A 57,671-nucleotide genomic window follows, 5' to 3' on the forward strand; every position below is an offset into this window, starting at 1 on the left:
ATGAGTTACTGGATCGCGTGATCGCGGGAGTGAAGTTCGTCGATGGTGTCGAACTCAACCCCAAGGCAATAGCAGCGTAAACACATTTACCCTTGGGATGCCCTCCACCCCCCGCCATCCACAACTTTTGGAAATTTCTCTAATACGGAGGGAAAGGGGCAATCTTTCAAAAAACCTTCGAAAATCAGCGCATTTTTCGATAAAGGATTAAATCGACGCATTGGCACGGTTTGAAAACCGACTGTGAAGCCAGGGCGAAGCAGGCTCATTTACAAGGACTTACAGAATGGTTTCCGCGACGCGGGCAGGCGATTCAGCCGCTTTGTGAAACGGATCCAGAGGCTTCTGGAACCCATTCAGGAGCTTCTGAAACGGTTTCAGGAGCTTCCGAAACCGATCCATAACCTTGTGGAACCATTTCAGGAAGTTGGGAAATTGATTCATAAGCCTCTGGGAACATTTCAGGAGGTTCGGAAACGGATGCACAGTCCTGTGGCGCCGTTCCAGAAGTTTGGGAAACCCGCTCGCAACCTTCCGGAATGAATTCGCAAGGTTGCTAACGCCTGGGAAGTTATCCAAATGGACGGACACACTACCAAAAACGCGGCCTCCATTTCCGAAGGCCGCGTTGCGCCAACTATTCACCACTGCTTATTACGGTGTATCGACGGAGACTTGAATTACGCCTGGCATGGGCCGACGCACCTACTTTGCCTACTTTGATCAGGGATCGAATCCAGTCAGGGTGATTGGATAGGAATTCGTCGGAACATTGTTGGTAAAATAGATGCTGAACCGATATTTTGGACTCAGTGTTGGATCGGGAACAGTGACCGTGGTTTGATTGCAACCCCCATCCCCAAATTTTCCGATATAAACAACTTTCGTATCAGTCCGATTCAAATCAGAAGCGGTATGCACTGTGGTGCCCACGGTAGGCGCCCAGCCCCAGCCCTGCGAAACGGTTTTGATGTAGTTGACGTATCCCGCATAGGGACCGGGACAGGTGCCGCTGGAACCGCTGCTAACCACGGGAAGACCGAACACGGTGATGGTTCCTCCATCACTCGTGCTGTAAACGTTCAAAGATGCCGAGCGAGTCGGCACCGGCTCTCCGCCATTGGAAATGTCGGCCGAGTAATAGCCCACATCGTCAATCCCGATGTTCTCCAGAATCAAACTGCTGTTGGTTTGTCCTTCGATAGGGACTCCATTGCGCAGCCATTGAAAAGCAACAGCGCCATTGACTGCCTGTGCGGTGAAGGTGGCCGTTGAGCCCAAGAGGATGGCCTGATCCACCGGTTGACGCGTTATCACCGGAAACTCAGGCTGGAGTGACGCATCATTGGCCGGAGTCACGGGTTCCTGTGCTGCAACGCTGCAGCACCCGATCAAACACGCGGTCAATCTTGTGATTGTCGCGAACGTAATTATTTGTGAGATGTGTTTATTCATAAACGGTTATTGGTTGTTTTGTCTTTTTCTGGGGATACGCCACAAGCACCATGCGGCTGCCCATTGTTTTTTTTTGATTTCAGATGCATGTCTTCAATACGGGGCAAATGAGCCAATCTTTCAGAAATATTTGAATGGAGAGAGAATCCAGAATGGCCGACACCAGAAGGCGGATGCAAAAAAGCACTGCTTTTTCAAACGGTTGCTTTATGTTCACGGAATTCATTACCCGGCAGAGATTGTGAAGCTCAAAGGCATCAGGAAACATAAGCTGTTCAGTTCCATGTTCGGCGCGGCGCTGACCGTGTTTTGCGGCCTGGTGCTTTGGGCGACGCCTTTGGGCGAGAGATGGAAGAACGCCAGCTACGACTATCTATTTCGTTTTGGCTCGTCCACAGTCACCAACAAGGTCGTGCTTATCCTGATGGACAATGACGCGTACAATCACTTCCCCCAGGAACGCGGGCAGCCTTGGGATCGTGCATTGCACGCGCAGGTGCTGAACAGACTCGCTGATGATGGTTGTGCCCTCGTCGTATTTGATTCCTTCTTCCGAATCCCGCGCGACCCGGTCAAGGACGAGGCACTGGCCGGGGCAATGCGCCGGCAGCATCGCGTCGTGTTGATGGCCGAGCAGGCGGCGGTGACCTACCCAACTCTCGCCGGTGCGCATCCAGCGCTGCCGTCCGAACCATTTCTCAGCGCGGCTGGAACGAATTGGGGTGTCGCCTGGCTCGATCCCGACCTCGACTCCACCGTGCGACGACACTGGCCATTTCCGGTGCCGGGGCCGTATCCCAGTCTGCCTTGGACCGCCGCACGGCTGTCCGGTGCGCAATTGAGCGAATCTCCGCACGAGCAATGGCTGCGCTACTACGGCCCAAATGGCGCATGGGCGACCTTGAGTTATCGTTTCGCGCTGACACAACCGACAAATTATTATCGTGACAAAATCGTTTTCATCGGCACTCAACCACGAACCTCCGTGGCCGGGGATGAGCCGGATGAATTTCGCACACCCTACACGCACTGGACCGGCGAATCGATGGGCGGCGTGCAAATCATGGTTACCTCCTTCCTGAACTTGATGAACGGAGATTGGTTGCGGCGGTCGGCGTCATGGATGGAAGCATTGGCGCTCCTGACATCAGGAATCTTGCTCGGCGGCATTTTGTGCCGGATGCGACCGCTGATAGCTGGAATTTTCGCAATGGCATTCGCGTTGGTGATCGCGCTTGGATCAGTTTCCTGGAGTCATTTCACGAATTATTGGTTTCCCTGGCTGGTGATTTCGGCGGGACAGGTGCCTTGCGCTTTGGTGTGGGCACTGGCCACGCAGAAGTCTCGCGCGCCGAGAACTGCCCTGGAGACGACCGGTTCTGCCGAAGAGATGCCGGACACTCCTGACTACGAATTGTTGCATCCGCCTTTTGGCAAGGGCGCTTATGGCAAAGTCTGGCTGGCGCGCAATGCCATCGGACAATGGCAGGCGTTGAAAGTGGTTTACCTGGCAAACTTCGGCGATGATGCCGATCCGTACGAGCGCGAGTTCAACGGTATCAAGAGATACAAGCCTGTCTCCGATAAACATCCAGGGTTGTTGCGCGTGGATTTTGTCAGTCAGAAGAAGCCGGCGGGATATTTCTTTTACGTGATGGAACTGGGCGACCCGCTTGAAGTTGATTGGGAACGAAAACCGTCCACGTACAAACCGCGCGATTTGGTCAGTGAACGCCGCCGGGCGCGAGGACAAAAACTGCCGGTGCGCGAATGCGTGCGCATTGGACTCGCGCTGGCGGACGCGCTGGATTTTCTCCACCGGCAGGGACTTACCCACCGCGACATCAAGCCTCAAAATATTATTTTTGTAGATGGCCGCCCCAAGCTCGCGGACATGGGTCTCATCGCCGAAATCCGGCCGCCCGATCAAAAGCACACGTACGTCGGCACGCCGGGCTACATGCCGCCGCCGCCGGAGTCGCCCGGCACGCCGCAGGCGGACATTTATGCTTTGGGAATGTTACTTTACGTCCTCAGCACCGGCCGGAATCCAACCTTCTTTCCCGAACTCTCGACAACGCTGGCCGAAAGCAGTGACGTGGCCGACTTCTTTCGATTGAACCCAATCATTCTCAAAGCTTGCCACAGCGATTGCGCGCAAAGGTATGCCTCGGCTGCCAAGATGCACAGTGCTTTGCAGGAAGCACACAAAGCGCTCGAAGGGCAAAGCCGCGACAAAGTTCCGGGCATGGCTCAACGAACACCAAGTAGGTCGAGGACTTAACCGCGTGGAGTCCCAGCGACGCAAGCAAGCCATGTCCACGCAAGACCTTGTCGATTTGGTGGAATACCTTGCTTCGCTTAGGAAAGCGGCAACTAGTGCACCGTAAACTTTTGGCGCCGGGCTTCCCTAAGCCAATCCCTCCATCGCTCACCCGCTCGAAATGTCGCGCCCTACTTGCGCGAACCCGACTAATCGCAATTCAATGCGTTTGCCGGTTACCGTTTTCCGCGCCGGAAAGCCGAGATGGCGGTCGGTTTGCTCAACATCACCGATCAGGATTACCGTCTCAATCCGCTCAATGTTTACAACGAACTGCCGCGCGAAAGGACGCTCATGGTGCGTCTCCGACTCAATTTTTAGATTTGGGTTTCTACAAGGATGCCGCACCTACGGCGCTGGTTTTGCGAATGTCCGTCCGGCAAATCCAGTCGCGCGAATTTCAGGGCAACGGAAAACGAGACTCCTTCTCCGGCCCGGCTACGCGTTGACTTCTTCACCGACTGCGCCAAGCGGGCTGCGATGCTCGATAAACCTCGCGCCACTCCTTTTGCGCCTGCTCCAAACTAAGCTGCTCCCATCGCTCACCCAAACGACCAGGAATGGTTGACTGACATTGCCCACAACCATCTGCCTTTGGCGTCGGTAACAACGTAGCGAAGTTGTTCGCCCACGAGGTCGGCGCTCTTGAGGTAATGGTGTTTGCGAACCAGTTGGTTCCAGCGTGGTTTTTGTCGAGGTGAGATCAGTTCCACTTGGAGTTCTTCCAAAACGGTCTGCTCACTTCGGTCGGGCAATCGTTTCGGCTTTGGCATCCGTCTATCAAAAAACACTCGGAAACAAATGTCCCGCAAAATCGTACTCTATCTCCGCTGCCATTGGCTCAGTTCATCGGCTTGATGCAGCCCTGTCCGACCTGCGGCCACCTTCTCCCCATCCGATGCGGAGAAGGACTTTTCGCCGAAAGCATTTTGAAGTTTTTCCATGAACACGTTCACGAAGTTCGCCATCCTCAACGGCGTCGTTGCGCACGAGTTCAACTCTTGGAAACAGCCCGCCGCTTGTAGGAAACAGTCCTGGGCAAATGTCGCTTTCGCGCAATCGGAGCGTCGGCCGTTTCAGCCAGCACGAACATGCCTTGCGAAGTCGTTGCGGGTTTGTGGACGTTGCCGTTTCGCGGCGTCGGTTGCGAAACTTGGAAAACGTCGCGCCGTAGGTCGGCGGTTTTGCCGTGAAGAATTGCGTCGTGGGCGGCTTGGAGCCGCCGTTGACTTTGGCGAACGTTTTGCCGATGTCGTGGCCGATTGGACGTTTCTGGTCATCATTTCTCCGGAGCAATCTGGAAGAGGGCCAGTTCGTTGGGGGCGAGGACGCGGGTGGTTTCCTTCCACGTAGCTTCGCCTTCGACACGCGTCGCTCGGATGCCACCGGACTCGTCGTATGCGGTGATGGTGTAGCGGCCAGACGGAGAACTCAACCAGGGTGCCATATCCAAGCTGAATGTGATCGAACGCGGTTGCGTTCCCGTGTTCAGCCCCAGGATGAGAGCTTTGCCGGGAAGCAGGTAGCCGTTGACTCGCGCCTCGCGACACGGCTCGGACAGGATGTTGTCGCCCACCAAGAGGCCGTCTTCCAGGTAGGTTTGAAATCGTTCATGGAGGTTGGCGCAGACCTTGAGAGCTTTTGCCAACTCGGGAAAGTCCGTGATGCGGGCCGAGCCGTTGATCCCGTCAGGCTTCGATGGCAGGACATTCAGGAACAGGTGGTCGGCGAACAGTTGTTTCACCGCGCGCGGCGAGGTGCCGACGTTCACATTGAAGCGAGGCGTGGGATAGGCGTTCACGAGGGCGCGCCAGTCCATCTGCTCGTCGAACAGCGCCCAGTTCCAGGTGTAGTCCAGCCAACGGCTGTCCAGATCGAGGTTGTTGAGACATTCCCCGGCGAAGGTTGCTTCCGGGTCCTTCTTGCTGGCGGCAGCGCGCACCTTGGCGAAAAGAGTTTCCAGGTTGGGTGGTGTGGGCTTGTGCATGGCCTGGTCCCAGGTGATCGAAGTCCAGCCGCGCTCAACCATCTTCAACAGGCTCGCGGTGATGTCCGCCTGCCAGCCCGGATGGTTCGGGTCCGCGAATGAACCACGCGAAGCCTTGCCATAGTAAGGACGCAGCATCGGGATGAAATCCGTGTGGTATCCCCAGTCCTCCCAGCTGTCGGTCTGGCCGTATTTGGCGGGGATGGGATTGAGCATGGTCATGACGGATACGAACAACGACACATTGACGTCTTTGGCGCGGCACTCCGCGATGGCCCGGTTGAATTCCTCGAGCGTGCCCAGTTCGGGCGACGGTTGATTCGGAATCTCCCAAGGTCCCCAAAGCCAAAGCACCATTTCGTTCAGACCGTGGGCGCGACATTCATCCGCCAGGCCCGGCAGGTCGTGGAACCGCCAGACGACGGTCGGTGCCGCCGGGTCGGCCGGAGCATATTGCTGGGCCATCCACACGCTGCGGTAACCGATCTTCTTGCGCAGGTGCTTGGGGAGTGGATGCGGCCGCTGGACGTTTTCCCTCACCCAGCCCCGGAATGGTTCGATGCCCTTGGCCCAGCCGTGCTGATGAGGAGTCAAGACGTATTCGGGGCTGATCCAATTCTCGCCGGGCCGGATCAACGCTTTATGTTCGCACATGAGCCGCAGCGTCGGGTCCTTCTGCGAAAGGTGCAGCAGCACGCGATCAGAAGTCGGCTCACCGGATTCCGTTAACGGTCCCCAGCTCCAGAGTTTCGGAAACAAACTGAACCCGCCCTTCAGACTGCCGAGGTCCAGCCACCGCGCCGCCATGGATTTGTCATAGGCGCCCGATTTCAGCGTGAGCCAGTTTCGGCGACTGGCGTACCAGCGGCCTTCGTCTTCCGGAAGGGCTAGGTCGCGAAAAGGCTTTTGCACGCCGCCGCAGGTGCGGAGTTCCGTGTTCTCCAAACCGGCGAAGGGTTGAAGCCCCTCCAAATCCGGGAACAGCACCTGCGGAATGGCCAGCTCGGACCGGTTTTCAATCGCAGCCTTCAGCATGATGGAACGCCCATCTGCCGCCGGACGAAATTGCACGGATGCGCGGACAGAGCCCTTCGGTTCAAAAACGCGACTCATTCCCAAAGACTGCCAGGTGATTGAAATTCCCGCGTCCGCAACTTCCACGCGAGCATCCCGCGAATAGCGCGTGCCCAGCCGCAGCGGTTCGAAGCCGTAGCCGGGGAAGGCTGCATCGAGCAGCGAAGCGTTTCCGGGAAGCGCCTGCAACATCTTGATGCCGCCGTATTCCAGTTCAAGCAGGCCTCCCGAATTCGAGTCAATGACAATCCGTAAACCATTAAGGTTGGCCTGAACCGGCTCTCTGGGTTCACCCGCCACGGGTGAACAATTGCCAAGGGCAGCGATGATGGCGATTCCGTTCAGAATGCCCGACGCGAGGAAACTTCGATCTTTCGTTCGTTCTGAGGCGTTCATTGAGTTCCGGTTCGCAACGCGAAGAGGTCGGCGTCTTTGAGGACAAACCGAAAGCGCACCGGTTTGCCGATGAGACTCGACAAATCGCTGCCAGATTTCCAACTGACCACGGCGTCCAGATCGTCGCCGAACAACACCGGCATATCGGCGAGCGTCCGTCTTTCGATGGGTTTGCCTTGCTCGTCCTGCACTTCAACTTGAATCGCGCCTGCGGCTGAAGTCGCGTAATTCAGAATCAGATTCTTGCCCGTGAACGTCACCGGTCGCGTCGTGAACTCGCCGCCCCCCGCGCCGGCGTGGACGGACCCAAAGCCATGACGCCGCACTGTGATGCGGCGCAGTCGATTGTCCGGCCACTCGTAATGTTCGCTGATATACATCGAGAACTCCGCCGGATCGAGTTGGACGATGCCCCACGCCGGCATGTTGCTACGCTGCGTCCAGTTCCGCTCATCGTGACCAGGGCGCACCCATGCTTCGAGAAACGTGCGATCCCAATTCACACCATCCCGGCTGCTCATGAAGACCGCGTCGGACACTCCCATTTCCTTGTAGTCGGCAAATTTCTTTCGCTCCGGGACAAAGCGTTTTGGGAACGACAGGTAAATGTGCGGTGCGCCGGGACAAGGCCGCGTGCCGTTGGTGTAGAAATGTTCCTTCGGCGCGCCTTTGGGGTAACGATTCGGCACCGGATCAGTCCAATGAATGAAATCCGTCGAGGTGCAACTCTGGATGGCGCGCACGCCTTCATCGCCGTAACGGGAGAAGCAGCGATAACTCTGCGTCCGCTCATCCCAGAAGGAAAGATTAAGCGAATCGAACGCGCCCTTGGTCATGACCGGTTCGGTCTGCAGCTTCTGCCAGTGGATGCCGTCGGGCGACACGAATGCGTAGAGCTTGCTGAGAATGCCCGCGAGCGCCTTGTAACGCTCCTCGGGTTTCGCGGCAGGATTGTCGTCCCGGAACGGCGCGAAGTTGTGCGACTCGACACCGCGATAAATGATATTGTTCTCCTGCGAGCCTTGGAATTCCACCAATCCCAGGTTCGGCCGAGTGAAATGAATTCCGTCCGTGCTCTCCGCGTAACAAGTCACCTGCCCTTCAGAAGCGTCGTTGCCGGGAACCATGCCGCGATAGTAGAGCCGCACCAGCGGGCCGTCCTGGAACACCGTGAAGTAGGCGCTGTCCGGCCCTTCCCACGGTTTGTCGGTGACCAGCACGACTTCGCGCTTCACCGGCGTTTGCAGTTGCAACGCCACGCCGCGCGAGTGCGACGAATCAATCAGCCAATCATCGACGAACATTTCAACACGCGAACCGATGGCAGCCGTGTCTTTGTCTGACTCCCCGCCCGACAGCGGGCTTGAGCCGAACCCGGTCGCCAAAACAATGCCGACAACCGGAATAAGAAAACGCCTTGTCATGTGCTTGCCTGAATCATGACGACTCCGGTTTCGTTTGAGAAGATTTAACGTGCAATGGCACGGCGCTGCATGGCGCAGCCAAAGGAGCGCGGAATTCACCCTGTTACCGGCCGCGCGCACGAACCTTGAAAAAGAACCAGCTTGTCATCGGTCGAGACCAGGTGAATTCTTCTGGTGGCCGATTGCTATGAACATTCTTTCTCGAATACTTCTGTCGCTCACGATTCTCGCTGTCGCGGCCTGTCAGGCGGAGGAAATCCTTTTTCAAGATGACTTCAAAGGCAAGTTGGCCGACGGTTGGTCGTGGTTGCGCGAAGACTCGAAAGGCTGGCGCGTGACGGAACGCGGTCTCGAAGTGCGCCTCCAACCCGGCAACATGTGGGGACCAGCCAACAACGCTAAGAATGTGCTCGTTCGGGCTGCGCCCGACCCCGTGCGGGACACTGTCGAGATTTCCGTGACCGTGACGAACCAGCCCACGGAGCAATACGAACAGGTGGACCTCGTCTGGTATTACGACGACAGCCACATGGTGAAACTTGGCCAGGAATTGGTGGATGGCAAGTTGAGCATCGTCATGGGCCGCGAGGAGAACGACAAAACGCGGACCATCGCAATCATTCCATTGAAATCTTTCTCCGTGCGCTTGCGACTCACGGTGAAAGGCAACGAAATCCAAGGCCACTTCCGGACAGCTGATGCCGGCGACTGGCAGAAAGCTGGCGAGCGTGACCTGCCCGTACACGGCACGCCGAAAGTGAGTCTGCAATGTTATCAAGGTCCGGCCAACGTCGAGCATTGGGCGCGCATCACCGAGTTCCGCATCCGGCGACTGCGAAAATGAAACAATGGCGATATGCATTTGACCCCCCTAATTGAGCTGGAACGTGAGGTCAACGCGGTTTGTCCCTCTCCCTCCCTGCTCGCCCCGTGGAATAGCAATCGTAGCTGCCGGAGTTCCCGAAGCGTTTATTCCACGGGGCAAGGGACGAGCGGGGAGAGAGCCGGAGAGAGGGGTTTTCGAGCAAGAGTGCCTCCTCTCCCCAGCCCTCTCCTCCCGCAGCGGGAGGAGAGGGAGTGTCGCCGCGCACCGAAAGCCCAAGTGGAATCAAGCGCATAGCCTTTTAAAACAATAACATTCAGACAAGAAGAGAGACATGTATTTCACCAAAGAACACGACATGCTCCGCCAATCGGTGAGACGATTTGCGGAACGCGAATTAGCCCCCGGCGCCGCTGACCGCGATGAACAGGAAAGTTTTGACCCGGCCCTCTTCAAAAAGTTGGGCGACTTGGGTGTGTTGGGCGTAACTGTGGATGAGAAATACGGCGGCGCCGGAATGGATACGGTGGCCGCAACAATCGTCATGGAGGAATTCGGCGCGGTTTGCGCGAGCACGGCCTTGACCTACCTGGCGCATTCGATTCTTGCCGTCCACAACCTCGCGGGCAACGCCAGCGACAGCCAGAAGAAGAAGTATCTGCCCCGCCTTTGCTCCGGCGAATGGATCGGTGGCATGGCGATGACCGAGCCGGGCGCCGGGTCGGACGCGGTCGGCATGAAAACCAAGGCCGAGCGCAAGGGTGATCGCTACGTTCTGAATGGAACCAAGTCATTCATCACGAATGGCCCCATTGGAAACCTGTTTTGGGTTTATGCGAAGACCGGTCCGGCCCGAAAGGACATCAGCACCTTCATTATTGAAAACGGCTTTGCCGGATTTCGCGTTGGCAAGAAACTCTCGAAACTCGGGATGCGTGGCAGCCCGACCGGCGAGCTGGTTTTTGAAGACTGCGAAGTTCCAGCGGAAAATCTGGTCGGCGACGAGGGCTCCAGCACGGCGCACATGATGAGGAACTTGAACATCGAGCGCATCACCATCGCGGGAATCAGTCTGGGATTGGCTCGCGCGGCCCACGAGTTCTCGCTCCGTTACGCGACGGAGCGGAAACAATTCGGCAAGCCGATCGGATCATTTCAAATGGTTCAAAAAATGATCGCGGACAATTTTATTGAATACTCCGCCGCGCGCGCCATGACGTACGAAGCCGCGGTCACACATTCCAAGGGCGAGGACTCCAACAGCCGGGCCGCAGCGTGCAAGGTCTTTGCCGCCGAGGCAGCCACGCGGATTGGCATGAACGCCATACAGATCCTTGGCGGCTATGGCTATACCAAGGAGTATCCCGTGGAACGTTTCATGCGCGACGCCAAGCTGATGGAGATTGGCGCGGGCACCAGTGAAATCATGCGTTCCATCGTCGCCCGGGAACTTCTGTCGAAAATTGATTCAACTCAGAAGTGGTAACGCGAAGCGGTAAGCGTCCCCGGCATTCGCGCTTCGATTCTTCACTTTGATCCGTGACACCGGTTTTGGTTTAACGGAAATCCGAAATCCGAAACTCGAAATCCGAAACAATCCTGAAATCCGAAACAATTCACCCCGTGGAGTAACTCGCAGACTACCGCTTGGCACGGCCTCACCCACTACTCCACGGGGTGAAGGCAAATTTCAAAACCAAGGCTTGCGGCGTGTTGATGGAGAGCAGTCGTTTTGCTCATTGCCATTTTGGCCATTGGGATTTGTTTCGGATTTCGGATTTCGAGCTTCGGATTTTGCTGCGAACGTTCCGCAAGCGAAAAACCCATATTTCACTCCTTCGATGAAGCAACCGCCGCTGGTCGTTCGTCACTCGCAACTCCCGCCATCCTCCGCATCCAGTCCATCAAGTAAACCGAAACGTAAGGTCCATAAAACGACATCAAGCGCGGCTCGTAGCCGGGGTAGTGGTAATATTGCAGCGGCACAACGTACCCGATGTAATCGCCGTTGAAGCTGGTCACCACCGCGTGCAATCCGTGACGCTCCATCATCCCCTTCAAGTCCAAAGCCAGTTCGCCGCTGAAATCGCACGGCGTTGAAAACCAAAGCGTGTCGCCCAATCGCACCGTCTGAATGAACGTGTGATCGCTCACCGGCATCAACCGCCGTGTGATGGCGGGCCGCAGCCGCCAGCCGTCCGTAAGCCGCACCTGCGCCTCGGGCAATTGGAGTTCCAAACCAAAAATACCGAGTGATGTATCGGGAAAAACCTTCACGTCCGTGAGCCGTTTCAACACTTCCTCCGCCAACGCCTCGCCCATTCGCTGCGCGCCTTCAAAGCCGCCGCCTTTGGCGTCCGGCCCGTGGCTGCCGACGCCGCCCGCCAGAAACATAGCCAGGCCGTGCGTTTGCTCCTCGACCTTGCGCTGCCAGTAACCCGGATAATCCGCGCTGAACTGCATCACGCGGCCCGACAACACCGTGGCGTGCGCGCCAAAAACGCCCATCACCGCCGAACCACCATTTGCATTTCGGATCACCGTGAAGACGAATTCGTCGTCCACGCGTCCCTTGTCTCCCACCAGCCGGTTGTGCACAAAACCCGGCGCGTTGAAACGACCACTCCCAATGGTTGCGGTGGACAGATTGGTCATCGCCTCATCCACCGCCGCGACGATTTGCTGGGCAAACCACGTGCGCACTCCGGGTTGAAACCCGCCGACGAACGCTTCGCTTACCACGCCTTCCCCCCAACCGCCCGGCCCACAATGGGTATGCGTCGCGGAAAAATAAATCTGTTCGCGGCGCAGCGAATATTTCGACTTGAGTTGTGTCGTCGCGGCTTCCGCGATTTCTCGCGGCATGATCAACGCATCCGCGCTGACGATGACGACGCGTTGCGTGCCGACCTCCAACGCGACCGCCTTGGCCCACAAATCATCGTGCGTCCCTTCTGCCGGTCGCCCGCTCCGATCACCATATCCCGCCAAAGGCACAGAACGAAACTTCCCCTGCTCCGGCGCGTCCTGCTGTGCACCGACGCTCGGTGACAGTTTCGCGCGCCCAAACCCGGCGCGGAGCGGTCCCCTCGCAAGCTGGTAACCACGCGCCTGTTCGGTGAACTTGGAGCGAGTTGATTCGTAGTAGTGCGTTGTGAAGTACGGCGTGTGATCCACCGGTTTGACACTGCAAACCACACCGACGATGATCAGTCCAACTCCGACGACAACAACTCGGACACTCCATTTCAACCAGCGTCGGCGCGGGCGCGAACGAACTTCAGGCTTCACTTCCATGATCGCAAGACTAGTTAGCGTCCGGGCGCAATACAACGATTTAGGTCGTAACCAAGGAGTTGGTAGCGGGTCAAGGCCCGTCAGGAGCGCGGAATTTATTCCGCTTCAACTTGATTACACTGCATCGTTCCAATTTGCGTCGTGCGTCTGACGCACCTTCTTCAGCAGCCCTTTTGGGTTGACCCAGGTTTTCTTCACCATAGCTTTCAGACATTATGAGTCACGGAAAGCGTTCCCAGATTGGGCCGCCAATAATCAACCGGCTGGAAATCCTTGCGCATAACTGAATTGATCGATGCACTCCGCGCACTTCGAAATCAATAACCGCTTATGACCACTCCAGATTCCACGATCCAACCGGAGCCGAGCGTCTCCCGCCGGGTTTTGCTTGCTGCTTTGCGCTGGCGGCCAACCCACTTGATTGTCAGTGTCGCCATTCTCCTGCTTGATGTTGTCACCGGTCCGTACATCCAATTCCCCATCACCTTTGTCCTCCCGGTCACGCTGGCGGCTTGGTTTTGTACCCGACGCTTTGCAGTGTTGCTGGCGGTACTTCTTCCGATTGGGCGTCTCGACATCGCCTTCTACATCGATCAACAGACGCCGCTCCTCTACAGCGTCATGAACACTTGCATCCGAATTGTTCTGTTGGTGTTCATCGCCTACCTGGTGAGCCGCACCGCTCGACAGACCCGCGAGCTTGCGAAGGAAGTCCAACTCCTTGAAGGAATTTTGCCGATCTGTAGCTTCTGCAAGAAAATCCGGGATGCAGATCAACAGTGGCACCCGATCGAAACTTACATCGCGCATCGCTCCGAGGCGTCGTTCACCCACAGTTTTTGTCCCGAGTGCCTCAAACGACATTATGGCGAGGTGTTTCGTGAATGATGAAACGACCGACTCGGTTGGCGCTCGCCGTCTGGTCACTCGCTTTTTGCCAAGGCTTGCAGCCATGTGCGTCGTTGGGATTCACGCTCATTCGGGCCAGACTGTATTGGTATCCGCCGCCGACTATGTTCCCGCCAACGTCGCGCCCAATCCTTCCTTTGAACTGGAAGCTAAACGGCTTGGTGGCTGGCTGCCGCTCGGCGTAGAACCGACCAACGGTGGGGCGCGTGTCTTCATCACAAACGCAGTTCATCGTCAAGGTTCTCACTCGCTCTGTGTGCAACCGGGTCCTCAAGGACTCGTCACCGGCAGACGATTTGTGTCCAGCTACAATGGCGGCGAGGATGAGCTTCACGCCACCGGCACCAACGGCGTTCGCGGCGCACGCACGATTGCGCTGCGTCTCGATCCGGACATCCGCAGCGTGAACGCCTCCGTTTGGATTCATGCGCCGGTGACTGCCCGCTTTCAACTTTCGCTCGTCTGGACGGGCCGCGAGGGACGACGGCCAGCCGACGTGCTGCACGTGGACAAGACCGAAATGCGTAGCCGCGAGGAAAATGGCTGGCGACTTTATCAACTCACCGCGACGCGACCCATCCGCAGCCATCAAGTACAACTCTGGGTCGAAAGCGATTCCACCGAAACTTTCTACCTCGACGATGTGGAAATCACCATGCAGCGTGCGCCCGGCCTTGAAGTTCTCGTGGACCAACTCGGTTACGAAACTCCATCCACCGCGAAAGTCGCCTTGTTGCAATCAGCATCGTCGTTGGAAACTGCTCCCACCGCTCGTGTGATTGACTTGGAGAGTTTTCGCGAAGTTCTTCGCGGCGACTGGCAGCGATGCGAACCGATCCCCGACTGGGACCGCTTCCATTGGGCCTTCGACTTTTCGGCAATCACGAATCGGGGACGCTACGTGGTCGCCGCTGGCGAAGGCAAGGCGGCCGCGCTGTCGCCGCCGTTCACCATCGGAGACGACTTGCTCCGCCGACACGCCGCCGAGCCGGGCTACCGTTTCTTCTACTATCAACGCTGCGGCACCGCCGTGCCCGGCTTCCACGCTGCCTGTCATCTGGACGACGCCCGGATGCCCGATGGCAAACACCGCGACCTCAGCGGCGGCTGGCACGACGCCGGCGACTACAACAAGTATTGTGGTTTTACGCCGGAAAGTTTTTATGCGCTGGCCGTCGCCTATCACCGCCAGTCGAAACTGTTCGACCAATGGGATCGTGACCGAAATGGTCGCGCCGACATTCTCGACGAAGCGCTCTGGGGCGCGGAGTTTCTGCTCAAGGCCATCGACCGTGACTCGCTCGAACTCGTCGTCAACACCATCTCCACCGGCTACCGTTACTGGGGCGAGCCGCAAAAGGAGACCGACAACCGGCCCGGCAACAACGACGACCGTCCCGTCACGCAACTCGGTGGTGATCCGACCTGGTGTGCGGCAGGATTCGCGCTCACGGGCGCGGCGTTGAAGAAGATCGGCGACACTGCCCGCGGCGACGACCTCATTCGTCTCGCCGTGCGACTGCACGAGAAGATTGGTGGTAACATGGAAACACTCGCGGCCCTTCACGCTGCAATCGGCGACGCGAAATACCGTCAAGCCGCGCAACAACAAGTCGAAAACATTTTGAAACAGCCGAAGCCGGAAGACAGTTTTCGCGCCCTCGGTGAATTCGCCTCCGCATTTCCCGACGACCCACACGTCGCTCGCATCAAACCCGTGGCCGCACGGCGCATCGCAGACTTGGAGAAGTTTTGCGCGCTGCCGTTTGAAGTGGCGCGGTATCTCGGCGCGGATGGAGGCTCTGTCTATTTCCAACCCTACGCCGACGTGAACGATTGGTATGTCGGCAGCATGATGCGGCAACTGGACGTTGCCATCGAGGGCGCGCTGGCGGCGAAGCTGGGCGTCATCGCCGGGCGTCGGCTCGCGGAGAACCAGGTGCATTGGATTCTCGGACGCAATCCCTTTGGCGTGTCGCTGATGGAAGGCGTCGGCAGCAACTTCGTTCCGAACTATCATCACCGTTACAACACCATTCCCGGTAATCCGCGCGGCGCGGTGCCGGGCGCGTTGCTCAACGGCATCATCCGCGCGTGGCCGCACCAGGACCGTCCGTGGCTGGACCTGACGCCCGAACCGAACGCCGACTACCATTGCAACGAACCCTGGCTCCCCTACAACAACCGTTGGATGATTCTGATTTCGGTGTGGTGACAATGAATTGCTTGCTTCGAAAGATCTCTCATTTGCAGCTCGACAGTTTCTGGGTCACGGAGTAGGTACGTCTTCATGTTGTTTGATCTTCGATCTTTGATCGTCTGGGGCGCAAGTCCCACAACTTGTGGCTCGGCGTTCCGTACTCCGGTTCGCAACCCACGCTTACACCGGAGAGCAGACACCGCTTTCGCAGCCAGCGAAAGCCATACTGACTAGGCAACGGCAGCGCTTCGATGAGAAAGGGCGCTCACATGAATCGCCGAAAATGGGTAATCGTCATCCTGCTCAGTTTTGTCTTACTCTTAGGACTGGGCGTGGTGCTGCTAAATGTCTATTCCGTGGCTAGAGCCAGGGCGGCCCTCACTCCATTTGATACCCATTTTGACAGCAGCCTGCCCGGAAGAACGATTGCTGAAAACGGGCTCAACGCTGATTTCTTTACCAGCGCCTCGGAGAGGCCGCGAAAAGTGGTCATCATCCTGGGCGGTTCAGAAGGCGGAAAGCATTGGAGCACCAATCGAGACCACATTCAGAAACTGTTGGATCGTGGGTACTGCGTGCTGGTTCTGGCTTATTTTCATGCTCCCGGCTTGCCGGAATACTTGAGGGAAATACCGCTTGAGTATTTTGAGAAGGCATTTCAATGGCTCGCCAAGCAGAAGGAAGTGGTTGCCGACGATTATGCGGTCTTTGGCCACTCGCGTGGCGGCGAACTGGCGTTGTTGCTTGCCAGTCGTTTCCCCCAAATTAAGGCTGTTATCGCTTTGGTGCCCAGTTCGGTCGTCTTTCCGAGTTCACCCCAAGGCCTGTTCGATGTGCTGGCAGGCCAGCATTCACCCTGGACCTACCAGAGACAGGCTTTGCCTTTTGTTCCGTGGCCCGTTTCGCTGCACAATGCGCCGAGCATGCTGACTTACCGGCAGACAGGGATGTTCAAGCAGGCGCTTCAAAACCGTAGCGCCGTCGCCTCGGCCATAATTCCAGTCGAGAACATCAAGGGACCCATTCTTTGCATTTCCGCGACCCAGGATGAGGTGTGGCCTTCGACAATGATGTGCAGCCAGATTGTCTCAAGACTCGACGAGAAAGGATTCTCGTTCTTTCATGACCATATTCGTCACGATCAAACCCACGGTTGGTGTGGACTTGAAACGTGTTGGCCAAAGGTGGTTAAGTTTTTAGATGAACATTTCAAGTAGTCGCGCTCCCCCGAGCGCCTTGGCGATATGGTGGTTTACGGCCAGCACACGAATCAACTCGATGGCACGAGTGCTGATACACAGGACGAGTTGAATCGAAACAATCATGCACACAGTCGGCCCAACAAGATCACTGGAGCGAACGCAGGCGGGCCACGTCAGTTGCCAATGCGGACCCGCAGGGCCGCCCGCGTCGCTCAGTTCGGTCGTTGGCCGCATTGCGCCATGCGTTATTTCAGCGTCACTTGCTTGTTAGCGTTGTCACTCGTCGGGTGCAACCATCCGCCCCGCAGCGGCGTCAGCGCAGCACGGCACGTTTGGCATTCGGCAGATTCTACACTGGAGCAACGCGCACAAGCTGTTTCCAAGCTCATCCCAGTGGGATCAACCAGGGAGAAGGCTACTATGGTCCTCGGAACGGGCGGAACTTTGTCGCACTTTTACGGCCCAACGGTTGGCGGTTTCCCACCGCGTCAGTTACCAGACCATGATGAATGGTGTTTGATTTACAAGTTTCCCGGGGGAGGGGTGAGATTGGATTTCGATCCTCCGATTTCGTGGGGTGGAAGTTTTGTTCGTGCTGTGCCATTCCGTACACTGACAAACATAACATTTACAACCAAGCCATGAGAATGCTAATCACCAAAGGATGGGAAGGACCGGAGCGCGGAGGGGGGAGACTTTGTCGTGGGTTAGTCGCGCCCAGCGCAATGGAGTGGAGCGGAGGCGCGCGCTGTCAGCGCCGGATGCTGAACCCGGTCAAGTCTCGTACGCCATGTCCACGATCTCCAATTCCGTCTCACCAGACGGGAGTTTGAATCGGACACGCTGGCCGCGCCGAGCGTTCAGCAGCGCCTTGGCGATGGGCGAAAGCCAGCTCACCCAACCACGGTCAATGTCGGTTTCGTCCACGCCCACGATGCGATAACGCGATTCGTTGCCGTTGCGCTCGCGCACAGTCACCGTGGCACCAAACCGAATACGATCCTCTGGCACTTCGGGCGGATTCACCACCACCGCTGATTCCAAACTCTGCTGAAGGTGAAGAATCCGTTGATCCAACATTTGAAGCCGACGTTTGGCGTCGGGATCTTCCGAGGTGGCGGAAATCTGGGGTCGTTCAAGGTTGACCAGACGATCCAGTTCTTCGCGCAAACGCCGCGCGCCATCCGGCGTCAGGTAATTTTTCGCTCCTGGCGGCAGTGCTGAAACCGAGGGAAGGACACGTTGATCAGGAACGTCATCTGACTCGCGCGTGAACGCCTTGCTCATGGCCGTCCGCGATTCAACTGACCGGTATCAAGGAAACCCGCTCGCCCTTGTCATTGCGCGTAATGCCTTGCGCGTGCGGATCCAGCGTCAAATTACCATCCGCCAGGAAGGCGTAGCGGTGATGGCCGTGTTTCAGTTCCACGGTGAGCAACCAGCCGCCGTCGGGCATTCGTTTCATGGGATGTGTCGCCGGGTTCCACTCGTTGAAGTCGCCCACCAAACTCACCTCTTGAGCCTGCGGCGCGTGGCAGATGAAGTTCACCACGTGCAAAGTCTGTCGGGCACCATATCGGTTCATGCTCATAATACACCCGAGGTCGGTCAGCCCAAAAGATTCTGTAGAATGATGAGCGCGGTCCGGCGAACTCCTTCCGATTGAGTTTCGAGGATGCGATATTGTTCGATCCAACCGGCCTTGGCCTTGTTCCGTTCGCGCCAGATTGTTTTGAGAACCCGCTCGGTGCGCTCCACCTGTTGCATGGCCGCGGCGAGGGACTCGTGCCCTTCCGGCAGGTCGGAAATACTGCCCACGAAAAACCGGCTGATGTGTTTATCGTTGAACACAGCCTGCAACAACATGACCACGGTCTGCTCATAGGCATACCAACGTTGGCGCAGCGCCTCGGCCAAAAAACCGTGGCGCAGCGCAAAGAACTCGGAGCGGGGCCGCTCGGTGTACTGACGGATGGCCTGGGCTTCGGTTGGAAACCAGTTGTAGAGCAGGGCAAAGGTGCCGTAGGTGTCGATCAGTTGCTTGGAGTTGTTGTGGTCGGTCGCGATCTCGCCGATGCACACGTCCTGGTTCAGTTCCAGGATGATCTCTGGAAGATTGTGCAGCCGCCCGAGGACTTCCTTGCCGACCGCCGTGCCGTAATTGAAGTCGCCCGGGATCAGCCAATACACATCGTTGTCCCCGCCTTTTTCAAACGCCATGCCCAGCCCCGAGTACCACATCTGGCAGGAATCCACGCACCACTCGTCCAGAATCTTGGAGTGTTTGGCGACCGTGTTTTTCCGGAAATCGAGGAAGTGTTTGTTGCCTTCATTCGCGTGATAGGTTTTGCGATCCATCACCGTGATGGGCCGCGCGTATCTTTTTCTTTCCGCGGCCAGCCGGGCGATCAACTGATAAAGTTCTTCCAGGTCGGAGTAATCGCTGGGTTGCCGGAAGGGATAGATCACTACGGGATGAATTTTACCGGTTGGAGAGCCGGTGGTTTTTCTCGCGGCCGCAGGTTGGGGCGGTTGCGCGCCTGCCGCTGATTTCTTCATGGGATGATAATGGGTTGTTTCGAATCAAATGCCAAGCCATTTGGCAGCATTTCAAATCGGTGTGGCTTGGGGAAAAAGATTTGAGTTGGAGCGGTGTTACAGTAGCCTTACCCGAAATGAATAACGTCTTGCAAACCAACACTGACAACTTGAACCGCTTCTCCTTCAAAACCTGCCACCGCATTTTCCTCCTCGTCCTGGCGGCAGTGCTGCTTCCGAGTCTCCCGACTCGCGCCGTCACGTTCACGGTCACGCCAGCCGCCGTGAGCAATACCTACACGGGGGTCATCACCTTGAATGTCGCCGGCGTCACTAATGGCGAGCAGGTCATCGTGCAACGATACCTCGACGCGAACAGCAACAGTGTCGTGGATGCCGCCGAGCCGCTGATTGACGCCTTCCGCATCTCCGACGGCGGGGTCAGCACCATCGGCGGCGTCACGAACATCAACGTGCCGTTCGACAGCAACTCGGCCACCGACGCGATCACCACCACGCTGAGTTTTGCGCTGCCTATCGAAAGCACCGTGGCGCAATCCATTTTCCGCCTCGTCAGTCCCACCGGGAATTTTGCGGCAACGAGCGCCACGTTTAACGTCACGAACGCCGCTCTGGCTCAATCGCTCAGCGGCAGCGTGTATGCGAACAGCACGCCGTTGCCGAACGCGATCGTCGTGGCGCTGCTGCTGCCGTCGCAGAATTTTGTTGGCGCGGCGGTCACTGATAACACAGGGCACTACTTCCTGAAAGTTCCACCCGGCACTTACGTGCTGCTGCCCACGCTCTTGAATTATTTTACGGACCAATCGATGCTGCCGGTCGTGACCTTGACCAACGGCATGGCGGCGACCAACAATCTTTTCCTGACCAACGGCACCGTGACGATTTCCGGCCGCGTTTATGACGCGGCGAACAGCAACACCCTGGGCGGCGTGTTCCTCCAATTGCAGTCGGGTAACCTGTTTGCCATTTCATTCACCGATACCAACGGCAACTACAGCGCCGCTGTCACGCCGGATAACTGGGACCTCAAGGTCGAGGGCAACCGGCTGGTTCGCCGTGCTTACATGGAGCCCGGCGGGCAGCAGGTCAACACCAGCACCGGCAGCGTGGCCAATGTTGACTTTGCTCTGCGCAAAGCGAACGCGCTTTTTTACGGCCGCATTGCGGATGCGTCCAACGCGCCCCTCGCCAACATTGATTTTTTCGCCGGAGATAATTTTAATCAATTCAAAGCCGACGGCTTCAGCGATGCCAACGGCAATTACGCCGTCGCCGTCCTGTCCACCAACAACCCCTGGAACTGCCAACCCTCCAGTGATAATCCCGCCCTGAACGGCTACATCGTGACCAGCGGCATTTCGACGAACATCTCCGCCGGCCAGGCCGTGCTGCTGAACTTCACCGTTCAACCGGCGACCGCGCAAATCTCCGGACACTTGCAAGATAATCTGGGCAATCCCGTCTCGGGCATAGGCGTCGGCGCGTATGCGACCATTGGTGGTAGCAGCTACAACACGGCGCAAGTGGATACTGACGGTGCGGGCAATTACTCGTTCGCGGCCGCCGCGGGAGTTTGGAATGTGTATGCCAATTGCTGCGGCAACAACGGATTGGACAGCCAGAATCTTTATGATCCCCTCATGCACACGGTGAACATCCCGCCCACGAATGTGGTGCTCAACATCACGGTTTATACCATCGGCGTGCCGTTCTTGAGCCAGCCGTCGAAGTTTTCGTCCACGCAGTTCGGTTTCAACCTCAGTGGGGCTTCCGGCAGCAACTACACCATTCAGGCTTCCACCAACCTGTCGTCAACCAATTGGTTCACCGTGTCGGTGGTGAGCAACCTGCCGGGGAATTTATTCTTCATTCAGGACAACGAGGCCACGAACAAACAGCGCTTCTATCGCGCGTTGCTCGGACCGTAACCAATTGTTCGCATCAGATGGCTGAGGTTAAGTCACAATTGTAAATCGTCCGCGGGAATCTCAACGGAAAGCCTGGATGTCTCGTGCCCTTGAGTTCACGTCAAACTTCCGATAATCTTCGCGCCATGATTTTCTCAAAACAACTTTTGCTCACGGAGCTGGTTCTTTGTGCAATCACCGCCCTGGCGTTGTCGGTGCGCGGCCAGGCGACGAACTCGTTGCCGGCCATCGAACTTCGCGTCGCATTTCCCAATCTCAAAGTGAACCGTCCCCTCTGGCTGGAGGAAGCGCCGGATGGGTCCAAGCGATTGTTCCTCATCGAACAAGCCGGGCGAATTTTGATTGTTCCGAAGGACCGCAACGGCAAGGAGACGAAAGTTTTCCTCGACATCGTCAATCGAAAACCTTTTGTGAAGAACGAAGAAGGGTTGCTCGCCATGGCCTTTCATCCGCAGTTCAAATCAAACGGTAAATTCTACGTTTATTACTCCCGGCATGAGCCGAAACGCAATCGGCTCAGCGAATTCCGCGCCGCGCGTGGCAATCGCAACAAGGCTGATCTGGCCTCGGAGCGTGTCCTCATGGAAACCACGCAACCTTATTGGAACCACGACGGCGCCACGCTGCTGTTTGGTCCGGACGGTTTTCTCTACCTCAGTCTAGGTGACGGCGGCCTCGCCAATGACCCGCACAACGTCGGCCAGAGCCTCCACTTCGTGCTCGGCAAAATCCTCCGCCTCGACGTTGACGCGCGCACTGGCGATTTGCCCTACGCCATTCCCAAGGACAATCCGTTTGTCGCCCGCGAAAAGGACGGTTCGCTCAAGGCGAATCCTTTCGATACCCAGGACGATGGCGTGCGTCCCGAGATCTGGGCCTATGGGCTGCGCAACGTCTGGCGGATGAGTTTTGATCGCGAGACCGGCGCGTTGTGGGCCGGCGACGTCGGCCAGGACAAGTGGGAGGAGGTTGATCTGATTGTCAAAGGCGGCAACTACGGCTGGAACGTTCGCGAAGGATTTCATCCGTTCAAGGAATCAACGCAAAAGTCAAAGTTCATTGATCCGGTCATCGAATATCCACACAACCCGACGCTGGCAAAGGAATCCAAATTCCCCGAACACAGTCACGGCACGAGCATCACCGGCGGTTATGTCTATCGCGGGAAAAAAATGCCGCGACTTCGCGGAGTCTATCTCTATGCGGACTTCACGTTGGGGACGATCTGGGGATTGCGATATGAAAATGGTCAGGTGACGGCAAGCGGAACTTTGGCAAAGTCAAATCCCTCCCGGCAAATCGCAAGCTTTGCGGAAGATCGCGATGGCGAGATTTACGTCCTGGCGTTCGATGGAAAAATTTACGAACTGGCGGAAGCCCGTGAGTAGCGGGCCGTTTTGCGATTCACTTCAACGCGCAAACAACGCCACCGGCTCCGGTAGTTCACGCACGATGGCGTCCAGGTGATATCCGAAACCCGGACCGTTGATCGTTGAAAGGTCCACTTTCCCCTCGCGCCGTCGATACAAACCGGGATGAACTTTCCCCTCGGCGATCGACGCTTCGGGATAGAACTGCATCGCGTTGGTTTCCACGCCCATGATCGTGCCAACGTGCGCCGCCAACAGCAGATGCGGAATCTGCGCGAGCATGGGGTTGGTCAGGTCTTGCACCATCAACGCCATGCCGTACGCCCTGGCCCAGCAACAACTCAGGAGCGCCCCGGTTTGCGTCTTACAGGTTTTCAGTGCCACGCCCGACCAGCCCAATTCGCGGCCCCGCTTCACCAACGCCCAATCATGTGCGCTCTCGTCGAGGAACAGCGGTTTGCGCGCCGACACGCTGTGAACGTCGATCGGGTGGTGTTCCAGATCGTAAGGAAACGGTTGCTCCACGTAGAGAATCATTCCGTAAATGCGCGGCTGCTCGTCGCGCAAACGATCCAGGATGGTGTTGACGTAATCGGGATCGGTCACGGTGCAATTGAAATCCGCCGACAACCAGTCCACGCCATTCTCAACGGCCACTCTGCCCACCTTGACCGTTCGTTGAAAATCCCATTCCGCGTCGTTGCCGCGTAATTTGGCTTTCAGACACTTCAATCCGTCGCGCTTGATCCAATCCTCCAGCAGAACCGGGTAGCCATCGCTTGGCTCAGTGCCGTTCAGTTCCGATTTATCCAACGGGTCCACGCCGCCCACCAGGTGCCACGCGCAAAGTTGATTCGGGCGTTTGGTCAGCAGAAAATCCCGTGGAAATTTTCCTTTGAACGAAACTTTGGCATGTTCATCCGGCGTCAGAAATTCATCCAGGTCGCGAATCAGGAAGGGCGGCCCGTAGGTTTCATACACGGAACGATTGTGCAAATTCCCGTAAGCGTCGTGCACGGCAATGTCGAACGCCGCGCAACAGACCAGCGCCGCCAGCCAGGGCATCGGTTCGCTCGCGTGGCCGGAATGGACATTTTTTTTCTTCAGCAACGCCGGCAGAATGAATTTCTGGAATTCGTGGCCGATCTCGATGGGATGCCCCTTGCCGTCGAACCCGACCCAAGCTTCCGCGAGCAGGATGCAAAATTGTTGGAGCGTGTCCAGGCGCGTTTCATACGGCAGGTTCGCCGGCCAGACCCATTGCGCGCTCAACGGCGTCTCACCCCAACCTTCCGCCGTCCGCCCGGTCTCATCCGCCACCTTGACACAGACGCGCGCGCAAGTGACCTCTGTTACCGTTTCCGTTCCAAACTTCAAAGGTACGCGCGCCTTGACCGGCAAGAAATACAATGACGCGGCAATGATTTGAATGTCGGTGGGTTGCGCCATTGCGCGCATTAAGCCGCAAGCAATCTGGAGAAACAAGCTGCATTTGAATTGGTGAGGAACATCAGGCGGATCTGGACACTGTCTCGGAGCGCGGTTGTGTCGAAGACCAGCCGCAGCAGCTTCGCAACGAATGGCCGTAGGAATAGACCTGATGCCTCTGGGCGTTTGGATATGCTGCGGCTGGTCGAGGACGACACAGCCGCGCTCCGATTCGGTTGCGGTCGGGTGCGCCCAAAGGCATTGATGCACTTTGCCTTACACTTCCCCACAAAGGCGGAAATTTGACACCCACGTCCATCAGGCCGAAATTATACCATGAAAACATTAATCAAGTTGTTCATCATATCGCTGCTGTCAGTCGCCAGCGCCCGGGCAGAGGACCCGCTGGGCGGCAGCGCCAAAGACACTCGAGTGACTGCGCCCGACAAGCAAAAGGCGCAACTCCTCATCAACAAAGCAGCGCCCAACGAAATCAGGGGTAGGAAATTCACATTCCGCGGCGCCTTGATTCAAATAATTAAATCCGGCAACCCGCTCCAACTCATCAATCCGTTTGCGCCGGCGGAGTACGGCTCCGGTTTCGACAACGTCGTGCGCGATCCCATCGACGGCAAAGCCACGGGCATCTCAGTGCTGACGATCGAGCACTAGCTGACGGAATAACGCGGGCCGACGGAACCCCGAAAGGGAAGATTGACCCCGACCACTCATCGGTGTAGCCTGACTTCATGGCCGGAATATATCATGGAACTCGGCTTCCTTGTTACCCATCCAATACCGGATATCAAGGAAATCTTTCCCTCTACATAAATTGTTAGGCCGACTACGACGCGCCATGACTCCTTTCATTATCGTCCTCGCCACCATCACAGCGATAGTGATGCTGGCCGCCAAAAGCGTTGAGTTTGTATCCGCCATCATCAAGTATCGCAAAGACAATCCTACGCCGACAGTTCCGAGTGCGACTTCCAATGATAGCCAGAAGATTTCTCTGAGGCTGCTTTGGCGCGCAGTTGGTGATTTGATGACTTCATTTTTTGCGATTGGCATGGTTGTAGGTCTGATGTTTTTCTCCGGCCCAGCCACCAAAGTAGATGTTGGCTTGGCGGGCCTTGCGATTATTATTTATGTTTCGACATTACGATCAAAACCGTCGGCCTCGTAAGTAACAAGAATTGAGACATTGATTTCCAATGAATTACAAAGCCTTGTTATTTTCGTCGTTGCTCCAACCCAGGGGTGGTTGGTTTGCTAACCATGCGCTGGATTTATTCAGAGGGCTTGGGGAAGTCCGGAGATTGGAAGCAATCGCAGCACCTCGCGTTAATTCCAGGGTTTGACAATTCACGCGATCAAGGTAATTTTTCGCCCACTATGAAAACACTCGTAATCATCGTTGCCTTATTTCTTATGCAAACTGTGGCCGTCCGTGCGGAATCGCTTTACCAGATTCCGGTCAAAGACATCGACGGCAAGGACACTTCGTTGAACGCCTACAAGGGAAAGGTGCTCCTCGTGGTGAACGTCGCCTCCAAATGCGGTCTCACCCCGCAGTATTCCGCGCTCGAAGCCACTCACGAAAAATACAAGGACAAGGGTTTCACTGTGCTTGGCTTTCCCTGCAACCAGTTCCTCAGCCAGGAACCCGGCACCAACGAGGAGATCAAGCAGTTTTGTTCGAGCAAATACAACGTTACCTTCCCGCTTTTTGATAAACTCGCCGTGAATGGGCCAAAGCGTCATCCGCTTTATGTCGCGCTTGCCGGCCCAACCTCTCCGTTCCCCGGAGACATCAAGTGGAACTTCGGCAAGTTCCTCATCGGCCGCGACGGCAAGATCATCAAACGCTTCGAGCCAAAGACCACCCCGGACGCGCCCGAAGTGACGGCGGCCATCGAAGCTGCTCTCGCTGCGAAATAACCAGCTTAGTTTTTCAAGTAAACTGTAGCGGCGGTCTATGACCGCCGCTTTTATGTCCATCGTCGATTTCCGCGTCGCCGGAGGAGTCTCGCTTAAGCAGCAATTCTGGAGGGAGATTTATTTGAACGGGCGACGGACGGATAAGTGTCGAAGAGTCGGAACGCTGGCGAAGCATTCGAGCGGAAAGGATGGTGAGCGAAAATGACCAACACAATGACCAACACGACAAACCTTGTGACCCACCCGATTTCGGACCATTTGTTAGAGCATGCCGCGATCTTCAGCGAAAAACTCGGGGTCAGCCTGCTGATTTTTTTCGGCTTCTATCTCGGCAGCCTCGTGGCCATGAGAATCATCGGCCAGGTTGGAGGAACTTCCGATCAAGGCAGGCGGGACATTCTGAATCTGATCGGCCAGATCGCAAAGATCAGCTTGCTGGTCTTCGGCGCGGTCACGGCGTTGGGAACTCTGGGCGTGAATGTTTCCGCGCTGGTCGCCGGACTGGGCTTGACGGGTTTCGCGCTGGGTTTCGCTTTCCGCGACGCGCTTTCAAATCTGCTGGCCGGAATACTCATCCTATTCTATCGCCCATTTCGCCGCGGAGATTTTATTGCGGTCGCGGGTTTTGAAGGCACGGTGGTGTGTATCGATCTCCGCTACACGACGCTGGAAGGCCAGGGCAAGATATTCCTGATCCCGAATTCCACGTTGTTCACCAATTGCATCGCTTTGACAAAAACCACGGCGATCGCGCCGGGCGCACCGGAAAGTTCTCCGCTCAAAATGGGGTGACACATTAACGACGGCGTGTCCGGGCAGTGCGCTGTAGCGCAGGCGTCCCGGCCTGCGGGTTCTGGCCCCGACAACGGCGTGTCGGGGCCAAGCCCGGTCCACGGGGCGCGGACGCCCCGCGAACCCGCAGCCGAGGACGGCTGCGATACGCGCCCGGGGGCGATGTCAGGATACGCAATTCACAAACGGCAGCCGAATTTTTCTGCTGGCCTGCTATCGTTGGATTGGGCACACTTATTTCCTATGAAACCAACGTCCAAAATTTCTCGTCGCCAGTTCATTGCCACAACTGCGGCTGCGGTTGCGGCGCCAACCTTTATCCCGGCCAGTGCATTGGGAGCAGAAGACCGCCCGGCGGCTTCGGAACGCGTCACCCTCGGCGTCGTGGGCTGGGGCATGCAAGGGCCCGGAAATACCGCCGCGTTTCTGCGCCAGAAGAATTGCCAGGTGGTCGCCGCCTGCGACATTGACAAGAACCATCTGGCCGCCGCGGTCAACACCATCAACAAGCATTACGGCAACACGGACTGCAAAGCGTATCACGACTACCGCGAGTTGATGGCGCGAAAGGATATTGACGCCGTGATGCTCGCCGTGCCGGACAACTGGCATGCGCTCGTCGCCACCGAGGCGGCCAACCACAAGAAGGATATCTACGGCGAGAAACCGCTGGCCCGCACCATCGCCGAACAGCAGGCCATCGTTCGCGCCGTCCAGAAAAACAAACGCATCTGGCAGACGGGTTCGTGGCAGCGGTCGGAAAGACATTTTCGTTATGCCTGCGAGATCGTTCGCAACGGTCTCATCGGAAAGGTCACTCATGTCGAGGTTGGCTTGCCTGAAGGTCATCACGATTTTGCCGGGACCGCGCCGGCGTTGCTTCAAAAATTGGCGAAGCTTTCGACCGACGGAAAACCGTTGAACCCGGCGCAGGTAGTTCCCGGAACGCCCGCGTGGGATCTGGCCGTCACGCCACCGCCCACCGAACTGGATTACGAGACGTGGATCGGTCCGGCGAAGATGGAGCCGTACATCGAAGCGCGCGTTCACAAGAACTGGCGTTGGAACTACAACGTCGGCGGCGGCCAGTTGCTCGACTGGATCGGACATCACTGCGACATCGCCCATTGGGGACTCGGCTTCGACAACGACGGCCCTTCCGAGATCGAGGGGCACGGCGAGTTTCCTCCAGCGAACGCCATTTGGAACACCTGCACCAAGTATCGCATTGAGCTGAAGTATCCGCAGAATATCACCATGACGATTGCCGGCGGCTACCCGGAGATCAAGAGCGGCACCAAATGGATCGGCACCGACGGCTGGGTCTGGGTGGATCGCAGTAACAGGTTGGCAGCTTCCAATGAAAAATGGGAAGAGGCGCGGAGTCTCCCGGAAGAGCAACGGAAAGTAAAACTCTACGAATCAAGAGATCATTGGGGCAATTTCATTGATTGCGTGAAATCGCGTCAGCCAACAATCACGCCAGTCGAAACCGCGCACCACTCCGCGCTCCCCGGTCATCTCGGCCTTATCTCGATGCTCATGGGCCGCAGGATCAAGTGGGATGTGAAGAAGGAACACATCATCGGCGACGAGGCCGCGACCAAACTGCTCACGCGCGATTATCGGAATCCTTGGAAGTTGAGTTGAGCGGTGCGACGAGGTGGGAGTTCAAGCTACAGCTTGCCGAACATTGCACGACACCTCCTGACACGCTAAAGCGTGAACTCCAACATTTTGTCTGACTCGCATTTCGAACCCGCGCCGGCGCGGGTCGGGAGCTTGACACTCGTTGCTTCGCTGTTAGTCTCTCGCGTTCCGTGAAGAACACGGAGTGCTCCCTGAACAATGTTTCATCCGGGCACAGTGGCGATTGCCACAGAAAAGTTTACTGATTTATGAAACGTCAATATCAACCGTCGAAGATCCGGCGCAAACGGCAGCACGGATTTTTGAATCGCAGTTCCACCAAGAGCGGACGGGCCACGCTGGCCAATCGGCGTCGCGAGGGCCGCAAGCGTTTGACGCCGGTTTAAGCGAAGGCTGGCGCCATGGCCGAGGAGCCTTCAGCCCGTCTCCCATTCGGACGCAAAATGCGTCTCAAGCAGCCGCGTGAATTTTCGCGTGTCCGGCTCGAAGGCCGGCGGCTGGCGCTCGGTTGTCTGATCGCCAACTGGCGACCGCTGCCGCCGGAGTCGCCGACGCGACTGGGCGTGATCACGGGGAAGAAAATCGGCAACGCCGTGGCGCGCAATCGCGCCCGCCGGTTGTTGCGGGAAACGTTCCGTCTGCACCAACATGAGTTGCGGCAGCCGCTCGAACTGGTCTTGGTGGCGCGGGATTCGATTGCGGCGAAAAAATTTGCGGACGTGGAAAGGGATTATCTGGCCACGTTGCGGAAAGCGGGACTGCTGAAGGAAACAGAGTGAATCCGGCTCAACACATTTTGGTTTTCATCCTGCGCATCTATCGATGCGTGTTTTCGCCCATGATCAAGGCCGTGTTTGGTCCGGCGGGGGGATGTCGCTTCACTCCGACGTGTTCGCAATATGCTATGCAGGCCGTTCAGATTCACGGCGCGCTGCGCGGCAGCGCATTGGCCGGGCTGCGCTTGTGCCGATGTCATCCGTGGGGCGGCAGTGGGCACGATCCGGTGCCGGAAAAGGATTTCACTTCTCACTGGCACGGTCGCGAAAGACGTGTGTTAAAACTCAAATCTTGAAGGCATGGATCGCACGTCAATTCTCGTTGTGGTTGTCTGTCTTGCCTTGATGCTGCTTTGGATTTTCGTACTCGTACCGCGGCTCGCTCCAACTGAACCAATGCCGACCGTGGTGACGAACGCTGTGGTTGCTGGGCAAACGCCCGTCACAACCAACGCAACCCAGACAGCGACCTCTGCTTCGCCAGCGACAAACGTTACCGCTCAAATTTTTGTCCGCCCAGACGCGCCCGAGGAATTGCTGGTGGTGACGAATGACAACGCCCGCTACACGTTCACTTCGCACGGCGGCGGACTGAAACTGGTGGAACTGGTTCACTACCCGGAGACGGTGAGTTGTTACCGGAAACAGGCTTCGACGACGAACAAGCTGGCGACCTTGAACACCGCGGCACCCGTGCCGGTTTTGACGCTGCTCGGCGATGCCGCCCTGTACGGCGACGGTGTCTTCACGTTGACGACAAACGCGATGGGAGTTCGCGCGGAAAAAAAATTACCCAACGGACTAAGCTTGGTGAAGGAATTCCAACTCAGCAGCAACTACCTGATAACCGCTTTTGTTCGGCTGGAAAACCAGTCAGCCCGGCCGCTTTCTGTGCCGTTGCAAGAGTGGGTCGTCGGCACGGCCACGCCGATGGGGCCGCTGGATAATGGCCAGGTCGTGGGCGTTGATTGGTATAATGGCACAAAGTCCGAGTCGGTGACCGAAGGCTGGTTTGCCAACCGCACGCTCGGTTGTTTTCCTGGCACGCCGCGCACGGAATATCGTGGTGGTGCCAGCAATGTTGTTTGGGCAGCCGTCCACAACCAATTTTTCACGCTGGCGGTCATGACCTCCACCAACGAACCGGCCAGCGAGGTGATCGTGCGCCGGATTGATTTACCGCGCCCGAGCAAAGAGGAAGTCGCCGCCAATTCCAAGACGGTCGCCGAGCCGCATGGTTATCAAACTTCATGGCTTTTACCGGCGATGACTTTGTCGGCCAATCAAAAGATCGAACGCCAGTTCACCCTGTACGTCGGGCCGAAGGAATATCGCACGCTGGCGCGGATCGCCGCGAAGTTTGATAACAACCTCGACCTCGTCATGGGCTTCGGCGTCTTCTTCGGGTTTTTTGCCAAAGCGCTCTTGCTGGCGATGAACTGGCTGCATCACGGACTCGGTCTGGCCTACGGAGCGGCCATCATCGCCATCACCGTCATCATCAAAGTGGTTTTCTGGCCGTTGACCAAGGCCAGCACGCGGTCAATGAAAAGGATGCAGGCGTTGCAACCGCAGATGAAAGCGCTCCAGGACAAATACAAGGACGAGCCCGCCAAGATGCAACAGAAGCTGATGGCGTTCATGAAAGAGAACAAGGTCAGTCCGCTGGGCGGTTGCCTGCCGATGGTGCTGCAGATTCCGGTGTTCTTCGGATTTTACACGATGATCCGCAGCGCGATCGAGTTGCGCGGGGCGCACTTTCTCTGGGCCTGCGATCTGTCCAAACCGGATACGGTCTTCATGATTCCGGGTTTCAATTTTCCATTGAATCCGTTGCCGCTCATCATGGGGGCAACCATGCTTTGGCAGACCAGTCTCACGCCGGTTTCGCCGGGCATGGACCCCGCCCAACAAAAGATCATGAAATACATGCCGCTGATGATGGTGGTTTTTTTGTATAATTTTTCCGCTGGATTGGCGCTTTACTGGACGGTGCAAAATCTGTTAACCATTGCGCAAATGAAACTGACCAAAACCAGCGACCCGACGCCTGCCACGGTCAAACCGCCCGCGCCGGTCGCGCCTCAGAAAAAGAAAAAATAATTAACTTTTAACTTTCAACTCTCAACCCTCAACCAACCGATGCCTGTTCAATCCAAAGCCATCCTCGAAAAATTACTGGCGCTGCTCGGCTTCGACGCGACGGTGGAAGAGCATCCGCTGGAAGACGGCCCATTGCTCGACGTGAAAACGGAGGATTCGGGTCGGCTCATTGGTCGCCAGGGCCAGACGCTTGCCGACCTCCAATACATTACAAATCGTTTGTTGTTTCAGCAGGACCCGAGTTCGCCCAAAGTGATGGTGGACGTAGGTGGTTACCGCACACAGGCGCGCGAGGCGTTGGTCAAGAAAGCTCTCGAAGCCGCCGAGAAAGTCCGCCGTTGGGGTGATGTAGTGGAATTGGAACCGTTGAGTGCGTTCGACCGCCGCATCGTCCACAACGCCATCAAGAACGATCCCACCATCGAAACTCACAGCGTGGAAGTGGAAGGCACGACGAAGAAAGTCGTGCTGTTGCGGCCCAAACATTAAGACCGTTTTCCCCAGTCACAGCCCCGGCTCCCGGCAACGGGGTTGCGTCTTCAACTCTCGTTCGCGACCTTCTTCTTTTCATAAAACCAGACTTGCATGTATCCAGGTTTGCTGTGAGAGTGGGGTTACCTCAGCAAGCAATCTACTGATCGAAAGCGAACCAACGCCAGGATTGGAAGTAAACAAAACGGTTGAATGCAGCGACTGCAAATCATCACTAGATTGAAAAAGGAGCGCGAAATGAAAGCAGAACGAAAAGTTCGGGAAAACAAATTGTTCAAGGCTGCATCTGCTGCTATAATGCCTCCATCCATGCGAATGATAAAATCGTTTACCGTTGCCGTACTGAGCATGATCCTTGGCGGATTGGGCCAGGCCCAGCCAACCGTGGTGGGCATCGACCGCAACGCCGGCCTCTCCCGCATCACCGTCCAAGGCGAGGCCAATCGCGATTACACGATCCTCGCCAGCGACCTGTCACCTACCAATTGGAATTTCCTGGCCACCTTGACTCTGACCAACTCTTCCCAATCCTGGTTTGACTCCGCCTCGGCCACGATGCCAGGACGTTTTTATCGGGCGATGAAACTGGACACACCGGTGATTCCGGAATTCGCGGATGATTTCCGGCTGATCGATCACCAAGGAGTTTCCCGTGCACTTTATTATTTCGAGAACGACTCCACCGTCAAAGCCGTGGTGCTGATCTTCACCGGCAACGGGTGCACCAACGTGCAGCAAATGATTTCCTCCATCAAATCCTTGCGCGCCCAGTTCACCCCGCAAGGCGTCGTTTTCTGGATGGTTGATGCCAACTCCGCGGACAACCGCTCCAACATTGTGGTTGAAGCCAACGCGCAGGGCATTGATCTCCCGATTCTCCACGACCGGGCGCAACTCGTCGCCAACGCCTTGCACGCCACGACCACGCCGGAAGCGGTGGCCATCGACAAGGTGGGCTGGGTGGTCTTCTATCGCGGCGCCATCGATGATCGAATTGGCGGCAGCACCAACGTCACGACGCAATATTATCTGAAGAACGCGTTGACCGATTTTCTGGCGGGTCGGACGGTATCCCCGCGTGCGACCCAACCGAAGGGCTGCGCCATCACGCTGAACTCGATCCCGACGCCTTCCTATTCCACGGACATCGCGCCGCTGCTGCAGTCCAAATGTGTCCGCTGCCACAGTGTGGGGAACTTTGCACCGTTCCCAATGACCAATTACGACATCGTGCAATTTGAGGCGCAGCAAATGCGGGTTGAAGTTTTGGCGGGCCGCATGCCGCCCTGGCACGCCGACCCTTACTACCAAAGTTTTACCAACGACATTTCGTTGACGACCAACGAAGCCGCCATGCTGGTGAAGTGGGTTGATGACGGCGCACCACGCGGAGGCGGCCCAGATCCGCTTACCAGTGCGCCTCCTCCTCCCGATTACCCATTCGATTGGCCCACCTCCTTGGGCACCCCGGACATTATCATCCCGGTTGGAAACCAGATGATCACCAACTCTGGAACCATCCCTTATCGCACTGTGAACTACACGGTCAACCTAGGTTCCAATATATGGCTGCGCGCGGCGGTTGTTCGGCCTGGCACTGTTCCGGTGGTGCATCATATTCTGGCGTATCAAAAAGGAGTGGATAATACGCTGTACAGTTTTCTGACTGGTTATGCTCCCGGTTCCTACTTGGGGGCGTTTCCCGCGGGCACTGGAAAACTACTCACTAATGGCACGGCGCTTCAGTTTCAATTGCACTATACTCCAACTCCCGCATACCCCATTGGACTCGTAACAAACGATAATAGTTACTTGGGACTTTACACCATGGCGGCCCCACCCACTTATCCTCTGATTCAATCTTCAGCGCCCGGATTGTTTTCGGTACCTCCCAACACAACCGACTATCAGGCCGTTACTGAATCGTCAGCATTTGGGACGAACGTCAGGTTGTATGAGTTCAGTCCGCACCTGCACTCCCGGGGTTTACGTTTCAAGTACGAAGCCATTTACCCTGGGGGACATGTTCCAGCCAGCGAAGTGCTGCTTTCGGTTCCTTTCTATGTTTTTCATTGGCAAACGGCTTACCGTCTGGCGCAACCGAAGGATTTGCCCGCCGGCACCAAGATTCGTTGCACCGCCGGCTGGGACAACTCCGTCCAAAATAAAGAATTGATGGAGCTCTTCACGGACCCCGACAATCCCAATAATTTTCAGTATGATCCGAATCGGACGGTGGGTTGGGGTGACCAGACTTGGGATGAGATGTTCATCGGTTACTTCAACTACGTGGTCTTGCCATGAGGTGAAGGAGTTGCAGGCAACCAAACACTTTCCACCGGCGAGTTCACCCTCATCGAGACCGTAGCGAACAAAGGTCGGCATTCAACAAGAATGCTGGGAAAAGAGGTTGTTCAAAAGCACCTTTGCACATATCGTCTGGCCACTCATGCACGTGAAAAAATTTATTGCCCTCGCATTCGGAGGCATGATCCTCACTGGATTGTGCCAGGCACAACCGACTCAATTGGGCATCGACCGCAATGCCGGCATTTCCCGGATCACCGTCCAAGGTGAGCCGAACCGCGATTACACACTCCTTGGAAGCGACATGTCCCCCACCAACTGGACCTTTCTGTCCACGCTCTCCTTCACCAACAACTCCTCGCAATCCTGGTTTGACTCCGCCTCGGCATCCATGCCCGCTCGTTTTTATCGCGCCCTCCAATTAAACCCCAACACCTTGCCCGAATACGCGGATGATTTTCGGCTAATCGACCATCAAGGGGTATCGCGTTCGCTTTACTACTACGACTACACGATCTCCACCAACGTTAAGGCCATCGTGCTCATCTTCACGGGCAACGGGTGCTCCAACGTGGCGCAAATGGTTTCCACCATCAAATCGTTGCGCGACCAGTTCACACCTCAAGGCGTCCTGTTCTGGATGATCGATGCCAACTCGGCGGACAATCGGTCGAACATCGTGACTGAAGCCAACGCGCTTGGAATTACGAACATCCCGATCCTCCATGACCGGGCGCAACTGGTCGCCAACTCTTTTCACGCGACCACCACACCGGAAGTCGTTTGCGTCAACACATTAGATTGGTCCATTTTTTATCGTGGCACCATTGATGACCGCATGGGCAGCAACCCGGTGTCCACCACCCAATATTACCTGTCGAATGCCTTGACCAGTTTTCTGGCAGGTGGAACGGTGACACCTCGGCAGACGCAGACGAGAGGATGCGACATCACCCTGACGTCGATACCCACGCCTTCCTATTCCGCCGACATCGCGCCGCTGCTGCTGGATAAATGCGTGCGCTGCCATAGCCCGGGCAACATCGCGCCCTTCGCGATGACCAATTACGCGGCCGTTTCAAATAAGGCGACACAGATGCGGATCGAAACCCTGGCCGGCCGCATGCCGCCGTGGCACGCGGATCCTTTTTACCAGAGTTTTACGAATGATATTTCTCTGAAAACAAATGAGTCTGCCATGTTGGTTAAATGGCTCGATGCCGGCGCGCCGCGCGGAGGCGGCATTGACCCCCTCACCAATGCTCCGCCGCAGACCAACTATCCCTTTGTCTGGCCCGCCGAGTTAGGCACCCCGGACGTCATCATCCCGATCGGAACCCAAGATGTTCCCGCGAGCGGCCAGATCGATTATGTCAACGTGGCCTTCACTTACAATGGACCTACCCTTCCGCTGCGTGCGGCGGTGATTCTACCTGGCACAGTATCGGTCGTGCATCACATCGCGGCTGGCAACGCACTTGCGGATAATGTCATAAATAGTTTCATGACCCTTTACGTTCCGGGCGTCTATATCGGGGCGTTTCCTTCCAACACCTACAAGCTCTTAACCAACGGAACTTATTTAGGCTTTCAACTCCATTATACCGCCAATGGGACGCACACGAACGACTCCAGTCTGCTCGGCCTTTATACCAATGCGACCGTTTCCGGATCTCCGTTGATACAGACTTCGGTTGCCGACTCGTCAAGCAGTTGGACTATTCCTGCGAACACGAACGAATATCAGTGGATACGGAGTAATGCCGCCTTTAGCACCAACGTCTGGCTGTATGAAGTTTATCCCCACATGCATACCCGCGGTTTGCGCGCCAAATACGAAGCAATCTATACGAACGGAACAAGCGAAGTGTTGCTTTCCGTCCCGCACTACGAATTTCACTGGCAGACGGTATATCGCTTCGCACAACCCAAATACCTGCCCAAAGGTAGCTACATCCGATACACGTGCGCATGGGATAATTCGGTTATGAACAAGGAACTGATGGATGTCTTCACCGACCCGGACAATCCCAACAATTATCGGTACAGTCCCACTAATTCTGTGAAGTGGGGCTTGCAAACCTGGGAGGAAATGTTCATCGGCTATTACAATTACAGTGTGGCGCCGTAAATCACCTTCCAAACAACATCAGTGGCGCTTCACGAATCGCAAGCGCTATTCTTTCTGCCACGTCAAACCGCTCTCCTCGTTGTCGTGACTAAGCGCAGGGATTTCTGTTAAGATTTTCAAAATAGAAGTGCAGCTTCGTTTTCTATTGCAAAACGAGGTTGGCTGCCTTAGAAATCACAAACATTGCCATTGAATTGGTGGAGTTCACGAGCGCCTGTGGATGTGGGGATAATTGATGACTGGTTTAAGAGGTATCTATGAAAGAAGTGTTGTTGGGAAACGAGCTTGCCAACGTTGAAACGCCAAGTCTAACTCTTGCCGACCTCCATGGCCTTCCGGGAGTTGAACCACCGGCGCGGCGTAATTTGGTGGTAAATGCCGGAGTTCACATGACTTATCCAAAAAATAATTTGTCGCAAATGCTCGAGCAGACGGTCGCCAAGTCTGCGCGGGAAACGGCACTGATTTATTTTGGCGCCCGCATCAGTTACGGCGACCTGCTCGACCAGGTGAACCGCGCCGCCGCCGGTCTGCAAGCGCTGGGGATCAAGAAGGGCGACCGCGTGGCGATGATGATGCCCAACTGTCCGCAGTTTGTGATTGGCTATTTCAGCGCATTGAAGGCCGGCGCGATCATCACGGCCACCAGTCCCATCTATACGCCTCGCGAAGCCGGCCATCAGTGGAAGGACGCGGGCGCGTCCGTCATCATCGTGGACCAGCGCCTCCTCCACATCGTCAAGGCCGTGCGCCCGGAACTCCCGGAGCTGAAACACGTCGCCGTCATCGGCATGAGGGATTATTATCCCCAGAACTACAAGTCGCTTTGCCGCAAGCTCCACGCCAAAGGCGGGAGAAAAAGGTCTTCCGCTTTCGCGCAAAGAACCTCCCCTATTACGTGGCCGGAACTCTTGAGAATTTCCAAGACCCCGCGTCCTGTCTCCATCAAGCAGGCTGACATCGCTTGCCTGCAATACACCGGCGGCACGACGGGTTCCTCCAAAGGCGCAATGTTGACACACGGCAACCTGGTCATCAACGCCAACCAAACCCGGCAATGGCTTTCCGCCGGGCGTACCGCCGACCCGGACGTCATGGTGGCCGCGCTGCCGCTGTTCCACATTTACGCGATGACCTGCATCATGATTTGTTCCGTGATGACGGGCGGCACCGTCGTGCTGCTGCCACGCTTTGAACTCAAAGCGGCCCTCAACATCATCCGCAAATATCATCCGAGCTTTTTTCACGGCGTGCCGACGATGTATGTGGCATTCAACAACACGCCCAATGTTGAACGTTATGGATTCAAATCGCTGCGCGTTTGCATGAGCGGCGGCGCGCCATTGCCGATTGAAGTGCGCCAGAAATTCGAGGAGTTGACCGGCGGAAAACTGGTGGAGGGTTATGGCCTCACGGAATCCTCACCCGTCACACACACGAACCCGCCAGATGGCGTGCCCAAAATCGGCAGCATCGGTCTGCCAATCCCCGACACCGAGGTGCGGATCGTGGACATCGAAACCGGCACGCGCGACCTGCCCGTGGGTGAAGCCGGTGAAATCATCATTCGCGGCCCGCAGGTGATGAAGGGCTACTGGAACAAGCCGGAGGAGACGGCCAAAGTATTGCGCGACGGTTGGCTCCACACCGGCGATATCGCGAAGAAGGACGAGGAGGGTTATTACTACATCGTTGATCGCAAGAAGGATTTGATCATCGCCGGCGGTTACAACATTTACCCGCGTGAAGTCGAGGAAGTCCTGTTCGAGCATCCCAAGATCAAAGAGGCCGTCGCCGTGGGCGTCCCCGACCAATACCGCGGCGAAACCGTCAAAGCCTTCATCGTCTTGCACGAGGGCCAGACCACCACGCCCGAAGAAATCCAGGCGTTCTGTCGCGAGCGACTCGCCGCTTACAAAGTCCCGCGCATGGTTGTCTTCCGCGATTCGCTGCCCAAATCCGGTGTCGGAAAATATCTCCGCCGCGAGTTGCGCAACATGTGAGATGAAAATACTCAAATACTCAAATACTCAAATACCCAAGATTACAGCCCCAAGCGTGTTTCATCGGCTAATTGGGTCTTGGGTACTTGGGTGCTTGGGTACTTCGATTCCTAACCCCCTCGTAAACTTTCCGCTTTTTAACTGACCAACCAATCATGCTGACGATCAAAAAAGCCGCCGTCATCGGCGCAGGAAACATGGGCGCTCAAATCGCCGCGCATCTGGCTAATGTCGGAATCCCTTCAATCTTGATGGACGTGGTGCCGACCGAGCTGACGCCGGAAGAACAAAAACGCGGGCTGACCTTGCAGGACCGGGAGGTGCGCAACCGCGTCACCAAGACCTTGTTCGAGCGTGCCAAGAAACTTTCGCCGACTCCTTTCTTCGTTCCAGAGAACACCAAACTCATCACCATTGGCAATATTGAAGATGACCTTCCCAAAATCGCCGACGCCGATTGGGTAATCGAAGCAGTGCTGGAGAAGATGGATCTAAAGCGCAGCTTGCACGCCAAAATCGCGAAGCACGCTCGCGTCGATGCCATCGTCACCTCCAACACTTCCGGCCTTTCCATCAACGGCATGTTGGAAGGATGTTCCAAGAAATATCGCAAGCGATTTTTCGGCACGCACTTTTTCAATCCGCCGCGCTACATGCGGTTGTTGGAAATCATCCCCAACACCGAAACCACGCCCCGGCTGCTCAAGCAATTCACGGAGTTCGGCGAAAATGTTTTGGGCAAAGGGATTGTGCCTTGCAAGGACACGCCCGGCTTCGTCGCCAACCGCATCGGCTGTTTCGCCATGCAGCACGTGCATTGGCTCACGGTGCAGGAAGGTCTGGGACTTGACGAAGTGGATGCGATCTCCGGCCGCGCGCTGGGCCGCCCGGCCAGCGCCACCTATCGGCTCGGCGACATCGTCGGCATCGATCTCATGGTGCAAGTCGGTCTGAACTTTTCCGAGCAACTGAAGAATGACGATCAAATCGCCAAGTATCCACTGCCCGATTACATCGTGGAAATGGTCAAGCGCGGTTGGTGGGGCGAGAAGAAGGGCCAGGGTTTTTACAAACGGGTCAAGACCGAGAAGGGCCGGGAAATCCTGACGCTCGATTACAAGACTCTCGATTATCGCCCGCGCCAACGCGCTCAGTTTCCCTCTCTCGAAACGGTCGGCAAGGCCGCCGATCCCGCCGAACGTCTCCGGGGTCTGTGTGCGGCGACCGACAAGGCTGGCGACTTCGCTTGGAAGCATCTCAGCGCCACCATTTGTTATTCCGCCGACCGGCTTACGGAAATTGCCGATGACGTGGTCACGGTCGATAACGCCATGCGCTGGGGCTTCAACTGGGAGCTTGGCCCGTTTGAAATCTGGGACGCGCTCGGGGTCCGCGAAACGGTCGCGCGTTTGGAAAAGGAAGGACGCGCTGTGCCGACCGTAGTTCGCGACCTGCTCGCCGCGGGCAAGACTTCCTTTTACGAAACTCAGAACGCGCGGCGATTCTTCTTCGATCTTGCCAAGCGGGATTATGTTCCGGTGCCAGTTTCGGAGAAAGCCATCAGCCTGCCGATGTTGCGCAAGGACAACAAAGTCATTCGCAGCAATGCTGGCGCGAGTTTGATCGACCTCGGCGACGACGTCGCGTGCCTGGAATTTCACGTCAAGATGAACGTCATCGGCGGCGAGCAACTCACAATGTTGAAGCAATCACTCGAAGAGGTGCGGAAGAATTTCGCCGGACTGGTCATCGGCAATCAGGGCGACCATTTTTCGGCGGGCGCGAACTTGTTGCTCGTCACCACGCAAATCCAAAATCAGGAGTGGGACGACATCAACGCGAGCATCCACACCTTCCAGCAGGCCACGACCACGCTGCGCCAGTTTGAGAAGCCCGTGGTCTCGGCTTGTCACGGCTACACATTGGGCGGCGGCTGCGAAATCACGATGGGCTCGGACCACGTGGTCATCGCGGCGGAAACTTACATGGGCCTGCCGGAAGTCGGCGTCGGTCTGATTCCCGCCGCGGGCGGCACCAAGGAAATGTTGATTCGTTGCACGGAACATCTGCCGCGCACGCCGGACACGGATTATTTCCCCGGCTTGCAGCATGCCTGGGAAACGATCGGCATGGCGAAGGTTTCGACGAGCGCGCACGAGGCGGCCAAGTTGAAATATTTGCGGATGAGCGATGCGACTGTCGTGCTCAATCGCGATTGGCTCATCGGCGAAGCCAAGGCCAAAGTGCTCCAAATGTCGGCGCAAGGTTACAAGCCCAAGGCGCAACGGGACGACCTCCCGGCTGTTGGCGAGAGCGGTCTGGCGATGTTCAAAATGATTCTCTACCAAATGCGCATGGCCGGACAGATCAGCGAGCACGATCACAAGATCGGCAGCAAACTCGCCTACGTGCTGTGCGGCGGCGATTTGACCTCGTTGCATTTTGTCTCCGAGCAATACATTTTGGACCTGGAACGCGAGGCCTTCCTGAGTCTTTGCGGCGAGGCCAAGACGATGGAACGCATCAAGCACACGTTGAAAACCGGAAAACCATTAAGGAATTAATATGAAAGAAGTTTTTATTGTGTCGGCGGCGCGCACGCCGGTGGGTAAAGCCCCGAATGGCCGCCTCAAAACCGTTCGTCCGGATGATCTCGGTGCCATCGTCATCAAGGAAGTGCTCAAACGCGCACCGCAAATTTCTCCCGAACAGGTCGAAGACGTCATCATCGGCTGCGCGATGCCCGAGGGCGCGCAAGGCATGAACATGGCGCGCATTTCATGTCAACGCGCCGGACTGCCCGACACCGTTCCCGGCGTGACCATCAATCGCTTTTGCGCCTCCGGGTTGGAGGCGATTGCCATGGGCGCGCAACGAATCATGAGCGGCATGGCTGACATCGTGATCGCCGGCGGCGCCGAAAGCATGAGCCAGGTGCCCATGGGTGGATTCAAAATGGCGCCCAATCCCTGTCTCGTGGAACAGATGCCGGACGCCTACCTCGCGATGGGGTTGACCGCCGAAACTGTGGCCAGCAAATTTCAAGTCTCGCGCGAAGACCAGGACGCCTTCGCTTACGAAAGTCATCAGAAGGCCATTGCCGCCATCGACGCCGGGCGATTCAAGGAAGAATCGGTTTCCGTCAGCGGGCGCGAAGTCACCTTGGACGAAAAAAGCAAACGAAAGGTCACGGAGTTTGTTTTCGAGGTCGATGAAGGTCCTCGTCGCGACACAACACCGGAAAAACTCGCCGCGTTGCGCCCGGCGTTTAATCCCAAAGGTTCGGTGACGGCCGGAAACGCTTCTCAGCGCAGCGATGGTGCTGCCGCTGTCATCTTGATGTCAGGCGAAAAGATGAAGGAACTCGGCCTAAAACCGCTGGCGCGGTTCGTTACGTATGCCGTTGGCGGAGTGCCGCCCGGCATCATGGGCATCGGTCCGGTGGCCGCGATTCCCAAGGCTTTGAAAAATGCCGGCTTGAAAATTGCGGACATCGATTTGATCGAATTGAACGAAGCCTTTGCCAGCCAGGCGCTCTCCGTCATCCGGCAATGCGAGTTGCCGCGCGACCGCGTCAACGTCAACGGTGGTGCCATCGCGCTCGGCCATGCGCTCGGCGCGACGGGCGCGAAGCTGACCGTCAGCATCATCAACGAACTCAAGCGGCGCAACGGTCGTTACGGTCTCATCACAATGTGCATTGGCGGCGGGATGGGCGGCGCGGGCATTGTGGAACTAGCGGCGTAAGTGAAGGAGATTCTTTGAAAATATTGGTGCCGCTGAAGCGCGTCCCCGACCCGGACACAAAAATTCGCCTGAAAACAGATGGCTCGTCCGTCGATTGGGACGGAGTTAAGTTTGCCATCAATCCCTTCGACGCCATTGCGCTGGAGGAGGCGTTGCGCATCGAGGAAAGCCAGGGCGAAATCGACATCGTCGTCGTCAGCATCGGCGGCGATGAGTGCACGGAGCAATTGCGCGCCGGACTGGCGATGGCCGCAGACCGCGCGTTGCTGATTCGCGCCGAACCCGACCTCGACCCGCTGGCCATCGCCAAAATATTCGTCGCCGTTTACAAATTGGAAAAGCCCGACTTCGTCCTCATGGGCAAGCAGGCCATCGACGACGACTCCAATCAAGTCGGCCAGATGCTCGCCGCGTTGCTTGGTATTGGCCAGGCGACCTTTGTTTCCAAATTGGAGTTGCTGGACAACAACACCCGGGCGTGCTGTGGACGCGAGACCGACGCGGGCATCGAAACCGTCGTGGTCAAACTGCCGGCCATCATTACCACCGATTTGCGCCTGAATGAACCGCGCTACGTTTCGCTGCCCGGCATCATGAAGGCCAAGAAAAAGCCGCTGGAGGAAATCACGGTGGCTGATCTCGGTGTGACTGTCGCTTCGCGCACCAAGGTTCTCGCCCTCGAACCGCCGCCCAAGCGCAAGGCCGGCGTGCGCGTCAAGACCGTCGATGAACTCGTGGACAAACTGAAAAACGAAGCCAAGGTCATTTGATATGGCAAAGATTCTCGTCCTAGCGGAACACGATGAGGGCCAGCTCAAGCTCGCCACGCTTTCGGCCATGGGCTTCGCGCACGAAGTTTGCGCCGATGCGGGCGGCTCGTACGACGTCTTGATTTTAGGTGAAGGCATCTCCGCCGCCGTGGAATTGCTGCGGGGTTACGGCGCAGCTTCCGTGCTGGTTGCCGACCACGCCGCCCTTAAAGACCCGCTGGCCGACAAATACGCCCGCGTCATTGACGAAGTGGCGCGCGTGCAAAACGCCACGATGGTCGTGGGCGCAGCTTCGACGTTCAGCAAGGACGTACTGCCGCGCGCGGCCGCGTTGTTGGATGCCGGCATGATCAGCGACGTAAATGACGTGCGCTCGGACGGCAACGATTTTATTTTCAAACGCATCATGTTCGCGGGCAACGTCATCGCCACCGTGAAACTGGACGGCGCTTTGAAGTTTTTGACCGTTCGCTCGGCGGCCTTCGCGCCGCCGCCCAAAGTAGCCGGGACTTCGCCAATCACGTCAGTAGCCGTGGACGCCGGCAAACTGCCATCGCAAATCGAATATGTCGGACGCGAGGCAAAAGTCGCCGGTCGGCCCGATTCAACCGAAGCGCGGGTGGTCGTATCCGGCGGACGCGCAATCAAGAACGCCGAAGATTTCGAGCAACTGATCGGCGGCCTGGCCGACGTGCTCGGCGGCGCGGTGGGTTCATCCCGCGCACTCGTGGATTCCGGCATCACTCCGAATTCGTTGCAAGTCGGGCAAACGGGCAAGATCGTCGCCCCCGATTTATACATCGCCGTCGGCATCTCCGGCGCGATTCAACACATGGCGGGCATGAAGGACACCAAGGTCATTGTTGCCATCAATAAGGACGCGGAAGCGCCGATTTTCGAGATCGCTGATTACGGTCTGGTCGGCGACGTGTATCAAATCGTGCCGGAGTTGATGGAGAAATTGAAAAAATAGTTTTATCCGGCTGGTTTCAAATCAATGCAACCCACCCGCGAAACCTTCGGCAACATCCCGCATTCGTCGCAGATCATTTTCTATTGCCTGACGGTGGTGACGATGGCGGTGTTCGCCTTTGGAATCTGGCGGCGATTCAAGTTGTGGCGTCAGGGCACACCCATCGGCGTCAAAGAGCTGATCGTCGGCAACCTCAAACAAGTCTGGGCCAAAGTGCAGCCAGGAGTGCGGCGTTTAATGGTGGAAGGGTTGGGACAAAAACGGGTGCGCGGTCGCGGCCTAGCAAGCTGGGCGCATATCATGCTCTTTGCCGGCTTTATGATGTTGTTTCTCGGCACGACAATGCTGGAGATCGACCACCTGTCTTCGGGAATTTCGGAGGCACTGCATTTTCACAAGGGAACTTATTACGTCATTTATGAGTTCACCTTGGATGTCTTCGGTCTTTTGTTCCTGATCGGCTGCAGTTTGTTTTTGTGGCGGCGGACGCGGCGACCGTCGAGCGTCGGCCACAAGGCGACTGACTGGTATGTGCTCGGTTCGTTCATCGCCATTGGCGTCACCGGCTATCTGCTGGAAGGATTGCGCATGACCTGGCAGCACCCGACTGGCATTGCCGCGCAATGTTCACCGGTGGGACTGTTGATCGCGCAGTGGTTCTCCGGTCTGAGCGACAGCGCAGCGCGTTCGGCACACTTCACAGTCTGGTGGCTTCACGCTTTTCTCGTGTTCGGCTTCATCGCATCGATTCCCTACACGCGGCTGATGCATTTCATCACCGGTCCGATGAATCTTTTCCTCGCTCAACCCATGCTCGGCAAGCTCGTGCCGGTATCCATGGAGGAAGTGGAGAAGACCGAACGCGTCGGCGTCAGCGCGGTTACCCACTTCAATCAACAACAACTCCTGAGTCTTGATGCCTGCATGGAATGTGGTCGTTGCGAAGATGCTTGTCCCGCCTTCGCCACGGACAAACCGCTGTCCCCGAAAAAGGTCGTTCAAGATTTGAAAGCGTTGATGACCCTGAATCTCACGCCTCACGCATCACCCACCACGCAGATTCAGCGCGCATTGCACGGCGACACCATTCAAGCCGAAACACTCTGGTCGTGCACGGCCTGCAGCGCGTGCGTGAACGTCTGCCCGGTGCGGATCGATCCGCTCACGTTGATCACGGACATGCGCCGCAATCGCGTCGGCGAAGGCACGTTGAGCGGCACGGCGGCGACGGCGTTGCGCCGGATGCAATCCAGTTCCAATCCTTGGGGCTTGCCCGCCGCCGACCGCCCGAACTGGTCGGAGGGTTTGGGCGCGCCCACGGTCAAGGAGAATCCAAATTTCGAAGTGCTATATTGGATCGGCTGCGCCGGGTCGTATGATCGCCGGGCGCAACGCGTCGCGCGCGCCGTGGTGAAACTGTTGAAGCACGCGAACCTCAACTTCGCCATCCTTGGCCGCGAAGAAAAATGCACCGGCGAATCCGCGCGCCGCCTCGGCGACGAGTTTTTGTTTCAGGAACTGGCCCAGGCCAACATCGCCACGCTGGCCAAATACAATGTTCGTAAAATCCTCGCGCACTGTCCACATTGCCTGAACAGCCTGCTCAAGGATTACTCGCAGTTCGGCGGACAATACGAGGTGATTCATCACACCCAGTTCATCTCCCAACTGATCAAGGATGGGCGATTGAAAATCCCCAGCCCCGCCGGTCAAAGCGACACCGGCGCGGTGACGTATCACGACCCGTGCTATCTCGCCCGCGTCAACGGCATTCACGAGGCGCCACGCGAGGTTCTGAGGACGGCCTTGGGCGCGTCCTCCTCACCGCCTGACTTTCGCGAAATGCTGCGTAATCGGGAAAAGACCTTTTGCTGCGGCGCGGGTGGCGGGCGCATGTGGATGGAGGAAGACCCGAAGCAACGCATCTCCACGGTGCGCGCCAAGGAAGCCCTGGTCACCGGCGCCAAGACGGTTGCGGTCGGTTGTCCATTCTGCCTGACGATGGTCACCGACGGTGTGGCGGCTCAGGACAGTTCCGCGCGCGTGCTGGACGTGGCGGAAATTCTCGCGGAGAAACTGGGCGTCTGACGTTCCCACCGCTTGCATGAACTTTTGAATTCTGTTTCACTTAACCAACACTAAAACAAAACAAGAAAACATTATGTCAGAACTAAAGAAATTGCCTCCTCACCTCATCGGCGGAAACTTTTTACTCACGGAAACCGACCCCAGCCTGGTTTTCACCCCGGAGGAATTGACGTCCGACCAACGCATGATGGCGCAGACAGCCGAGAAGTTTGTCGAAAAGGAGGTCATGCCGAACGTCGAAGCCCTGGAACATCAACAGGACGGGATCGGCCCGGCGCTGTTCCGCAAGGCTTGCAAGCTCGGTTTGATCGGGATGGAAACCCCTGCCGAATTTGGCGGCCTCGGCCTCAATAAAGTCACCGGCATCGGCGTCTCGGAGCAACTCACGCGCCTCGGCGGGTTCGGCGTCACCTGCGGCGCGCACAGCGGCATCGGCACGCAACCACTCATTTATTTTGGCAACGAAGCGCAAAAGAAAAAATATCTGCCCAAGCTCGCCAGCGGCGAATGGATCGCCGCCTACGCGCTTAGCGAAACCGGCTCCGGTTCGGACGCGCTCGGTATGAGGACCAAAGCCACGCTCACGCCCGACGGAAAACATTACGTCCTCAACGGCACCAAAATGTGGATCTCCAACGCCGGCTGGGCGGACTTGATCACGGTCTTCGCCAAGGTGGACGGCAAACTCGTCACGGCGTTCCTGGTGGAACGGACTTTCCCCGGCGTTTCCACCGGCAAGGAAGAACACAAACTCGGCATCAAGTCTTCCTCCACGCGCCGCGTCATTCTCGAAGACGTCAAAGTGCCGGTCGAAAATGTCTTGGGCGAGATCGGCAAGGGCGCCTACATCGCGTTCAACATATTGAACCTTGGCCGCTTCGGCTTGGGCGCGGGTTGCATCGGCGGCTCCAAAGATTTGTTGAAGGTCGCTACCAAGTACGCTCTCGAACGCCAACAGTTCGGTCGGCCCATCGCGTCGTTTGGTTTGATTCAACACAAGCTGGCGGAAATGGCCGTGCGGATTTTTGCCGGCGAAAGCACGACGTATCGCACCGCCGCCATGATCGACGCCGTGATGGCCACCGGCGAGATGATGGACTCCCCGGCCTTCGCGCGCGCGCTGGACGAGTTCGCGCTAGAATGCTCCATCATCAAGATCGTATGCAGCGAGATTCTCGGCTACGCAGCGGATGAAACCCTGCAGGTTCACGGCGGTTACGGTTTCACCGAGGAATTTCCTGCCGCGCGCGGCTATCGCGACTCGCGTATCAACCGCATTTTCGAAGGCACGAACGAAATCAACCGGCTGTTCATCCCCGGCAACCTCATGCGCCGCGCGCAAAAGGGACGCTTCCCGCTGATGGAAGCCGTCAAGAAAGTCAGCAAGGAAGTTCTCGACCTTTCGCCGTCACTCGATGCCGACGGCGACGAACTGGCCGCTGCGCAATCGCTCCTTGCCAACGCGAAGAAACTTGTGCTTCTGCTCGCCGGCATCGCCTACCAGAAATTCGGCGACAAGCTTATCGAAGAACAGGAAGTGCTGGCATGTCTCAGCGACATCATCAGCGACATTTACCTGGCCGAAAGCGCCCGACTGCGGACGTTGAAGGTGCGCAAGTCAAACGTCCGCCAGTCGATCATGGCCGACCTGACGCTCGTGTTCGTCAACGACGCCGTCGGGCGGATGGAAGCCTTGGCGCGTACGGCATTGACCGCCACGTCGGAAGGCGATGAATTGCGCGCGCAACTGGGAATCGCGAAACGACTGTTGCGCTGGCAACCACTCAACACCGTGGCGATGCGCCGCCGCATTGCCAAACGCTTGTGCGAAGTTGGCAATTATTCGGCGTTGGTTGCGGAGAAGTAAGTTGGGTAGGGACGCCGCGCTGCGGCGTCCAGTCGGCCTCAGAGCGATTACGGTATTGGTTTTAGCGACTCAGCCGAGGTTGGAGTTCAAGCTTCAGCTTGGCCGCACGCTAGTTCTTTAATCGGAGCAAGCTGAAGCTTGAACTCCAACGCCAAAGTCCTCGCAGCCGGACGGGATGCTGGCGGATAACAGCGCCACGCCTTCGCGGCTCGCGTGCTAATGCCCATCTTCCGCCCTCCGCCTTCTAACTTATGGCTTCTGTTTTGTGCTTCTCAGCCTTCTCCCTTTCCTCTCCGCCTCGACTGGGGAGAGGATAAAGGTGAGGTGTCGAAATCCCACGCGCCCTAAAAGTTCTTCCCAGTTTTCGCGCCCTGCGCTATCGTCGCCCGCGATGGCATCCACGTCTTACCAGGAAATCAGAGATTCGTTGCGGCAACTTTACCTGGACGACCCACGCCCTTGGCTGGTCGGCTTCAGCGGCGGCAAGGACAGCACGATGGTTGCCTCAGTCATCGTCGAAACCATTGCGGGCATCCCCGACGGTCAGCGGAAGAAGCCGGTCGCCATTCTTTGCACCGACACGCGCGTCGAGATTCCTGCCATCGCAGAGACGATCGAGAGCACACTTGCCAGGATCAACAAGTTCTCCCAGCAAGCTGCCCTCAATATCGAAGTCAACCTTCTCAAACCGCCCGCCGAACAATCCTTTTGGGTGAACATCATCGGGCGCGGGTACCCGCCGCCCAACCGAGTCTTTCGCTGGTGCACGCAGCGCCTCAAGATTGATCCCGTCACCGTGTTTGTAAACCAGCGCATTGGGCACTGGGGCGAAGCCATCCTGCATCTCGGCGCGCGCCGCGCCGAAAGCTCCACCCGCGCACAGACGATGGCAAACCGCGACACGCGCGACGGCTTGAACCGTCACCCCGATCTCCCGCGCGTCTGGGTTTCCAACCCCATCGAATTCCTTACCACCGAGGAAGTCTGGGCTTATCTCCTCCAAAAACCGAACCCGTGGGGCGGCGACAACCGCCCGCTCTACAAACTCTACGCCAGCGCCTCCAACGGCGAATGTCCCATCCAGATTGACACCAGCACGCCCAGTTGCGGCAACTCCCGCTTCGGCTGCTGGACCTGCACCGTTGTCGAACGCGACAAAGCCGGCGAAGGCCTGCTGGCCCTTCGGAGTGAAACCATCTGGAACTAAAGCGATGAACTACTGGCTCGATTTGTTTACCGGCGCAACTTGGGACGAGTTTCAGAAAGCTGGTGCGAATGTCTCAGGTTTTCGCCCGCGCATGCGAAACGCCGCAAAGAATGTTAAGCCGGGAGACATTCTTCTCTGCTACCTCACCGGAGTAATGCGCTGGGTCGGAGCATTGGAGGTTGTCGGGTTAAGCAGGGACGACCGTCCGATCTGGAAGGACGTTGATTTCCCGGTACGGTTCGATGTTAAGCCGCTGGTCGTTCTACAGCCGGAGAATGGCATCCCGATGAGCGAACTCGAAGGCCGGGTCAATTTTTACCGAAGCGCGAAAGACCGTGGCAAGTTCAGAGGTTTCGTCCGGATGAGTCCAAATCGTTTTGGAGTGGAAAAGGACGGAGCATTGGTCTTGGATCTTCTGAGGCAGGCGCAATCTTCACCGATTGCGCGTCCCGTTGACCCGAAAAAACTGGCCTACCGGCCCAAGTTGTTCAAGGCCGAGCAACGGAAAGGTAAGCGGACAGTTTCCGTTGTTGTCAGCGTTCCCGAGCCAGAAGAGACACAACTTGAGATTCCCGATGAACAAGTGTCGGAGTCTCAAGAAATTTCCGCCGTCAGCAAGCACACCGAGATTCAATACAACCTTTTGAGTCTCGGTGCTGACATGGGCAACGACGTTTGGGTGGCGCGCAACGACCGCTCCAGACAATGGCAAGATCAGGTGCTCGGCGAAATGCCTCGAATGGTGGCAGAGCTTCCGACACAATTCAACGAAGTCACGAACAAGACAATCGAGTTGATTGATGTTCTGTGGCTGAAGGGGAACTCCATTGTGGCTGCGTTCGAGGTCGAAAGCACTACGAAGATTTACTCTGGCCTGCTGCGAATGAGCGACTTGTTGGCCTTGCAGCCCAATCTGGAAATCAATCTCTTCCTCGTTGCGCCAGATGAGCGGCGTGACAAGGTCGAGCAAGAAATTTTGCGCCCCACTTTCGCGTTGCGGGAAAAACCTTTGGCCAAGGTCTGCGGTTTCATCGCCTTCTCGACGTTGCTGGATAAACTTCAGGGCATCAGACGGCTGAATCTCGCAGCCTCGCTAAAGCCGGATTTCCTTCAGAAGATCGCAGAGTATTTTGAGACGGACGAAGCTGCTGTATGAACGCGCTGACGCAATTCGACGAGCAGGCAGTCAAGCGTTGAACCGTGTTTACAGTTTGAGCGATATGAGCAAATCAACTAAAACTTCAGACGTGAAAAAGAAATTGGGCAAGCCGAGCCTCAAGCCTCGCGAGGTGACCGAGAAACCAGTGGGCAAGTTGGTATTCGACACCCTCAATCCACGGTTGCCGTCGTATCTGAATAAGGGAAGCGAGACTGATGTGATTCAGTGGATGCTCGACGAAGCGAATATCGTCGAGTTGATGGGAGCGATTGGAGAGCAGGGGTATTTCGAGGGAGAGCCACTCATCGTCGTCGAGACCAAAGCAAACAAAGGCGTGTTCGAGGTTGTGGAGGGCAACCGACGCCTAGCAGCTGTGAAACTCCTCAGTCATCCTGAACTCGCCCCAACACACAAGAACGCCGTCGCGACTGCAAGTGCCCAAGCGAAGCACAAACCAACCGATATTCCTGTACTGGTTTTCGATGAACGCAGTGAAGTATTGCGTTACTTGGCGTACCGGCACATCACAGGCGTTGAACAGTGGAATCCTCTTCAGAAAGCGCGCTATCTGAAGCAGCTTGCGAATGAGCCTGACTTCAAGAAGCTTGGCAAGGATGAGTTGCGCCAGCGGTTGGCGAAAGAGATCGGAAGCAACGCCAACTACGTCGCACGGTTGTTGGCTGGCCTTGCGGTCTATGCCAAAATTGCTGATCAGGGATTCTTCAAGATTCCGGGACTCGATGAGCGAACGATCTCATACTCGGTGCTCACGACGGCTTTGACGTATTCGAGTCTGGCCCGACACATCGGGTTGGACAGCCCTACGGATGACGATGCCGCGAAGATTAAGTTAAAGGGGCTGGAGGAGCTTGCCAAATGGGTCTTTGAGGAAAACACGGAAGGGTTTACCCGTGTCGGCGAATCACGCGGGCTCAAAAAACTTGCGCGCATTGTCGAAACGGACAAGGCGCTGCAGAAGTTCCGGGATGGACGCAGTCTTGACGAGGCTTTCGCCTTTACCACCGGCCCGGCCGAAGCATTTCGCGATGCTCTTCGCCAGGGCAAGTCGCAGTTGGAAATCGCTCGCGACACCGTGCATCTCATCGACAATCACCAACAGGAAGACGCAGACCTTCTTAAGGAAATCCAGCGAATTACCAGACTCGTCTCAGGTCACGTCGAGGACAGCTTGGCGAATTCTACGAAGAAGAGCACCGACGCCAAGTAGCCCGCCATGACATACTCCCTGCCGAAGCATACCGCGTTTGACCAGCACCATTGGGCTGATTGGGTCGAACTATTGTGCCTTGCTGACCCCGATGGCGAAATGTCAGCTAGTCGCGTTATCCAACAAGCAGGGCAGCGCAACAAGGATTTGGGGGAGGCGCAGGAGGTCGATGATCTTGACGACGTTTCCGACGCGGAATTGGACAAGGCGGAGCTTGGCGACAAGTGGCGGGAACGGGTTGACGAGTGGTTCGGTCACTTGCATTTCCGTGCAAAGCATTTCGGCGATAGTTATCCTTTTGAAGTGAAGGGCGGCCCTTCCTTGCTGAAAAAGCGGGCGGAGCTGACCGAACGCCACAAGCTCTACGTGGCCTTGCTCATGGCATCGAATCTAGGCTACTTCAACGCCTACCAATCTGACCTGACCGCCAGTTTTGAGTTGCTATGTTTGGAGGTATTCAGATCGTGGTTGCCCGAACGCGCCCAAGTACATTTGTTTGGGAGCAATAAGCTGAACGAAGGAATTTTCTCAGGCCATCTCTTGGCGAAGATTGGCAAACTCGCTGAACACTTGAACGAACACATTCACCCGGATATCAGCGAAGACTCGTTTGCGCCAGAGGACGCTGGCGACAATGGACTTGACCTCGCGGCATGGATACCGGTGGGTGACTCTTCGCCGGGCACGGTGATTTTCTTTGGCCAATGCGCCTGCACCACAGAATGGGTTCGGAAACAGGATTCGTCAGCTTACGAGGCATGGAGCAGCGTGATCACGCTTGCGTCCCGTCCACTGAATGTCGTGTTCATCCCGTTTTGCCTCAGGTCGGCTTCCGGTTCGTGGCATTCGCCTCAGGATCAACACCGACATGTTCTTATGGATCGCTCACGCGTCATGCACTTCTTGGAGGACAAGGTTAAAGACCTGCTTGGCTTGCCGGCTTTCAAGGCAGTGGACGAATGCTTGGCCAATGGATGATCTTGATTGCGTATGAAAGTCCAACTCACAGCGGTGTCATTGTTCTCGGGCTGCGGAGGATTCGATTACGGTGCAGTCCAAGCCGGGGTGAGGATCATTTGGGCGAATGACAACGATCCCTACGCCGCCTCAGCTTACAAGTCCATCTTGCCGGATATTCCATTCACGCAAGGCGACATACGGGACATCGAGGATTTCCCGAGAGCTGACATTCTAATCGGCTGCTACCCTTGCACCGGTTTCAGCGAGGCTGCTCGCCGCCGTCCGAAGGACTTCAGCAAGCGCGATCTCCGCGCGAATCCGGGCAATTACCTTTACCGAGAGTTCCTTCGCGCATTGAGGCAAGTCAAACCGAAGTTCTTGTTTGTGGAAAACGTGAAGGGCATGCTGACAGCTGAGCAGGGATGGTTTTTCGAGAGACAGTTGGATGGATTTCGGCGACACGGCTTTCGCGTTCAGTTCAAACTCCTGAATGCTGCCCATTACGGCGTCGCTCAGGAGCGACGGCGAATTTTCATCGTTGGGGTACATGAGGACGTCACGAACTTTGAGTACGAATTCCCCAAACCTACCCACGGGCCTGATACGAGTACTCCATTCACGGTACTGCGTGACGCCATCGGCGATTTGGTTGCGAAACCAGATGACGACCATTGCCGGAAGAAATTTCACGGACACTACCTGACGAGAAACCGAAAACGAAATTGGGATGAGCTTAGTTACACGGTCGTTGCCCATGCCGGCCATGTGCCGCTGCATCCCGATGGGCGGCCGATGAAACGAACCGGCAAAGACCGTTACGTGCTCCAAGGCAAAACCAACCGCAGGCTCAGTTGGCGGCAATGTGCTGCGATCCAAGGCCTGCCGGATCAGATCGCTGTTGATGGCGGAATCTTCGCCAAGTACCGGGTGGTGGGCAATGCCGTTCCGCCACCTTTGGCGAGAGCGTTGTTGATGCCGGTCGTCAAAGGCTGGCAGAAGTTAAAACGGTAGCCTTGCCGTTTTCAGCAAGGCTCTCTTGACCCGACTGAGTACCTGCTGTGGCTGACTTAACTCATGTGCCCAGACACGAACCACACGCCAGCCAGAGGTTCTCAGGCTTCGGTTGATTTGTCGGTCGCGTAGGCGGTTGCGGGCCAACTTCGCCATCCAATACCTGCGATTGGTCTTCGGCTGATGTCCATGCGTCGGACACCCATGCCAAAAACATCCGTCAACAAAAACTGCAAGGCGCCGTTCCCGGAATACGAAATCAGGCTTGCCGGTAACCTTGACATGCCTCCGCCAACCTCTGATGCCGTGCTTTCGGAATAACGCAGCCAGTTTGATTTCCGTGTCCTTGTTGCCGGTCGCGCGAATAGCCGCCATGATCTGCGACCTTTTACGTTTGGAGAAAGCGTCAGCCACGATCCCAGCATAATGCAAAGAGCTCGTGACAGCGATGCACGCGTTTCCAATTCGACGCCGTGACCTGAACAATCAGAAAGCGGCGGGCGGAATCCTGCTCACGCTGGAAAAGCCCACCAAACCCATGCGCGACGAAGCCGTGGACGCGGGCGGTTACGAGTCGAAGCTCTGGCACGACAAGGATTATCCAAAAATCCAACTGCTTACGATTGAGGGTTTGTTGAGCGGCACCGAGCGCGTGGACGCGCCGCCGCAAATGAATCCCTTTGCCAAAGCGCAACGCGAAGCCAAGCCGGAGAAGCAGACGGAGTTGATTTAGAAATAGGTGAAAATGCGGCTTGTCAAATCTGACGATTCTGGCATGGATTACTCTGCGATCACAGGCCGCTGGGATCGCCCTCGGCAAGACCCTGACCGAAGGAATTCCGCAAAATGGAACCAAACGCATTCATCTGCCCCGAATGTGGCTCTCCGCAGCGGGGCGAAACAGTGTTGTTGGCAACGGATTTGAAAGAACCGAATCTGTGGTGGAGCGTTCTAAGGCGGATTCAGTGTGGGCAATGTCAGTCAACCATTCCTGGTCGTTTGGGTGAGCGATGGGAGCAGCTTAGTTTGGAGCAGGCGCAAAAGGAGTGGCGCGAGGTTTATCGAGCATCGCAGCCTGCCTGGCGCGACCGGTGAAGTAATTCAACGCGTAGCCTGGCCGGAGAAGCAGACGGAGTTGATTGAGGATGGAGTCGTTGGCAACCATCCAAGGTCACTTATCATCGGTTGTGCCAGTGGCCGGCAAAATAGCCGGCTCGGCCGCGAATTGGCGAGAAATGGATTCCTCAAAAATCAGCAATCAGGTCATGCGGAATTATCAGCCGGCAAAAGTTGACTCGGCGGTTCATAGGTGTGACCGCATTGCCTTCTTCACCATGGCCAATAGTTCATCGGCCTGAAACGGCTTTGCCAAAGTGTCAACAGCTCCCAAGTGTTTGGCCAGGCGGAGCACATGGAATGCTCCCGGCCTGCCACAGATGGCTATGATCGGAACTTCTGGAAAATCCTTGCGAAATTCCGCGATGGTTTCCATTCCCTCCTGCGTTGGCATGAAGAGGTCGGTAATGACCAGATCTGCGGGGCTGGCACGGTGTGCCTCTACCCCTTCCCGCCCATCCGAAGCCGAAACGACGTCGTAGCCTTCCAACCTGAGAGTTTGCTCCAGCATCTCCCTCATCCCGGCATCGTCGTCTATGACAAGGATTCGTGGCATTCCGCCTCGATTTCAGACAGAGATCGTACTCCGTCTCATTCAAAATTCCGACAATGAATTTGGCGGACGGTCATCCGCAAAACCAGCGCCCTAGGTGCTGGCGGAATGTCACGTCTTTGAGTCCCTAAAAATTCAGCCGGAGACGCACCATGAGCGTTCGTTCGCGCGGCAGTTCGTTGTAAACGTTGAGCGGATTGAGACGGTAATCCTGATCGGTGATGTTGAGCAAACCGAGCGCCACCTCGGCTTTCCGACGCGGAAAGCGATAACCAGCAAATGCGTTGAATTGCCAGAAGTCATCGCCCGGCTCTTTCGGCGTGTAGCCCTGGTTCTCCTGGGTATACCAGCGGGCTTCGCCTTCACCGAAGAATCCGCAGGGATGATTGAAGATCGCGAACAAACTTAAGTGGTGCATAACGCCCTCCAGGCGTTGTCTTGGCTGGAAATTGCCAAAGATAAGACCGTCGGGCACGTCCACGAAGTTGTCCCTAAGAACCGCCTGACTGATGCGATAACGCGCGCCGAACGACCATTCCGCATCCACCAATTGGTTGGCCGTAAACAGCAGTGATTGCTCCTGATAATCCAAGTGCTCGCGAAGGCCGGAGGGAATGGCGAAATCCAACTGATCCGGAAGCACGTCGAAAGTCCCGACCGCTCGACGGACTTCGGAATTCAGCAGTTCACCGGAAACGCCCAGGTAAGTTCCGGTGGAGAATTTCTGCTCTAGCGAAATCCCGTAGGTTTCAAATCTCGCGCCGACATTGGCTCCCGCCACAGATTCAGGAATGATGCTCCGGAACGATTGGACAAAACCCGCCACCTGCGAAGGCTCGAGTTGGTAGCTCTGATCCAGGCTGGCGCCCGCCAGGGATCGCGCATAAGCAAAACGCGCGACCGTGTTTGGCACGGGTCTCCAAATCAGGCCAGCCTTGGGCGAAACCTGATCACTGGTTTTTTCACCCGCCGAAATGGGCGCAGTCCGAAAATTTTCAGGGAAGGTCATTCGGTCGTAGGTCAATCCCCCAATCATTTCCAACCAGTCGGTGATCTCCCACTGATGATAGCCGTAAAAACTGATGCGCCGGAAGAGCGAAGTAATGTCCTGTTGCGCTGCCGGAGCCGGAGGATCTGGAAAAAGAGCGCCGTAAGTGGAGGGCAGGTTTTGGAGATTGGCCGTTTCAAAATGACCATACTGAACGCGCGCGCCGAAAATGGTATTATGTGAGGGCTGCTGCCAGATTTGTTGCAGCTCTGCCGAATAAATCTCCAGCTTGTTGACAAGATTCTCATGCATCGTGATGCCCTGCACGCCGGTCAATGCTGTGACGCCGGGCGCAACGTCCGGCCTAAACGCAACGAGGGTCGGCTGTGCCTGGTTGGTAAACGAATCAGTATCGTCGAGGCGGGTTGCGAAGAAAAAGGTGTGAACACCGGGACTCCATTCGTGGTGATAGCCAAGGGCAACAATCGGCTCGTGTGTTTCATTATAGCGGAAGGTAGGACTCGCCATAGTGGGACGATAGTACTGGGCCAGGTCCCCGCCTTCTGCCTCAAAGTGTTCAGCCCGCAAATAAACACTGTCCTGTGGCGAGAGTTCTTGCTTCATCGTCAAAGCGAGTTGCCGCTCGATGATGTCATTATTCAGCCGCTGGCCGGGGTCGGAACGATAGAATGCTTCCAGACTGTAGTTCAAGTTCTCGAAAGTTCCGTACTGTGCGCCGGATTGCCTCCACGCGCCTCGACTTAGGTATTCCGTGCTTGAAACGACCCCGAAACGATCCCGTTCAAACAACCGGGAATATTCATGCTGCGAGATAGCAGGTGTAAGCGCGCCCGCGCTCACCGGGGCGAGCAAATCGGCCAGCAGATATTCGTTCAAAGCGGCAGTCTCATAACGAAGGTTGACCAAGTTCGGATCGCGAACAGCGTTGTAGCTGTTGGCCAAAAAAAGGTGCGCGGAATAGTTTCCATAATCATGGTTCACCGCGCGGGATGCTTCGCGCACGGCGACATCGGACATGCCGGCGTCGTGATACATTGCCGCAAGATTGGCGCCGCGCACGGCCTGGTCCTGGTCCAGCAAAAGTTGCGAGCGATAGACGCTGCGGTTGTCGTTCAATTCCGCCGACTTTTCCAGGTCACGAATCGCTTCGTTGATCCGGTTGTTCTGCTGATTGAGCAGGGCCGAATAAAGCCACGCAGTTGGGTCGTTCGGGTCCAGGTGTTTCGCGAGTTCAAGTTCCTTTGTGGCGCGAGGGGAATCGCCCGCGTTGGCGTAAGCCTTGCTTAAATAACTTCGCAACACAGCACGCTGGGGCTCGAGCGCCGCCGCCACCAACAAATCTTCGCGTCCGCCCGCTGCGTCGCCAAGACGGATACGGCACAGCCCCCGGCCGAGCCAGGCATTGCCGAG

At 56.7% G+C, this 57,671-nt stretch carries 46 protein-coding genes (1 of these 46 running past the window's edge); 33 read left to right on the top strand and 13 right to left on the bottom strand.

Features of this window, described 5'->3' with window-relative positions; all coding sequences use genetic code 11:
- Window positions 1–723: 723 nt before the first annotated feature.
- On the bottom strand, window positions 724–1,455 hold the full coding sequence (locus HY298_18670) for a hypothetical protein (GenBank protein MBI3852283.1): 732 nt from the start codon (window positions 1,453–1,455) through the stop codon (window positions 724–726).
- Between the two features lie 130 nt (window positions 1,456–1,585).
- Between HY298_18670 and HY298_18675 the strand changes: the two genes are divergently transcribed.
- Entirely contained in the window at window positions 1,586–3,739 is a 2,154-nt protein-coding gene (locus HY298_18675) for a CHASE2 domain-containing protein (protein ID MBI3852284.1), read from the top strand.
- 581 nt (window positions 3,740–4,320) lie between these two features.
- On the opposite strand, the gene HY298_18680 is transcribed toward HY298_18675, so the two are convergent.
- The 3 genes from HY298_18680 to HY298_18690 all read right to left on the bottom strand — a co-directional run bounded on the left by HY298_18680 (window position 4,321) and on the right by HY298_18690 (window position 8,659).
- Entirely contained in the window at window positions 4,321–4,551 is a 231-nt protein-coding gene (locus HY298_18680; protein MBI3852285.1) for a hypothetical protein, read from the bottom strand.
- A gap of 506 nt (window positions 4,552–5,057) precedes the next feature.
- Window positions 5,058–7,235: a hypothetical protein gene (locus HY298_18685; protein ID MBI3852286.1), complete on the bottom strand. Its 2,178-nt coding sequence runs from the start codon at window positions 7,233–7,235 to the stop codon at window positions 5,058–5,060.
- Window positions 7,232–8,659 carry a hypothetical protein gene (locus HY298_18690; GenBank protein ID MBI3852287.1) on the bottom strand — a complete coding sequence of 476 codons (1,428 nt, stop codon included), beginning with the start codon at window positions 8,657–8,659 and terminating at the stop codon, window positions 7,232–7,234. The genes HY298_18685 and HY298_18690 overlap by 4 nt, the downstream gene beginning before the upstream one ends.
- A 187-nt stretch (window positions 8,660–8,846) precedes the next feature.
- On the opposite strand from HY298_18690, the gene HY298_18695 reads away from it, so the two are divergent.
- Both HY298_18695 and HY298_18700 read left to right on the top strand, forming a co-directional pair.
- Window positions 8,847–9,503 (top strand): hypothetical protein, encoded by a 657-nt coding sequence (locus tag HY298_18695; GenBank protein ID MBI3852288.1) that lies wholly within the window; start codon window positions 8,847–8,849, stop codon window positions 9,501–9,503.
- A 313-nt stretch (window positions 9,504–9,816) separates the two neighbouring features.
- Window positions 9,817–10,968 (top strand): acyl-CoA dehydrogenase family protein, encoded by a 1,152-nt coding sequence (locus HY298_18700; protein ID MBI3852289.1) that lies wholly within the window; start codon window positions 9,817–9,819, stop codon window positions 10,966–10,968.
- 344 nt (window positions 10,969–11,312) lie between these two features.
- Here the strand turns inward: HY298_18700 and HY298_18705 are convergent, their stop codons facing one another.
- Window positions 11,313–12,779, bottom strand: a complete 1,467-nt coding sequence (locus tag HY298_18705) for a neutral/alkaline non-lysosomal ceramidase N-terminal domain-containing protein (GenBank protein ID MBI3852290.1) — start codon at window positions 12,777–12,779, stop codon at window positions 11,313–11,315.
- 330 nt (window positions 12,780–13,109) lie between these two features.
- On the opposite strand from HY298_18705, the gene HY298_18710 reads away from it, so the two are divergent.
- From HY298_18710 to HY298_18720, 3 genes are all read left to right on the top strand, one after another.
- Window positions 13,110–13,667: a DUF4118 domain-containing protein gene (locus HY298_18710; GenBank protein MBI3852291.1), complete on the top strand. Its 558-nt coding sequence runs from the start codon at window positions 13,110–13,112 to the stop codon at window positions 13,665–13,667.
- Window positions 13,668–13,731: 64 nt separating this feature from the next.
- Complete coding sequence (locus HY298_18715; GenBank protein MBI3852292.1) at window positions 13,732–15,903, top strand: glycoside hydrolase family 9 protein; 2,172 nt, start codon at window positions 13,732–13,734, stop codon at window positions 15,901–15,903.
- A gap of 254 nt (window positions 15,904–16,157) precedes the next feature.
- Window positions 16,158–17,105 (top strand): alpha/beta fold hydrolase, encoded by a 948-nt coding sequence (locus HY298_18720; GenBank protein ID MBI3852293.1) that lies wholly within the window; start codon window positions 16,158–16,160, stop codon window positions 17,103–17,105.
- Here the strand turns inward: HY298_18720 and HY298_18725 are convergent.
- The 4 genes from HY298_18725 to HY298_18740 form a co-directional block, all read right to left on the bottom strand.
- On the bottom strand, window positions 17,085–17,324 hold the full coding sequence (locus tag HY298_18725) for a hypothetical protein (GenBank protein MBI3852294.1): 240 nt from the start codon (window positions 17,322–17,324) through the stop codon (window positions 17,085–17,087). The two genes, HY298_18720 and HY298_18725, sit on opposite strands and share 21 nt — an antisense overlap.
- Window positions 17,325–17,864: 540 nt before the next feature.
- Window positions 17,865–18,377: a GreA/GreB family elongation factor gene (locus HY298_18730; protein MBI3852295.1), complete on the bottom strand. Its 513-nt coding sequence runs from the start codon at window positions 18,375–18,377 to the stop codon at window positions 17,865–17,867.
- Window positions 18,378–18,390: 13 nt separating this feature from the next.
- Complete coding sequence (locus HY298_18735) at window positions 18,391–18,681, bottom strand: isoamylase early set domain-containing protein (protein ID MBI3852296.1); 291 nt, start codon at window positions 18,679–18,681, stop codon at window positions 18,391–18,393.
- Window positions 18,682–18,698: 17 nt separating this feature from the next.
- Window positions 18,699–19,649, bottom strand: a complete 951-nt coding sequence (locus tag HY298_18740; protein MBI3852297.1) for a hypothetical protein — start codon at window positions 19,647–19,649, stop codon at window positions 18,699–18,701.
- A gap of 116 nt (window positions 19,650–19,765) precedes the next feature.
- Between HY298_18740 and HY298_18745 the strand changes: the two genes are divergently transcribed.
- Both HY298_18745 and HY298_18750 read left to right on the top strand, forming a co-directional pair.
- Complete coding sequence (locus HY298_18745; GenBank protein MBI3852298.1) at window positions 19,766–21,580, top strand: carboxypeptidase regulatory-like domain-containing protein; 1,815 nt, start codon at window positions 19,766–19,768, stop codon at window positions 21,578–21,580.
- 125 nt (window positions 21,581–21,705) lie between these two features.
- Complete coding sequence (locus HY298_18750; protein ID MBI3852299.1) at window positions 21,706–22,968, top strand: PQQ-dependent sugar dehydrogenase; 1,263 nt, start codon at window positions 21,706–21,708, stop codon at window positions 22,966–22,968.
- A gap of 21 nt (window positions 22,969–22,989) precedes the next feature.
- Here the strand turns inward: HY298_18750 and HY298_18755 are convergent, their stop codons facing one another.
- The gene (locus HY298_18755; GenBank protein ID MBI3852300.1) at window positions 22,990–24,399 is read right to left on the bottom strand and encodes a mandelate racemase/muconate lactonizing enzyme family protein; all 1,410 of its coding nucleotides are present in this window, start codon (window positions 24,397–24,399) and stop codon (window positions 22,990–22,992) included.
- A gap of 315 nt (window positions 24,400–24,714) precedes the next feature.
- Here HY298_18755 and HY298_18760 point away from each other — a divergent pair, with 315 nt between their 5' ends.
- The 24 genes from HY298_18760 to dcm all read left to right on the top strand — a co-directional run bounded on the left by HY298_18760 (window position 24,715) and on the right by dcm (window position 53,583).
- The gene (locus HY298_18760; protein ID MBI3852301.1) at window positions 24,715–25,050 is read left to right on the top strand and encodes a hypothetical protein; all 336 of its coding nucleotides are present in this window, start codon (window positions 24,715–24,717) and stop codon (window positions 25,048–25,050) included.
- A gap of 184 nt (window positions 25,051–25,234) precedes the next feature.
- On the top strand, window positions 25,235–25,564 hold the full coding sequence (locus HY298_18765; protein MBI3852302.1) for a hypothetical protein: 330 nt from the start codon (window positions 25,235–25,237) through the stop codon (window positions 25,562–25,564).
- Between the two features lie 209 nt (window positions 25,565–25,773).
- The gene (locus HY298_18770; protein ID MBI3852303.1) at window positions 25,774–26,319 is read left to right on the top strand and encodes a glutathione peroxidase; all 546 of its coding nucleotides are present in this window, start codon (window positions 25,774–25,776) and stop codon (window positions 26,317–26,319) included.
- A 213-nt stretch (window positions 26,320–26,532) separates the two neighbouring features.
- Window positions 26,533–27,111, top strand: a complete 579-nt coding sequence (locus HY298_18775) for a mechanosensitive ion channel (GenBank protein MBI3852304.1) — start codon at window positions 26,533–26,535, stop codon at window positions 27,109–27,111.
- 243 nt (window positions 27,112–27,354) lie between these two features.
- Entirely contained in the window at window positions 27,355–28,761 is a 1,407-nt protein-coding gene (locus HY298_18780) for a Gfo/Idh/MocA family oxidoreductase (GenBank protein MBI3852305.1), read from the top strand.
- Between the two features lie 248 nt (window positions 28,762–29,009).
- On the top strand, window positions 29,010–29,147 hold the full coding sequence (gene rpmH / locus HY298_18785) for a 50S ribosomal protein L34 (GenBank protein MBI3852306.1): 138 nt from the start codon (window positions 29,010–29,012) through the stop codon (window positions 29,145–29,147).
- A 15-nt stretch (window positions 29,148–29,162) separates the two neighbouring features.
- Entirely contained in the window at window positions 29,163–29,540 is a 378-nt protein-coding gene (rnpA, locus tag HY298_18790; protein MBI3852307.1) for a ribonuclease P protein component, read from the top strand.
- Entirely contained in the window at window positions 29,537–29,833 is a 297-nt protein-coding gene (gene yidD / locus HY298_18795; GenBank protein MBI3852308.1) for a membrane protein insertion efficiency factor YidD, read from the top strand. Before rnpA ends, yidD begins: the two co-directional genes overlap by 4 nt.
- 4 nt (window positions 29,834–29,837) lie before the next feature.
- Entirely contained in the window at window positions 29,838–31,640 is a 1,803-nt protein-coding gene (gene yidC, locus HY298_18800) for a membrane protein insertase YidC (protein ID MBI3852309.1), read from the top strand.
- A gap of 39 nt (window positions 31,641–31,679) precedes the next feature.
- The gene (locus tag HY298_18805; GenBank protein ID MBI3852310.1) at window positions 31,680–32,129 is read left to right on the top strand and encodes a KH domain-containing protein; all 450 of its coding nucleotides are present in this window, start codon (window positions 31,680–31,682) and stop codon (window positions 32,127–32,129) included.
- Between the two features lie 312 nt (window positions 32,130–32,441).
- A complete protein-coding gene (locus HY298_18810) occupies window positions 32,442–34,436 on the top strand; it encodes a redoxin domain-containing protein (GenBank protein ID MBI3852311.1) in 1,995 nt (664 codons plus the stop codon).
- Between the two features lie 151 nt (window positions 34,437–34,587).
- Complete coding sequence (locus HY298_18815) at window positions 34,588–36,570, top strand: redoxin domain-containing protein (GenBank protein MBI3852312.1); 1,983 nt, start codon at window positions 34,588–34,590, stop codon at window positions 36,568–36,570.
- Between the two features lie 389 nt (window positions 36,571–36,959).
- On the top strand, window positions 36,960–38,573 hold the full coding sequence (locus HY298_18820) for a long-chain fatty acid--CoA ligase (GenBank protein ID MBI3852313.1): 1,614 nt from the start codon (window positions 36,960–36,962) through the stop codon (window positions 38,571–38,573).
- A 152-nt stretch (window positions 38,574–38,725) separates the two neighbouring features.
- Window positions 38,726–41,137, top strand: a complete 2,412-nt coding sequence (locus HY298_18825) for an enoyl-CoA hydratase/isomerase family protein (GenBank protein ID MBI3852314.1) — start codon at window positions 38,726–38,728, stop codon at window positions 41,135–41,137.
- Between the two features lies 1 nt (window position 41,138).
- Window positions 41,139–42,320 (top strand): acetyl-CoA C-acyltransferase, encoded by a 1,182-nt coding sequence (locus HY298_18830; GenBank protein MBI3852315.1) that lies wholly within the window; start codon window positions 41,139–41,141, stop codon window positions 42,318–42,320.
- A 14-nt stretch (window positions 42,321–42,334) separates the two neighbouring features.
- Entirely contained in the window at window positions 42,335–43,090 is a 756-nt protein-coding gene (locus tag HY298_18835; protein ID MBI3852316.1) for an electron transfer flavoprotein subunit beta/FixA family protein, read from the top strand.
- 1 nt (window position 43,091) lies between these two features.
- Window positions 43,092–44,063, top strand: coding sequence for an electron transfer flavoprotein subunit alpha/FixB family protein (locus HY298_18840; GenBank protein ID MBI3852317.1), 972 nt, complete (start codon window positions 43,092–43,094; stop codon window positions 44,061–44,063).
- Between the two features lie 24 nt (window positions 44,064–44,087).
- A complete protein-coding gene (locus HY298_18845; GenBank protein ID MBI3852318.1) occupies window positions 44,088–46,151 on the top strand; it encodes a 4Fe-4S dicluster domain-containing protein in 2,064 nt (687 codons plus the stop codon).
- 73 nt (window positions 46,152–46,224) lie between these two features.
- On the top strand, window positions 46,225–48,018 hold the full coding sequence (locus tag HY298_18850) for an acyl-CoA dehydrogenase family protein (protein MBI3852319.1): 1,794 nt from the start codon (window positions 46,225–46,227) through the stop codon (window positions 48,016–48,018).
- 391 nt (window positions 48,019–48,409) lie between these two features.
- Window positions 48,410–49,225 carry a DNA phosphorothioation system sulfurtransferase DndC gene (dndC, locus tag HY298_18855; GenBank protein ID MBI3852320.1) on the top strand — a complete coding sequence of 272 codons (816 nt, stop codon included), beginning with the start codon at window positions 48,410–48,412 and terminating at the stop codon, window positions 49,223–49,225.
- A gap of 4 nt (window positions 49,226–49,229) precedes the next feature.
- Window positions 49,230–50,381, top strand: a complete 1,152-nt coding sequence (locus HY298_18860) for a hypothetical protein (protein ID MBI3852321.1) — start codon at window positions 49,230–49,232, stop codon at window positions 50,379–50,381.
- A gap of 232 nt (window positions 50,382–50,613) precedes the next feature.
- The gene (locus HY298_18865; protein MBI3852322.1) at window positions 50,614–51,612 is read left to right on the top strand and encodes a ParB N-terminal domain-containing protein; all 999 of its coding nucleotides are present in this window, start codon (window positions 50,614–50,616) and stop codon (window positions 51,610–51,612) included.
- A 6-nt stretch (window positions 51,613–51,618) separates the two neighbouring features.
- Complete coding sequence (locus HY298_18870) at window positions 51,619–52,590, top strand: hypothetical protein (GenBank protein ID MBI3852323.1); 972 nt, start codon at window positions 51,619–51,621, stop codon at window positions 52,588–52,590.
- Between the two features lie 12 nt (window positions 52,591–52,602).
- Window positions 52,603–53,583, top strand: a complete 981-nt coding sequence (dcm, locus tag HY298_18875; GenBank protein ID MBI3852324.1) for a DNA (cytosine-5-)-methyltransferase — start codon at window positions 52,603–52,605, stop codon at window positions 53,581–53,583.
- On the opposite strand, the gene HY298_18880 is transcribed toward dcm, so the two are convergent.
- Window positions 53,572–53,997 carry a very short patch repair endonuclease gene (locus HY298_18880; GenBank protein ID MBI3852325.1) on the bottom strand — a complete coding sequence of 142 codons (426 nt, stop codon included), beginning with the start codon at window positions 53,995–53,997 and terminating at the stop codon, window positions 53,572–53,574. The genes dcm and HY298_18880 overlap by 12 nt on opposite strands.
- Before the next feature lie 34 nt (window positions 53,998–54,031).
- On the opposite strand from HY298_18880, the gene HY298_18885 reads away from it, so the two are divergent.
- Window positions 54,032–54,316 carry a hypothetical protein gene (locus HY298_18885; protein ID MBI3852326.1) on the top strand — a complete coding sequence of 95 codons (285 nt, stop codon included), beginning with the start codon at window positions 54,032–54,034 and terminating at the stop codon, window positions 54,314–54,316.
- Window positions 54,317–54,886: 570 nt separating this feature from the next.
- Here HY298_18885 and HY298_18890 read toward each other — a convergent pair.
- Together HY298_18890 and HY298_18895 are read right to left on the bottom strand one after the other, a co-directional pair.
- The gene (locus HY298_18890) at window positions 54,887–55,255 is read right to left on the bottom strand and encodes a response regulator (GenBank protein ID MBI3852327.1); all 369 of its coding nucleotides are present in this window, start codon (window positions 55,253–55,255) and stop codon (window positions 54,887–54,889) included.
- A gap of 124 nt (window positions 55,256–55,379) precedes the next feature.
- Window positions 55,380–57,671, bottom strand: partial view of a TonB-dependent receptor gene (locus HY298_18895; protein ID MBI3852328.1) — the 3' portion only. The gene runs 1,209 nt beyond the window's last position; only the last 2,292 of its 3,501 coding nucleotides appear in the window; the start codon falls outside the window, past its right edge — the gene reads right to left on this strand; it ends in the stop codon at window positions 55,380–55,382.

The organism is Verrucomicrobiota bacterium (assembly GCA_016200005.1).
GTDB lineage: Bacteria > Verrucomicrobiota > Verrucomicrobiia > Limisphaerales > PALSA-1396 > PALSA-1396.

What these genes read in the sequence shown, in the direction of transcription:
- HY298_18670 (MBI3852283.1), bottom strand. Translation starts at nt 1,455, where the DNA reads ATGAATAAACACATCTCACAAATAATTACGTTCGCGACAATCACAAGA.
- HY298_18680 (MBI3852285.1), bottom strand. Translation starts at nt 4,551, where the DNA reads ATGCCAAAGCCGAAACGATTGCCCGACCGAAGTGAGCAGACCGTTTTG.
- HY298_18685 (MBI3852286.1), bottom strand. Translation starts at nt 7,235, where the DNA reads ATGAACGCCTCAGAACGAACGAAAGATCGAAGTTTCCTCGCGTCGGGC.
- HY298_18690 (MBI3852287.1), bottom strand. Translation starts at nt 8,659, where the DNA reads ATGACAAGGCGTTTTCTTATTCCGGTTGTCGGCATTGTTTTGGCGACC.
- HY298_18695 (MBI3852288.1), top strand. Translation starts at nt 8,847, where the DNA reads ATGAACATTCTTTCTCGAATACTTCTGTCGCTCACGATTCTCGCTGTC.
- HY298_18700 (MBI3852289.1), top strand. Translation starts at nt 9,817, where the DNA reads ATGTATTTCACCAAAGAACACGACATGCTCCGCCAATCGGTGAGACGA.
- HY298_18705 (MBI3852290.1), bottom strand. Translation starts at nt 12,779, where the DNA reads ATGGAAGTGAAGCCTGAAGTTCGTTCGCGCCCGCGCCGACGCTGGTTG.
- HY298_18710 (MBI3852291.1), top strand. Translation starts at nt 13,110, where the DNA reads ATGACCACTCCAGATTCCACGATCCAACCGGAGCCGAGCGTCTCCCGC.
- HY298_18715 (MBI3852292.1), top strand. Translation starts at nt 13,732, where the DNA reads ATGTGCGTCGTTGGGATTCACGCTCATTCGGGCCAGACTGTATTGGTA.
- HY298_18720 (MBI3852293.1), top strand. Translation starts at nt 16,158, where the DNA reads ATGAATCGCCGAAAATGGGTAATCGTCATCCTGCTCAGTTTTGTCTTA.
- HY298_18725 (MBI3852294.1), bottom strand. Translation starts at nt 17,324, where the DNA reads ATGCGGCCAACGACCGAACTGAGCGACGCGGGCGGCCCTGCGGGTCCG.
- HY298_18730 (MBI3852295.1), bottom strand. Translation starts at nt 18,377, where the DNA reads ATGAGCAAGGCGTTCACGCGCGAGTCAGATGACGTTCCTGATCAACGT.
- HY298_18735 (MBI3852296.1), bottom strand. Translation starts at nt 18,681, where the DNA reads ATGAGCATGAACCGATATGGTGCCCGACAGACTTTGCACGTGGTGAAC.
- HY298_18740 (MBI3852297.1), bottom strand. Translation starts at nt 19,649, where the DNA reads ATGAAGAAATCAGCGGCAGGCGCGCAACCGCCCCAACCTGCGGCCGCG.
- HY298_18745 (MBI3852298.1), top strand. Translation starts at nt 19,766, where the DNA reads ATGAATAACGTCTTGCAAACCAACACTGACAACTTGAACCGCTTCTCC.
- HY298_18750 (MBI3852299.1), top strand. Translation starts at nt 21,706, where the DNA reads ATGATTTTCTCAAAACAACTTTTGCTCACGGAGCTGGTTCTTTGTGCA.
- HY298_18755 (MBI3852300.1), bottom strand. Translation starts at nt 24,399, where the DNA reads ATGGCGCAACCCACCGACATTCAAATCATTGCCGCGTCATTGTATTTC.
- HY298_18760 (MBI3852301.1), top strand. Translation starts at nt 24,715, where the DNA reads ATGAAAACATTAATCAAGTTGTTCATCATATCGCTGCTGTCAGTCGCC.
- HY298_18765 (MBI3852302.1), top strand. Translation starts at nt 25,235, where the DNA reads ATGACTCCTTTCATTATCGTCCTCGCCACCATCACAGCGATAGTGATG.
- HY298_18770 (MBI3852303.1), top strand. Translation starts at nt 25,774, where the DNA reads ATGAAAACACTCGTAATCATCGTTGCCTTATTTCTTATGCAAACTGTG.
- HY298_18775 (MBI3852304.1), top strand. Translation starts at nt 26,533, where the DNA reads ATGACCAACACGACAAACCTTGTGACCCACCCGATTTCGGACCATTTG.
- HY298_18780 (MBI3852305.1), top strand. Translation starts at nt 27,355, where the DNA reads ATGAAACCAACGTCCAAAATTTCTCGTCGCCAGTTCATTGCCACAACT.
- rpmH (MBI3852306.1), top strand. Translation starts at nt 29,010, where the DNA reads ATGAAACGTCAATATCAACCGTCGAAGATCCGGCGCAAACGGCAGCAC.
- rnpA (MBI3852307.1), top strand. Translation starts at nt 29,163, where the DNA reads ATGGCCGAGGAGCCTTCAGCCCGTCTCCCATTCGGACGCAAAATGCGT.
- yidC (MBI3852309.1), top strand. Translation starts at nt 29,838, where the DNA reads ATGGATCGCACGTCAATTCTCGTTGTGGTTGTCTGTCTTGCCTTGATG.
- HY298_18805 (MBI3852310.1), top strand. Translation starts at nt 31,680, where the DNA reads ATGCCTGTTCAATCCAAAGCCATCCTCGAAAAATTACTGGCGCTGCTC.
- HY298_18810 (MBI3852311.1), top strand. Translation starts at nt 32,442, where the DNA reads ATGCGAATGATAAAATCGTTTACCGTTGCCGTACTGAGCATGATCCTT.
- HY298_18820 (MBI3852313.1), top strand. Translation starts at nt 36,960, where the DNA reads ATGACTTATCCAAAAAATAATTTGTCGCAAATGCTCGAGCAGACGGTC.
- HY298_18830 (MBI3852315.1), top strand. Translation starts at nt 41,139, where the DNA reads ATGAAAGAAGTTTTTATTGTGTCGGCGGCGCGCACGCCGGTGGGTAAA.
- HY298_18840 (MBI3852317.1), top strand. Translation starts at nt 43,092, where the DNA reads ATGGCAAAGATTCTCGTCCTAGCGGAACACGATGAGGGCCAGCTCAAG.
- HY298_18845 (MBI3852318.1), top strand. Translation starts at nt 44,088, where the DNA reads ATGCAACCCACCCGCGAAACCTTCGGCAACATCCCGCATTCGTCGCAG.
- HY298_18850 (MBI3852319.1), top strand. Translation starts at nt 46,225, where the DNA reads ATGTCAGAACTAAAGAAATTGCCTCCTCACCTCATCGGCGGAAACTTT.
- dndC (MBI3852320.1), top strand. Translation starts at nt 48,410, where the DNA reads ATGGCATCCACGTCTTACCAGGAAATCAGAGATTCGTTGCGGCAACTT.
- HY298_18860 (MBI3852321.1), top strand. Translation starts at nt 49,230, where the DNA reads ATGAACTACTGGCTCGATTTGTTTACCGGCGCAACTTGGGACGAGTTT.
- HY298_18865 (MBI3852322.1), top strand. Translation starts at nt 50,614, where the DNA reads ATGCTCGACGAAGCGAATATCGTCGAGTTGATGGGAGCGATTGGAGAG.
- HY298_18870 (MBI3852323.1), top strand. Translation starts at nt 51,619, where the DNA reads ATGACATACTCCCTGCCGAAGCATACCGCGTTTGACCAGCACCATTGG.
- dcm (MBI3852324.1), top strand. Translation starts at nt 52,603, where the DNA reads ATGAAAGTCCAACTCACAGCGGTGTCATTGTTCTCGGGCTGCGGAGGA.
- HY298_18885 (MBI3852326.1), top strand. Translation starts at nt 54,032, where the DNA reads ATGCACGCGTTTCCAATTCGACGCCGTGACCTGAACAATCAGAAAGCG.
- HY298_18890 (MBI3852327.1), bottom strand. Translation starts at nt 55,255, where the DNA reads ATGCCACGAATCCTTGTCATAGACGACGATGCCGGGATGAGGGAGATG.